Genomic DNA, 55,674 nt, shown 5'->3' with positions numbered 1-55,674 from the left:
TCGTCGTCACCAGTGTGGGATGCGCACTCGTGCAGAACATCACGGTCCTGCTCGGGCTGAGATTCGTGCAGGGTATCGGCGGGTGTGCGTGCCTCGTCCTCGCGTATGCGATCGCCGCCGACTGCTACCGCGGCGCCCGGCTCACATCCGTGTCCGGTCTCCTCGGGGCCGCGTGGGGGCTGGCCCCCGTTCTCGCGCCCGCCGTGGGCGGTGTGCTCGTGCAGTTCATGTCGTGGCGCCTGGTGTTCGGGCTGATCGCGCTTCTGGCTGCGCTCGCCGTTCCCCTCGTCTTCGCGGGACTGCCGGAGACGCTTCCGAAGGAATCGCGATCACCGGTCGATGCGACGGCGGCGGCGCGGGTGCTGCGGGCCGCGCTGCGCCACCGCCTCTTCGTGGGCTTCGTGCTCGTGTTCGGACTGATGGCGTCCGCCCAGATGGTGTTCGGCGTCGTCGCGCCCTTCCTGTACCAGGAGATCCTCGGCTTCTCCCCCGCCGCGTACGGCGCGGTGGCGCTCGTCGTGGGCGGCGCCAACCTTCTCGGCGAACTCGCCTGCAGCGCACTCGCCGTCCGGGTCGGCACCCGCCGCCTCGCTTTCGGCGCCTGGTGGGTGTTCGTGCTCGGCGCGCTGGTACTGGCCGTCACGGCCGGGATGTCCGTCGTCACCGCGCCGGCCATCACGATCGGCGCCTGCCTCGCACTCGCCGGATGCGGCGTGCTCTGCCCGCAGATGTACGGGCTGGCTCTCGGGCTGTTCACCCGCAATCTCGGGCTGATCGGCGGTGTCGTCACCGCCGCCTGCTATCTCGTCGTCAGCGCGGCGATGGCCGTCGCGGGCGTGCTGCCGGAGAACAGCCAGGCACCGCTCGGCTGGCTCTACCTCGCTCTCGGCGCCGGCGCCGGAATTCTGCTCCTGCTCACCACATCCGCCCGGCAGTCCGACAGTTCCCCCGCCGAGGCGCGCGCACCACGAACCGACCGGAGGTGATCTCACGTGCCGCACCCGAGCCAGCACGGCCCAGCCGCATCCCCGGTGTCGGTGATCTTTCAACGCCGGATCGACGACGCCCGCTACGCCGAATATTCGCAGTGGCAGAAACGCGCGGCGGACGCCCTCGCGACGGTTCCCGGTTTCATCGATCAGGACATCGTGCCGCCGTCGCCGCCCGTGCAGGACGACTGGGTGGACGTGCTGCGGTTCACCACCCTCGACGACGCCCGGGCGTGGCTCGACAGCGACCTGCGGACGGAACTGGTGGCGGAGATCAAGCACGCCTTCATCGGCAACGAGGACGTCCACCTGCTCACCGGTGAGCAGACCCGGGAGCAGTCCGCGACGTCGGTGGTCATCTCCTGTCACGTCGACCCCGCGGACGAGTCGGCGTTCATGGACTGGCAGCGGAAGATCTCCGCCGCCGAGGCAGGGTTCCGCGGCTTCCGGGGGCACAAGGTCGAGAGGCCGGTGCAGGGAATCACCGAGGACTGGACGATCGTGCTCAGCTTCGACACCGAGGACAACCTGGGGTCGTGGATGGATTCACCGGAGCGGGCCGCCCTCCTCGAGGAGGGTGAGAAGTTCAACAGGAATCTCCGGATCCGCAAAGCGAGCTACGGTTTCGACTTCTGGTTCCGCGGCACGGGCGGCGACGAACCGCCCCCGGTGCCCGTCGCCCGCAGCAACCTGCTGGCGCTGCTGGTGCTGTACCCGCTGGTCGTGATCTGGGGTCATTTCTTCAGCGCGCCGTTCATCGAGGCGCACGGTGTGCCGATCGCGGTCGCCCTGTTCATCGGGAACCTGGTCACCACCCAGATCCTCGGGTGGTGGGCGGTTCCCGCGGCGTTCAAGGCGTTCGGGTGGTGGATGGACCCGGCGATCCCTGCCCGGCGGCGGAACCTGGGCTACACCGTCATGGTCGTGCTGTTCGCGATCTCGATCGGCGTGTGCACCCTGCTGTTCATGATCCCCACGACCTGACGGGAGTTTCCCGATTCACCTGCGCGATGTCCGGGTACATAGCACTGTGAAGGACCGAGGTCTGTTTTCACATCTGGAGAAAGGTGTGCGCGGTTGGACATGCAGCAACTGTGGGACTTCGTCTCCGCCAGGAAACAGCAACTCCTCACAGACTCGCTCCTGCACGTCAGTGCCGTCGTGCAGTCGGTGGTCATCGCCACGATCGTCGCGGTGGCGATCGGGATCCTGGTGTACCGGAGCCCCGCCGGCTCCGCGATCGCGACCGCCCTGGCCGGCACGATCCTCACCATCCCGTCGTTCGCCCTGCTCGGCCTGCTCATCCCGATCCTCGGGCTCGGTGTGGCCCCCACCGTGACCGCCCTGGTGTTGTACGCGCTGCTGCCGATCATCCGGAACACCATCCTCGGACTCGCGTCCGTCGACCCCGCCGTCACCGACGCCGCCCGCGGTGTGGGGATGAGCCGCACGACCGTGCTGAGCAGGATCGAACTCCCCCTCGCGTGGCCGTCGATCCTGACGGGCATGCGGGTGAGCACGCAGATGCTGATGGGCATCCTCGCGATCGCCGCCTACGCCAAGGGCCCCGGGCTCGGCAACCTGATCTTCTCGGGACTGTCCCGCGTCGGCAGCCCGACAGCGATACCGCAGGCCCTCACGGGGACCGTGCTCATCGTGATCCTCGCCCTCGTACTCGACGGCGTCCTCGCCGTCGTCGGCCGACTCACCACCTCCAGGGGGATCCGTGACTGATCTCGATACACCTCACACCAACGGCAGCACGGTCTCGGGCGTGGACATCGTCCTCGAAGACGTCGTCAAGAGCTATCCCGGCCAGGAGAAGGCGGCGGTCGACAACGTGTCGATGCGCATCCCGGCCGGGGAGATCGTGGTCCTCGTCGGCCCGTCCGGCTGCGGGAAGACCACCACGATGCGGATGATCAACCGGCTCATCGAACCGACGTCGGGGAAGATCACGATCGGCGGCAAGGACGCCCTGTCCATCGACCCCGACAAGCTGCGGCGCGGCATCGGCTACTCGATTCAGCAGGCCGGGCTGTTCCCGCACCTGACCATCGCCAAGAACGTCGGCACGGTCCCCGGGCTGATCGGCTGGGACAAGAAGAAGATCGCCGACCGCACCGACGAGATGCTCGACCTCGTCGGACTGGAACCCGGCCTCTACCGGGAACGCTACCCCCGCCAGTTGTCGGGCGGTCAGCAGCAGCGGGTGGGGGTGGCGCGGGCACTGGCCGCCGATCCCCCGGTGCTGCTGATGGACGAGCCGTTCGGCGCGGTCGACCCGATCACCCGCGCACTACTGCAGGACGAGTTGATGAGACTGCAGTCCGATCTCGGCAAGACGATCGTGTTCGTGACGCACGATTTCAACGAGGCGGTCAAGCTGGGCGATCGCATCGCGGTGCTGGGCAACCAGTCGCACATCATGCAGTACGACACGCCGGAGGCCATCCTCGCGCATCCCGCCAACGACATGGTCGCCGGGTTCATCGGCGCCGACGCATCGCTGAAGCAGCTGACGCTCACCCGGGTGGCGGAGGTCGAACTCCTCGATTGCCCGACCGCGTACGAGGACGGCTCGGTGGACGATCTGCGGGCGGCGATCTCCCCCCGCAAGATCAAGTGGGGCATCGTCCTGGACGCGCGGGACCGGCCGATCCGCTGGGTGTCGCTGCACCATCTGGCCACCGCCACCTCGCTGCACGACCTCGGCGACCCGATCGACGAGGTGATGTCCACCCAGTCGACACTGCAGGACGCCCTCGAGGCACTGCTGGCGGAGAGCAGCGCGTCGACGATCGTCACCGGCCTGCATGGCGAGTACCGCGGCCTGATCACGATCGACACGCTGGTGGCACACCTATCCGCGATGCGTGAAGAACACGCGCACGACGACGAGGACGCCGAGCCGCAGCAGGACGGGGCGAGTGAGCGCGGGACACCGTCATGACGGCCGCCGTCACCACGAAGCCCACCGCTCCGGCCGCCCGGCGTTCGGAGCGGGCCCGCCTGCTGGTCCAGCCGATCCTCGTCCTGTTCCTGGTGGTGGGTGTCCTCGGCTGGGCGTTCAGCCGAGACCTGACCGCCACGCAGAAGGGCAGTCTCAACGCCGCGAACATCGCGACCCTGACGTGGCAGCACGTGCTGATCACCGTGGTCGTGGTGGTGATCGTCGTCATCGTCGCCGTCCCGCTCGGGATCCTGCTCACCCGGCCCGGGTTCACCAAGCTGGCACCGGTCTTCATCGGCATCGCCAACATCGGGCAGGCCGCGCCTGCCATCGGACTGCTCGTGCTGCTGTTCCTCGCGACGGGGACCACCGGATTCTGGATCGGGGTGCTCCCCATCGCGTTCTACTCCCTCCTGCCCGTGCTGCGGAACACGATCCTCGGTCTGCAGGAGGTCAATCCCGCGGTCATCGACGCCGGGCGGGGACAGGGCATGACGGCCGGTCTCGTGCTGCGCAAGGTCGAGTTCCCGCTCGCCGTCCCGTACATCCTCGCCGGACTGCGCACGTCGCTGGTCCTCGCGGTGGGCACCGCGACGCTCAGTTTCCTCGTCAGCGCCGGCGGTCTCGGAATCCTCATCGACACCGGATACAAGCTGCGCGACAACGTGACTCTGGTCGTGGGAGCCGTGCTCGCGGTCGCGCTGGCGCTGCTCGTCGACTGGTGCGGCGCCCTGGCCGAGGAGTTCCTCGGCCCGAAGGGGCTGCGCTGATGAACCTCCTGCGGAAGGCGATCGCCGCGACGGCCGTGACGTTCTGCGGGGTCCTCGCAGTGTCCTGCGGTCTCGAATCCGGAGGCGCCCTGCCGCTGTCGGTGGAGCCGGGCAGCATCCAGCCCGTGCCCGAACTCGAGGGCGTCCCGATCACCGTCGGGTCCAAGGACTTCACCGAGCAGGTCACCCTCGGGTACATCATCGAATTCGCGCTCAGCGCCGCAGGCGCCGACGTGCGCGACCTCACCAACATCCAGGGGTCCAACAGCACGCGGGACGCCCAGCTGGACGGTCAGATCGACGTCACCTACGAGTACACCGGCACCGGGTGGATCAACTACCTCGGCAACGAGATTCCGATTCCCGACCCGACCGCGCAGTTCGAGGCCGTCCGCGACGAGGACCTCGAACGCAACGGCATGGTGTGGGTGGATCCCGCCCCGATGAACAACACGTACGCGCTCGCGATGAGCAGGCAGACCGCCGAGGAGACCGGGATCACCACGCTGTCGGAGTACGCGGACCTGGTCAACCGCGACCCCGCCGCGGCGACGACGTGCGTGGAGACCGAGTTCAACGTCCGCCAGGACGGATTCCCGGGCATGGCCGCCAAGTACGGCTTCGATCCGGCTCGCGCGAACCGCCAGATCCTGCAGACCGGCATCATCTATCAGGCCACCGCGGACGGAACCCAGTGCAAGTTCGGTGAGGTGTTCACGACGGACGGCCGCATCATCGCGCTCGATCTGGTGCTGCTGGAAGACGATCGCCAGTTCTTCCCGAAGTACAACCCGGCGATCACGATGCGCAAGGATTTCGCCGAGGAGCACCCGCAGGTGGCGGAGGTGATGGCCCCGATCTCTGCGGCCCTGACCAACGAGGAGATCACCGAACTGAACCGGCGGGTCGACGTGGAGGGCGAGGAACCGGCCGACGTGGCCCGGGACTGGCTGGTGCAGAAGGGATTCGTCACGCTCCCGTGACGGTCAGCCGCCGAGGGTGATCCTGGCGACGAGACCCCGGTGATCCGAGCCCGTCAGCACCACCGATTCCACGGACTGCGCCTGCGCCCCGCTCGTGACGATGTGATCGATCGCGATCATCGGCGGAAACGGCTGCCGGTCGGCGGGATACGTGTTCTGAATTCCGGCACCGACCTGGTCGGCGGCATCACGGTAGCGTCCGGTCACCAGGTTGCGGTACTTCACGTGGTCGCGGGTGGAGTTGAAGTCGCCACTGACGATCACGGGTCCCGAGTCGGCGGGGACGGCGTCGAGAATGGCTTTGATGCGGTCCATTTCGCGTGACCACAGCGACGGATCCGACGGCCACGGCGGGACCGGGTGGAACGCGTACAGTGCCGTGCTCGCGCCGTCCGGGAGTTCCACCCTGGCCGACAGCGCGGACAGCACGAACTCCGAGTGGTGGACCTTGTCGGTCAGTGGGTACCGGCTCCAGATCCCGGTTCCCTCACCGCCGCCGCCGGGCATGAGGAACGAGTACGGCAGGGTCGATTCGAGGCCCGCGGTCCCCAGCCGGTCGACGGCCTCCGGCGTGAGTTCGTCGACGGTGAGCACGTCGACGTCGCGGTCCCGGATCTGCCGGACGAGGGAGTCGGCGTCCGCGTTGCCGAGCCAGATGTTGGCCTGCATCACGGTCAGTTCCGGCCCGGACGCCGGCGCCGAATTCGCCACGTACAGCGGGCCCTGCGACAGGGTGGCCACCGCGGCCACGGTCAGCGCGACCCCGAACCCGATCCAGTGCCGGGTGATTCCCAGCAGCAGAACCCCGACCGCGGCGGCCGCCATCAGGTAGGGCGCCGCGGACGCCAGCACGAGCAGACGCTGATTCTGGACGTCGAGGAATCGCAGCACCACACCGAACACGCCGACGAGCACCGCGAGCCACCCGAGGGCGATCAGTGCTCGCACCCCCCAGGTGGCGATCACTCCCCGAAGACTCTCTCCACCACGGCCTTGGCCCGCCGGGTCACCCGCAGGTAGTTGTCGAGGAACTCGCCGGCGTCGCCGCCGCCCCAGCCGGCGATCTGCGCGACCGCGGACAGGACGCGTCCCGACCCGGGCAGCTGATCGGTGGCCTTGCCGCGGACGAGGACGAGGCAGTTGCGTGCCTTCGTCGCCGTGATCCACGCGTCGCGCAGCAGTTCGACGTCAGACTCGCTGAGCAACTCGGCGGCACCGATCGCGTCGAGTGTCTCGAGGGTCGACGTGTTGTGCAGCGACTCGATCTCGTGGGCGTGCCGCAACTGGATCAGCTGCACGGTCCACTCGATGTCGGCGAGCCCGCCGCGCCCGAGCTTGGTGTGGGTCGCGGGGTCGGCGCCGCGCGGCAGCCGCTCGGAGTCGACGCGCGCCTTGATGCGCCGGATCTCGCGGACCGCCTGCTCCGACACCCCGCCCTCGGGGTAGCGGGTCTTGTCGATCATGTGCAGGAAGCGCAGACCCAGGTCGGCGTCGCCGGCCACGTGATGGGCGCGCAGCAGCGCCTGGATCTCCCACGCCTGTGCCCACTGCGCGTAGTAGGCCTCGTAGGACGCCAGCGTGCGCACCATCGGGCCGCTGCGCCCCTCCGGCCGCAGGCCCGTGTCCACCTCGAGCGGCGGATCGGTGCTCGGCGCGCCGAGCAGGGTCCGCACCTTGTCGCCGATGCTGTTGGCCCACTTGACGGCGACGGTCTCGTCGATCCCCTCGCGCGGCTCGCACACGAACAGGACGTCCGCGTCCGAACCGTAGCCGAGTTCACCGCCGCCGAGCCGGCCCATACCGATCACGGTGAACGTCGCGGGAGCGGGCGTGCCGAGCTCCTTCTCGCTCGCCTTGATGACGGCGGCGAGGGCGGCGTTGAGCACGGCCGCCCACACGGACGACAACGCCTGGCACACGCCCGGCACGTCGAGCATGCCGAGGATGTCCGCGGAGGCGATGCGGGCCAGTTCGTAGCGGCGCAGGGAGCGCGCCGCCGCGATCGCGCGGGCCGGATCGTCGTGTCGTGCCGACGCCGTCAGGATGCCGCGGGCGACGTCCTCCGGCTTCGACTCCAGCAGCCGTGGGCCGGCCGGTGAATCGGCGAACAGCCGCACCACGTCCGGTGCTTTGATCAGCAGGTCGGGAACGTAGGCCGAGGATCCCAGCACCGTCATCAGCCGCTCGGCAACCGAGGCCTCGTCGCGCAGCAACCGGAGGAACCAGGTCTGATCGGTCATCGCGTCCGACAGCCGCCGGTACGCGAGCAGGCCCGCATCGGGATCCGGTGTGTCGGCGAGCGATTCGAGCAGAGTCGGCAGCAGCAGCGCCTGGATGCGGCCCTTGCGGGACGCACCGCTGGTGAGTGCGGTGAGGTGGCCGAGCGCGTTCTCCGGGGCCGTGTAACCCAGCGCCGCCAGCTGGCGGATGGCCGCGTCCGGGCTCAGCCGCAGCGCTTCCTTGTCGATGCGCGCCACCGATTCGAGCAGCGGCCGGTAGAACAGTTTGGCGTGCAGGCGCCGCACCCGGTGCGCGTTGCGTTTGATCTCCGCGTTGAGGACGCCGAGCGCGTCCTTGCTGCCGTCGGGTCGCATGTGCGCGGCCCGGGCCAGCCAGCGCAGCGCTTCCTCGTCCTCGGCGGGCGGCAGGGTGTGCGTGCGGCGCAGCTTCTGCAACTGCAGCCGGTGCTCGAGCAACCGCAGGAACTCGTAGGACGCCGCCAGGTTCGCGGCGTCGTCGCGGCCCACATAGCCGCGGGCGGCGAGTGCGGTGAGCGCGTCGATGGTGCTCTGGACGTGCAACGCCTCGTCGGCGCGCCCGTGTACGAGCTGCAGGAGCTGGACCGCGAACTCGACGTCGCGCAGGCTGCCGCGACCCAGTTTCAGTTCCCGCTCGCGCAGTTCCGGGGGAACCATCTCCTCCACCCGGCGGCGCATCGCCTGCACCTCGGGAACGAAGTCCTCGCGCTCCGACGCGGTCCACACCATCGGGTTGAGGGCGTCGAAATACTGCTGCCCGAGCGCGACGTCACCGATCATCGGGCGGGCCTTGAGCAGGGCCTGGAACTCCCAGGTCTTGGCCCAGCGCTTGTAGTACGCGACGTGGGATTCGAGGGTGCGGACGAGTTCCCCGCGCTTGCCCTCCGGCCGCAGCGCCGCGTCCACGTCGAAGAACGCCGAGGACCCGATGCGCATCATCTCGCCCGCGATGCGGCTGGCGATCGAGTCGGCGGGTTCGGCGACGAAGACCACGTCGACGTCGCTGACGTAATTGAGTTCGCGGGCACCGCACTTGCCCATGGCGATGACGGCCAGCCGCACGGGGCACGGGGCGTCCGGGCACACGGCTGCGACGGCCACCGCGAGGGCGGCGTCGAGCGCCGCATCGGCCAGATCGGACAGCTGATGCCCGACGGTCTGGTACGGCAGTACCGGTTCGTTCTCGACGGTCGCCGCGAGGTCGACGGCGGCGAGCAGCATCAGTTCGTCGCGGTACGTCTTGCGCAGTGCCGCGATGGCATCGGGTCCGGTGACCTTCGCCCGGTACAGGCGGGCGTCCGGGTGGGCGCCCTCCTCGGGTTCGGCGCCGACCGCGGCCATCATCGTGGCGGTCGCCTCGTCCTTCGACGGCAGGCGGACGTCGCCGGCGAGGATCTTCCAGGACGCGGGATCCGCGACCAAGTGGTCACCGAACGCGCTGGACGCACCGAACAACCCGAACAATCGGCCGCGCAGGCCCTTGTCGGTACGCAGTGCCGTATCGAGTTCGGCCCAGCTCTCACCGAGCCCGTCCCTCAGGCGCACCAGGGTGCGGAGGGCGAGGTCGGCGTTCGCGGCCCGCGACAGCGACCACAGCAGTTCGATGCTGTCCTCACCGACCCAGCCCAGCTCGCGGAGTTCGGACGGAGCGGTCGGCTCGACGAGACCCAGACGACCCGGACCGGGAACGGCAGAACGCGCTGCCGGAGGCTTCACCATGCTCTTGCTCACAGCCCCAGATACGTCTTGAGTTCGAACGGCGTCACGTGGCTCCGGTACTCCTCCCACTCACGCCGCTTGTTGCGCAGGAAGAAGTCGAACACGTGCTCGCCGAGGGCTTCGGCCACCAGCTCCGACTTCTCCATCTCGCGCAGTGCGCCGTCGAGGTTGCCGGGCAGCTCCCGGTAGCCCATGGCGCGGCGCTCGGCCGACGTCAGCGCCCACACGTCGTCCTCGGCCTCGGGGGGCAGTTCGTAGCCCTTCTCGATTCCGCGCAGACCCGCGGCGAGGAGTACCGCGAACGTCAGGTACGGGTTGCAGGCCGAATCTGGGCTGCGGATCTCGACACGACGCGACGACGCCTTGTTCGGCGTGTACATCGGGACGCGGACCAGCGCCGACCGGTTGGACGGACCCCAGGACGCCGCGGTCGGGGCCTCGCCGCCGTGGATCAGGCGCTTGTAGGAGTTCACCCACTGGTTGGTGACGGCGCTGATCTCGTTGGCGTGCTCGAGGATGCCGGCGATGAACGCCTTACCGGTCTCCGACAGCTGCATCGGGTCGTCCGGGTTGTGGAAGGCGTTGGTGTCGCCCTCGAACAGGCTCATGTGGGTGTGCATCGCCGAGCCGGCCTGATCGCTGAACGGCTTGGGCATGAAGGTGGCGCGCACGCCCTCGGCGATCGCGACCTCCTTGACGACGTACCGGAACGTCATCACGTTGTCGGCCATCGACAGGGCGTCCGCGTACCGCAGGTCGATCTCCTGCTGGCCGGGAGCCGCCTCGTGGTGGCTGAACTCGACGGAGATGCCCATCGACTCGAGCGCGTCGATGGCGTGGCGGCGGAAGTTGGGCGCGGAGTCGTGCACGGCCTGGTCGAAGTAGCCGCCGGAGTCGGCGGGCTTCGGCGGGGTGCCGTCGATCGGCCCGTTCTCGAGGAGGAAGAACTCGATCTCGGGGTGCACGTAGCAGCTGAAGCCCAGATCGCTGGCCTTGTTCAGCTGGCGGCGCAGCACGTGCCGCGAATCCGCCCAGGACGGCGAACCGTCCGGCATGGCGATGTCGCAGAACATGCGGGCGGAATGCTGATGCCCCTTGCTCGAACTCCACGGCAGCACCTGGAAGGTGGAGGCGTCCGGCTTCGCGACCGTGTCCGCCTCGGACACCCGGGAGAAGCCCTCGATCGCGGATCCGTCGAAGCCGATGCCTTCCTCGAAGGCACCTTCCAGTTCCGCGGGGGCGATCGCCACCGATTTCAGGTATCCGAGAACGTCCGTGAACCACAATCGGACGAACCGAATGTCGCGCTCTTCGAGGGTGCGAAGCACGAATTCCTTTTGGCGATCCATGTCCGCGAGAGTAAGCAAAGTTCGTTAAATCTGTGTTACTTCGTTGATTCGGCTGTTCCGGATTCCGCATCGGGCCAGCGTGCGGGCACCTCGGGCGATCCCGTCACAGGCACCGGTCAGCACATCAGTTCGGCGGGCGGCGCTGCGAGGTCGACGAGATAGTCCGTGACGGCGTCGTCGACGCACGCCTCGCCGTCGAGGACGACGGTGTGCTGGGTGCCCCGGTACGAGACGAGCGAGCCGTTCATCTGCTTCGCCAGATCCACACCCGCCTGGTACGGCGTCGCCGGATCCTCGGTCGTCGACACGACGACGACCGGCGGGATCCCCGGCGCGGACACGGTGTGCGGCGCGCCCGTGTTCGGCGCAGGCCAGAACGCGCACACGTCCAGTGGAGCGTTGCCGGTGCCGCGACCGTCGTCGAGGAACGGCGCCGCCTGGCGGTACCGCACGTCCGCCTCCCCGACAACCGCGCGGTCGGTGACGGGCGGATCGTCCATGCAGCGGATGGAATTGAATGCGTCGTTGAGGTTGGAATACGTGCCGTCGTCGGCGCGCCCCTCGTACAGGTCCGCCAGCATCAGCAGCGAATCACCCGTCCCCGACTGCAGGCTCTCCAGCCCGCCGCGGAGCGGGCCCCAGAGGTTCGGCGAATACAGCGCCTGCTGGACGCCGGTGATCGCGTCGGTGTAGCTGAGTCCGCGCGGGTCGGTGGTCGCGGCGGGCTTGCCGATCAGCGGGTCGACGAGCGCCCGGAACCTCGCATTCGCCTGCGCCGGGTCGGTGCCGAGCGGACAGTCCTTCTGCTGCATGCACTCCGCGGCGAACGCGTCGAACGCGGACTGGAATCCGGCGGCCTGCAGGATCACCTCCTGCGTCGGGTCCTGCTCCGGGTCGAGGGCGCCGTCGAGGACCATCGCGCGCACGTTGCCGGGGAACGTCTCCGCGTACGTAGAGCCGAGCCGGGTTCCGTACGAATAGCCGAGGTAGTTCAGCTTCTCGTCGCCGAGCACCGCCCGGATGACGTCCATGTCGCGCACCACGTCGTTCGTGCCGACGTGGGCGAGGACGTCGACACCGGTCCGCTGCGCGCACTTGTCCGCGTAGTCGCGGTTCTCGGCCTCGGTTCGTGCGATTCCGGCGGGGCTCATGTCGACGTCGTCGTCCTGGCGCCTCGCGTCCACTTCCGCCGGGGTCAGGCAGGTCACCTGCGGTGTGGACGCGCCGACGCCGCGCGGATCGAAACCGATGACGTCGAACCGCTCGGCGATGGCGGTGCCGTCGGCCACGGATGCCAGCCCGATACCCGACGCCCCGGGGCCGCCCGGGTTCACGAGCAGCGATCCGATCTTGTCGCCGGTCGCCTTCGAGCGGGAGACGGCGATCTGCGCGGTGGCCCCGCCGGGATTCGCGTAGTCGTTGGGCACCGTCACCTCGGCGCACTCGAGCGTGTCCCCGAGCGGGGACCCGTCCGTGCTGAACCCGTCGCACGAGCCCCACTGCACCTGCTGCGTGTAGAACTCCTCGAGCCCGGCGGGGATCGGTCCGGCCGGAGCGGCCTCGGCCGCCGACGGTTCGGCGACGGCCTCACCGGTGCCCTGTCCGCCCCCCGCGCAGCCTGCGACGACAAGGACGACGGCGATGCACCCCGCGAACGCGGCCGGTACCCGAGCACTCTTCGACATAGGACGATCGTGCCAGGGGTTCCGCGGCGAAGGGCCTTCCCGCAGGTCAGAGACCGGACCGCAGGTGTGACCCATTGCACCCGCGCGACCCCTTCGCTCCCCCGCCGGCCGGTGGCAGACTGTAGGCGTCATCACCCGCACCCGGGGACCCGTCAAGGGCCTCGAGGCCAGAAAGGGACAACGATGTCCGATAGCAAGTCGTCCGCGAGCACGTCAGAAGATCGGCTCTACGGATCAGCACCATCGCACGACGTTCCCAAGCGCAAGACCCGGATCCACCACCTGCAGGCCATGAAGGCCGAGGGCGAACGCTGGTCGATGCTCACCGCCTACGACTACTCCAGCGCCCGCATCTTCGAAGAGGCCGGAATCCCGGTCCTCCTCGTCGGCGACTCGGCCGCCAACGTCGTCTACGGATACGAGACCACCGTCCCGGTCACGATCGACGAACTCCTGCCCCTCGTTCGCGGCGTCGTCCGCGGAGCGCCGCACGCCCTCGTGGTCGCGGACCTGCCGTTCGGCAGCTACGAAAGCTCGCCGGAGCAGGCCCTCGCGTCCGCGACCCGGTTCATGAAGGAGGGGCTGGCCCACGCGGTCAAGCTCGAGGGCGGCGAGCGCGTCGCTCCGCAGATCGCCGCGATCACCGCCGCGGGCATCCCCGTCATGGCCCACGTCGGGTTCACCCCGCAGAGCGTCAACTCGCTCGGCGGATTCCGCGTGCAGGGCCGCGGCGACGCCTCCGAGCAGTTGGTCGCCGACGCGATCGCCGTGCAGGAGGCCGGCGCGTTCTCCGTCGTCATGGAGATGGTGCCCGCCGAGATCGCAGGCCAGGTCACCCGCAAGCTCACCATCCCCACCGTGGGCATCGGAGCGGGCGCCGAATGCGACGCCCAGGTCCTCGTGTGGCAGGACATGGCCGGCTACACCAGTGGCAAGACGGCGAAGTTCGTCAAGCGCTTCGGTAACGTCGGTGACGAGTTGCGCAACGCGGCCGTCGCCTACGCGGCCGAAGTGCGCACCGGAACGTTTCCGGCGGAAGAGCACAGCTTCTAGGTCGTCCTCGACTCACCGGGCCGGCACACACTCGAGGGGGATGTTCATGGGACAGCGACGCGTGCACGGCTTCGGACGTCGTCACCGCCTGGCCGCAGCCGCGGCCGGGACGGTGGCGGCCGCGGCGCTGGTCACAGGGTGCGCCGGACAGGGCCCCGCCCCCGCACCCGGCACCACCGCGCCCCCGCCGCCGGCCACCACCGCGGTTCCCGGCACCGCCCTGGTGCCGGGTGGCGTCACCGAGGCGCAGGCCGCCCAGCTGTGCACCGACCTCGAGGGTCAGTTGCAGAGCTGGCGCACCTACACCCCGACGATCGGGAAGACCGGATTGAACGGCCTGGTCGGCACGTGGATCGCGAAGAACAACCTCAATGCGCTCGACTTCCTGCAGGACCGGGCCCGGATCGACGTCATCACGACGGCGGCCTGCCCCGACATCCGGCAGCAGGCGATCACCGCGCTGGAGATCCCCGATCTGGCGTCCGGCCTGATCGGGTTCTGAGGCCGACGTGAGCCAGTTGCGCACCCTGTACCCGCCGCTCGAGCCGTATCAGTTCGGGCACCTCGACGTCGGCGACGGCCAGCAGATGTACTGGGAGCAGAGCGGAAACCCCGACGGGAAGCCGGTCGTGTTCCTCCACGGCGGGCCCGGCGGCGGCACCGACCCCGCGCAACGCCAGTTCTTCGACCCGCGGGTGTACCGGATCGTGCTGCTCGACCAGCGCGGGTGCGGGCGTTCCACACCCCACGTCGCCGACGGGGCCGATCTGTCGGTCAACACCACCGGCCGCCTCCTCGGCGACATCGAACTGCTGCGTGAGCATCTCGGCATCGACCGGTGGCAGGTCTTCGGCGGGTCGTGGGGCTCCACGCTGGCACTCGCCTATGCCCAGCAGCACCCCCACCGGGTCACCGAACTGGTGCTGCGCGGCATCTTCCTGCTCCGCCGCAGCGAGATCGACTGGTACTACAACGGTGGTGCCGGACACCTGTTCCCCGAACTGTGGGACGAGTTCCTGGCGCCGGTGCCGGAGCCGGAGCGGGGCGGGGATCTCGTCGAGGCCTATCACCGGCTCCTGCACTCCGACGACGCCGACGTCGCGACGAGGGCCGCGGTCGCGTGGTCCACGTGGGAGGGCGCGACGAGTTCGCTGCTCCCCAAACCGGAACGGGTGGTGGAGACGTCCCAGCCGAGGTTCGCGCTGGCCTTCGCCCGCATCGAGAACCACTACTTCCACCATCGCGGATTCCTGGACGAGGGCCAGCTGCTGCGGGACGCCGCCGCGCTGGATGGCATTCCGGGCGTGATCGTGCAGGGCCGCTACGACGTGGTCTGCCCGGCGGCCAGCGCGTGGGCGCTGCACCGGGCGTGGCCGGGTTCCCGGCTCGAGATCGTCGACGACGCTGGGCACTCCGCGATGGAACCAGGCATCGTCCACCACCTGGTCGAGGCGACGGACCGGTTCCGCACCTGACCCGCTATGCGGGATAACCGAATTCGACGGTCCGCTTCGCGACGTCGGCGGAGACGAGTCTGATCTTCACCTGCTCGCCCTCGGCGGGGTCGCCGACACATTTGGCCATCACGGACACCGACGGGACGAACACGTCCGCGGTGCGTTTGCCGTTCCGTGACCGCAGCACGGTCGCGTCGAACGTCTCCCCCACCCGGTCGGCGAGCACGGTCGCCTCGGTGAGGTCGATGCAGGCCCGGTCGATCTTGCTCGCGAGGGAATCCGAGCCGCCCATGATCTCGGGCATCGATCCGAGGGCGTCCCGCGCCCAGGACGGCACCGGCGTTCCGGCGGACACGGCCAGGCACACCTCCGTGGAGTACCGGTCCGAGAGCCGGCGCAGCGGCGCGGTCACGTGCGCGTAGGGGGCGCCGATGGCGGCGTGCGCCGTCAGTTCCGGCAGGGTGCCGTCGAACGCCGCGTAGTCGGCGCCCCGCAGCAGCGACGGCGCCTCGGTCATCAGCACCAGCGTCGACGCCGAATTCGGGTCCAACCGCGCCAGGAGTTCACCGACACCGACGCTCTCGGGCCAGTCGACCCCGAGTGCCGCCGCTGTGCGCCGCAGCGCCCCGACCGCGTCCGGCCCGGCAGGCGGCAGAGTGCGGAGCAATCCGATCTTCGCGTCGAGCATCATGGCGGCCGCACACATTCCGGTCAGCAGTGAGACCTCGGCGTTCCAGTCGTCGGCCTCGGTGCGGGGCGCGAGGTCGACGCGCCAGCTGTCGCCGTCCGGCACCACCTCCTGCTCGGGGAGCCGGAGTTCGATGGCTCCGCGCGCCACCGCCGCCGCCGTGCGGAGCCGGCCGAACTCGGGCAGCGACGCAATGGACGGATGCAGTCGCCCCGCCTCCGCATCGGCCTGCACACCGGAGTATTCGAGTCGGGCCACGGACCGCACAGTGGCACGGGACACGGTGCACGACAGCGGCTCGGCCGACTCGTCGAGTTCGATCCGCCACACCACCGCCGGGCGGTCCTCACCCGGCAGAAGGCTCGCCGATCCCTCCGAGAGTTCCTGGGGATGCAGCGGCACCTTGCCGTCGGGGAGGTAGAACGTCTGCCCGCGTTTGCGGGTCTCCACGTCGAGCACCCCACCGGGCTCCACGACGGCGCCGACGTCCGCGATCGCGTAGTGCAGGACGAACCCGTCGGCTGTCCGCTCGAGGTGCAACGCCTGATCGAGATCCATCGAATCGGGCGGATCGATGGTGACGAACGCCAGATCGGTGCGGTCCTGCCGTCCGGACGCGAACCGGTCGGACGCCGTCCGCGCCTGCGCGACCGCGGCGGGCGGATACCCGTCCGGCAGGTGGAATTCGGTGCGCACGGTGCCGAAATCGATTCCGCGCGCAACGAAACGACTCATCGGCACCTCGCGCACACCCTTTCCGTAACGCTAGTTGTTCCACTCCTCGTCGGCCCGGTCCGCCGCCTTGTTCCGCTCCGCAGCGATCTGCAGCGCCTTCTCCGCCGACGCGCGGTCGGGATACGGGCCCATCCGCGTCATCGACGACGCCGCCTTCCCCTGCGTGACGGTGCCGTCCTCGACGTTGTAGTACCAGAGGTGATCTTCGTCAGTCATGTCCTCAGTGTGGCACCGGTGGGACGTGTGGGGTTGTGGATCACGCTCAGACTGTTACCCTCGGAGTCCTGTCCGGTGATACGGTCTCCGGCGCCGGTCAGTGCGGTGCCGATGGCTCGTTCTTCCCGTGCGCAGTGCCCGAACAGAGAATGGAGCGAGCATGTCGACGATCATTTTTGATCAGCTACTTCCCTACCTCGGTGCCGAAGGCGCCACCTACTGGGCCCAACTGCTGATGGTCGATCCCGTCTGACGGTTGTCGATCAGTCGATACCCCGAAACCCTCGCCGGACGCATCCGGCGGGGGTTTCCCTGCATCAGGGCACGCACGCCCGCAACACATTCGTGACGCTTCGCCCTGCCCACCGGACCTCACGTCTCTAGGCTGACGTGATGGGAGTGAATCCGGAGATCGAGGGTCGTGTCTACCCACCGACCGAGCCCTACCTCGTGGGCCGCGAGAAGATCAGGGAATTCGCCCGCGCCGTCTTCGCCACCAACCCGACGTCGTTCGACGTCGACAGTGCCCGCGCCGCCGGTCACGCCGATCTCGTTGCCCCGCCCACGTTTCCCGTCATCGTGCAGGAACGCGCACTCGCGCAACTGGTCGCCGATCCGACGTCGGGGATCGAGCCGGTCAATATGGTGCACAGCACCGAGCACGCCACGTCCCACCGCCCCGTCGTCGCGGGCGACGAACTCTCCGCCGTGCTCACCGTGACGCACGTGACCTCGCGCGGCCCGCACACCCTGCTCGTCGCCGACATCGAGATCCGTGACGCCACAGGCGATCACGTGAGCACGATGACGTCGACACTGTTCGTCAGGGGGGAGGAATGACCTCCCCGCGACGAATCCTGCTCGGCGACACCGTCGCCAAGGCCCGGTATCACGTGACCCGGGAATCCCTGGTCCGCTACGCCGGAGCCTCCGGTGACTTCAACTCCATTCACTACCGGGACGACATCGCGGACGCAGTGGGCCTGCCCGGTGTGCTGGCCCACGGCATGCTCACACTGGGACTGGCGACGCAGTGCGTCGTCGACTGGCTCGGCGATCCGGCACTGGTCACCGGGTACCGCGCGCGCTTCACCAAGCCGGTGATCGTCGGCCCGGACCGGGGCGCGGTGGTCGAGGTCGTCGCGAAGGCCGCGGAGGTCGACGAATCCGCGGGCACCGCGAGGATCGACCTGACAGTCACGTTCGACGGGCACACCGTGCTCGGCAAGTCGCAGGTGTGGATTTCACTGCGCTGACCACACCCCACATACTGGGCCGATGATCGGTGTGGTGGTGACAGCGTTCGCGGTCCTCGGGCTTCTGACCGTGATTCCCGGTCCGGACATGGCGGTGGTGACCCGCGCCGGACTGTCCGGCGGGCGCAGCGCCGCGCTGCGGGCCACGTTCGGCGTGGTCGCCGGATTGATGGTATGGGGCGCGCTGACCGTCGTCGGGCTCGGTGCCGTGCTCGCCGCCTCCGCGGAGGCGTACACCGTCGTGAAGATCGTCGGCGGGATGTACCTGGTGTATCTGGGGGTCTCCACCCTCTGGCGCAGCCGGACGCGCCCCCACGCCGCCCCGTCCGCGCCGGCGCCGGCGCCGTCTTCGGGGTCGAGTTGGCGGGCCGGATTCCTGACCAACCTCCTGAACCCCAAGATCGCGGTGTTCTACACCGGCCTGCTCCCCCAGCTCGTCCCGCCCGGCTGGCCGACCGCCCCGAGCCTGGCCCTGCTGGTGCTGGTGCACGGGCTGCTCGGCATCGTCTGGCTCGGCGCGTACAGCATCCTGCTGACCCGCGCACGCACCACGCTGGAGAAGCCTTCGGTGCGAAAGGTCCTCGACCGGATCACCGGAACCGTTCTCTTCGGCTTCGGCGCCATCGTCGTGGCCGAGGCGCGGTAGCGCCGATTTGTCACCGAGGCGCGGTAGCGCCGATTTGTCACCGAGGCGCGGTAGCGCGGTCAGTTCGGGGAGTCGCTGGAACTCGCGGCGCTGCCGCCGAGCAGGATCGTGCTGATCAGGTCCGGGTCGTCGGTCATCGGGACGTGCCCGATGCCGGGCAGGATCAGAATCCGCGCCTGCGGGAACACTCTGCGCACCCGTCGCGCTTGGTAGACGGGCAGGATCAGGTCCCGCCGCCCCCACGCCACGGTGACCGGTACCGTCGCGTCGACGACCGGCGGGAGGTCGAACGAGGCCGTCAACCCCTTGTCGACCAGAGCGTTCGTGGCCAGCGACTGCGCGTCGATCACGGCGTCCTCGTAGCGCACCCGACTGGGCCGCGCGAAGAAGGCGGCGAGCGTGGGATAGCGGACGGCTTTGTATCGCAACGCCTTCGGAGTGTTCGGGCCCAGCGCCCGGGTGACTCCGCGCAGAGCGCGGAACGTGTAGATGGTGCGGGCCTGATCGGCGTGATTGACGAAGAAGCCTGCCGGTGAGAGTGCCGTGGCCGAGGCGACCTCGCCGCGGGCGGCGAGGGCGAGCGAGAGCCAGCCGCCGAGCGAATTCCCTGCAACGTGCGGCCGTTCCCCGGCAGGCGTCACCGAGCGGACGAACCCGCTCAATTCCTCGACCAGTTGGTCCATCGTGTCCGCGCCGTCTTCGAGTGCCGCCGATTCGCCGTGCCCGGGAAGGTCGACGGTGACCACCCGGCGATAGGGGGTCAGTTGGTCGAGCAGGACGTTCCAGGCCTGCCTGCGATGCACCACCCCGTGCACGAGGACCAGGGTGGGGCCGGAACCGGCGATGTCGTGAGGCAAGTCCATGAGCAGATGTTACCGCTATCATGAGTAACATCTACTGTTCCGGCACCGTCGGCGAGGGGCCCCATCGCCCACGGACGTGGACGACGGGCCCCGGCATCGACCCCGATTCGGGTCAGTCGGGCCGCTGCGGGAAAAACACTAACCGGTCTGTTTGTTACTCGCCAGTCAGGGCCGTGACCTGGTCTCCAGCCGCACGCGGCGGATCCCGCAGACGCAAGATTGAGGCGGACGAGTTGGCGTGTAAGCCGGATCCTGTCCCCGGCGCCGAAGCTCCGGGTGGCGACCATCCATCTGGGCACACCGTCGCCGGGTACCTCGAGCGGTTCACCCGCAGGCTCGGGCGAGCAGCCCTCGAACACCTGCGCAGCCGCACCGGGTCCCGGAGGATCCGATGCGGCCTTCAACCTTGCTCCGGGCGGGGTTTACCTAGCCACCCCGGTCACCCGGGGTGCTGGTGCGCTCTTACCGCACCGTTTCACCCTGACCGACACCGCACCCCGGAGGATGTGGCGTCGGCGGTCTGTTTTCTGTGGCACTGTCCCGCGAGTCACCTCGGGTTGCCGTTAACAACCGCCCTGCTCTGTGGAGTCCGGACTTTCCTCGACTCGGGGCCTGCGCACTGATGTGCTGGTTCCCCGTGCCGCGGTCGCCCGGCCAACTCGTCCGCCCGATCAGCCTACAGTTCGCGCGAACGTGTCATGCCGCCGCACTATGGTCTGAGCATGACCCGATACGCCGCCCTCCTGCGCGGTATCAACGTGGGCGGCATCAACATCAAGATGGCCGACCTTCGCAGCACCTTCGCCGAGCTGGGATTCGAGAACGTGAAGACCGTCCTCGCGTCGGGCAACGTGCTGTTCGATTCCGACCGCGACGACGTCCCCGCGCTGAAGAGCGAGATCGAATCCGCGCTGCGCGCCGACTTCCACTACGAAGCCTGGGTTTTCGTCCTCGACCTCGACACGATCCGGAAGATCGTCGACGACTACCCGTTCGACCCCGAGCGAGAAGGCTGGCACCCGTACGTGCTGGTGACTCCCGACCCCGAGGTCCTGGACACCCTGCTGGGGATCCGGGACGACCTGGACCCGGAGGTCGAACGCGTGCAGGCCGGAGACGGTGTCCTGTACTGGGAGGTGGAACGGGGCATGACGCTGAAGAGCAAGTTCGGCAAGAGCACCGGCACTCCCAAACTCAAGGCCTTCACCACCACGCGGAACCTGCGCACCCTCCTCAAGCTCCTGAAGTGACCCGCCGGTGACTGTTCTGGCAGTGGCGCTCGTCGCCGCGGTCCTCGTCTTCGCGGTCGTCCGGCCTCGCCGGTTACCCGAGATCGTCGCGGCCGCACCGGCCGCCGTCATCGTCCTGGCCACCGGTCTGGTGACGCCGGCGCAGGCCCGGGACGAAGTGACCGAGATGGCCCCGACCGTCGGGTTCCTCGCGGCGATCCTCGTCCTCGCGCACCTCGCGGACGCGATGGGTGTGTTCACCTGGATCGCGGCCCGGCTGCGGCGCAGGGCCCGCGGAGATCCGAAGCGGTTGCTGACGCTCGTGTTCGGGGCCGCGGCACTCACCACGGCAGTGCTGAGTCTCGACGCGACGGTGGTGCTGCTGACGCCGGCGGTGATCGCGACGGCCCGCTCGCTGCGGATGGATCCGCGCCCCCATTCGTATGCCACGGCTCACCTGTCGAACACGGCGTCGACGCTGCTGCCCGTCTCCAACCTGACGAACCTGATCGCCTTTTCCGCGACGGGGTTGACCTTTCTCCATTTCACCGCCGTCATGGCGCTGCCCTGGGCGGTGGCGATCGTCGTCGAACTGATCCTGTTCCGGATGTTCTTCCGCCGCGACCTGGTTCGGCCCGACGCCGAACCGGAACCGGCCCGCGATCCAGCCGCACCGACCGTCGCACTGTCGATCATCGCCGCGACGCTCGTCGGTTTCGCGGTGTCCGGCTTCGTGGGAATCGCGCCGGCATGGGTGGCGGCGGCGGGGGCGATCGTGCTCGGCGTCGTCGCGCTGCGCGACGGCCGCACCGACTTCGGCCGCATCCTGTATTCGGTCGACGTGTGGTTCTGCGCGTTCGTCCTGGTCCTCGGCGTCGTCGTCGCCGGCGTCGCGAACGGCCCGATCGGGGACTGGATCGGCTCGCGGCTGCCGACCGACACGTCGTTCGCGGCCCTGCTCACGATGGCCGTCGTCGCGGCGGTCGCCGCGAATCTGGTGAACAACCTCCCCGCCACACTGCTCCTGCTGGCGGCGCTCGGACCCCACCCGCCGACCGCCCTCGTCCTGGCGATGCTGCTCGGGGTGAACCTCGGCCCCAACCTCACCTACGTGGGGTCGCTGGCGATCATGCTGTGGCGGCGGGTCTCAGCGCGAGCCGGATCGCCCGCGGATCTGCGGACCTTCACGATTCTCGCGCTGGTGACCACGCCGCTGACCCTGCTCGCGGCCGTTGTTGCCCTCTGGACCTGTGAGTACCTATTAACCGCCGGCGGTTAATAAGTACTCACAGGTGGGAGGTGTCGTTGACCAGGCGGACGGACGAGCCGCCGTCGGGGTAGAACTCGGCGATGCTCAGCGACGCCAGATCCAGGTGCAGCCGGTACAGCAGCGACGGTCCCGCGTCGAGCGCCAGTTGCAGCAGGGTCTTGATCGGGGTCACATGCGTGACGACGAGAATCGTGGAGCCGCCGTAGGTGGCGGTGAGGTCGTCTCGGACCTTCACTATCCGCTCCCGGACCTCGTCGAAGCTCTCCCCCGCCGGCGGTCGCACCGACGTGTCCGACAACCATTTGCGGTGCAGTTCGGGGTCGCGGTCGGCGGCCTCTCTGAACGTGAGGCCCTCCCACTCGCCGAAGTCGGTTTCGGTGAGGCCCTCGTGCACGGTGACCGGGAGCCCGAGCACCTTCGCCGCCGCCGCCGCGGTCTGCTGCGCGCGCCCCAGCGGGGACGACACCACGGCCGCGATGCCGTCGTTGCCCGCGAAGCGCGAAGCCGCGCCGTTCGCCTGGGCCAGCCCGATCTCGGTGAGCGCCGGGTTCCCGCGACCCGAGTACCGCCGGTCGACGGACAGGACGGTCTGCCCGTGCCGGAGCAGCAGCATCCGGGTCGGGGCGCCGGTCGTGTCCATCCAGCCCGGCGCCGCCGGGGTGGGCTTGTCCGACGCCGCGGCGGCGGGTTCCGGTTCGGCGCCGTAACCGGCGGCACCGTCCATGGCCTCGTTGGCGAGGCGGTCGGCGTGCGCGTTCTCGGCCCGCGGAATCCACGTGTATGTCACGGAATCGAACTGCCGGGCGAGTTCCGACGCCCGGCGCTGCAGCGGAATCATGTCCGGGTGTTTGACCTTCCAGCGCCCGGACATCTGCTCGACCACCAGTTTGGAGTCCATCCGCACGTCCACCCCGGACGCGCCGAGTTCGGCGGCGGCCTCGAGCCCGGCGATCAGCCCCCGGTATTCGGCGACGTTGTTCGTGACGGTGCCGAGGCTTTCCTTGCGTTCGGCGAGGACGGCGCCGTCGGCGGCGGCGAACACCACGGTGCCGTAGCCCGCGGGTCCGGGATTACCGCGCGATCCACCGTCGGCCTCGACGACGACGCGACCGACACTCACAGACCCGACTCCTTGGTGCGCACCAGGATCGCGCCGCACTCGGAGCAGCGCACCACGACGTCGGGTGCGGTGCCGGTGATGCGGGAGATCTCGCCGCGGTCGAGTTCGATGCGGCACGCTCCGCAGCGCCGCGCCTGCAGCAGCGCTGCGCCGACGCCGTTCTGGCTGCGCTGCTTCTCGTAGACGGTGATCAGGTCGGCGGGGAACTGGTCGGCGAGTGCCGCCCGGTCCCGGGTGCAGCGCTGCTCCGCGGCGTCCAGGTCGGCGACGGCGTCGTCGCGGCGGCGGGACGCGTCGATGAGGTCTTCCTCGATCTGCGACAGCTGCGCACCGGCGTGGTCGTGGTCGGACTGCGACGCCTCGCGCCGTTCCATCACCTCGAGCAGTTCGTCCTCGAGCAGTCCCTGACGGCGGACGAGGCTGCCGAGTTCGTGTTCGAGTTCGGTGAGCTGCTTCGATCCGACCGTTCCGCTCTCGAGGAGCTTGCGATCGCGGTCCTCACGCTGACGGACGGCGTCGACTTCGCCTTCGAGTTTGCGGATGTCGCGGTCGAGGTCGTCGAGGATGATCTCCACGGCCACGGCCGCGTCCTTACGGGTGACGCGCTCCGCCTCGAGCCGCTCGACTTCCTGACGCTCCGGGAGCGCGGTGCGTCGGTGGGCGATCCTCGACAGCTCCGCATCGACGCCGGCGAGGTCGAGAAGCTTGGACTGCACCTGTGGTTCGACGTTCACGCGTGGTAACTCCTGCTGTCTTCTGTGAAGGGTTCTTCTGCGGCAGATTGCTGGGTGTCAACCGTACCCCGGCGCATCACGGGTTTCGGCCGGACGGCGCTACGACGGCGGCGCGCTGATCGACCACGGATCGGTGCGGACCGCGGACACCTGCACCTGCCACCCCGATGTGTGCGCGAACGCGGTGTCGAGCACGCCCTTCGCCTGTTCGCACCACGGTTGCTCGCTCGCCCAGTGCGCGACGTCGATCAGGGCCGGACCTCCGGCGCGCAGGTGCTCGTCGGCCGGGTGGTGTCGCAGATCGGCGGTCACGTAGGCGTCCACGCCGAGACGTGCGACGTCGTCGAGGAACGAGTCGCCCGAGCCACCGCACACGGCGACGGTGCGGATCGTGGCTTCGGGGTCGCCCGCGGCCCGCACACCCCACGTGGTTGCGGGCAGCGCGTCCGCCACCCGGTCGGTGAAGTCGCGCAGCGTCAGCGGTTCGGGTAGCTCGCCGACGCGTCCGAGTCCGCGGGGGCCGGGGAACGTCGCCGTCTCGAACACGTCGAACGCGACCTCCTCGTACGGGTGGGCGGCGCGCATGGCGGCGAGCACCTTCGGCCGGAGGGCTCGCGGCGCGATCACCTCCACCCGGCTCTCCTCGACCCGTTTGAGTGCGCCGACCTCGCCGAGTGCCGGATTCGCGCCGTCGGTCGGGAGGAACTGACCGTGACCGGTGACGGACCAGCTGCAGTCGCGGTAGTTGCCGATGTGTCCGGCGCCGGCGTCGAACAGTGCGCGGCGGACCGTGTCGGCGTCATCGGCGGGGACGAGGATCACCCATTTGTCGAGGTTCTCGGTGGGCTGCGGCTCGATCGGCCCGGTGACGGTGAGCCCGAGCGCCGCCGCGAGGGCGTCGGAGACGCCGGGGTCCGCGGAGTCGGCGTTGGTGTGCGCTGTGAACAGGGCGCAGCCGGCCTTGATCAGCTTGTGGACGAGCGCACCCTTCGGGGTGTGGGCGCCAACGGTGTCGACTCCGCGGAGCAGCAGCGGGTGGTGGACGAGGAGCAGGTCGGCACCGGCGGCGATCGCCTCGTCGACCACCGCGGCGGTCGGATCGACCGCGACTGTCACCGTCGCCACCGTGTCGTCGGGGTCGCCGCACACGAGGCCGACGGAGTCCCACGACTCGGCGAGGGCGGGCGGGTAGGCCGCGTCCAGGGTCGCGATCACGTCGGTGAGACGCACCGGGTTCACAGGATCTCCTTCATCGCGTCGACGAGCACGGCGGTCTGCTCCGCGGGGCGCACCGCGACGCGGAGGAGGTCCGGTCCGAGTCCGGGGAACGTGTCGCAGCGGCGTACAGCAATGCCCCGTTCGCGCAGGTGCTTGCGCATCAGTTCGCCGTCCGGCAGGCGGAGCAGCAGGAACGGCGCGGCGGCGGGCCGGTGCACGGCGACGCCGATCCCGGTCAGCCGCCGGACCATGTCTTCGCGCCACTCGCCCAGCACGACGGCGTGGTCGCGGGCGGCGGCGACGGCCTGCGGTTCGCTGCACGCGGCGATCGCCTCCACCTGCAGACTGCCCACCGGCCAGTGCGCCCGTCCCACCTGCAGTCGTTCGAGGATCTCGGGGGCCCCGAGCGCGTACCCGCAGCGCAGTCCCGCCAGCGCCCACGTCTTGGTGAGACTGCGGAGCACCAGCACGTCGGGCAGTGCGCGACCGGCCAGCGACTCGCCCTCGTCCGGGACCGCGTCCATGAACGCCTCGTCGACGACGACGATCCGGCCCGGTCGGCGCAACCGCAGGATCGCCTCGGCGGGGTGCAGTACCGACGTCGGGTTGGTCGGGTTGCCGATCACGACCAGGTCGGCCGATTCCGGGACCGTCGCCGAGTCGAGGACGTACGGGTCGTCGAGCAGCACCTGTGTGACCGGCACCTGCGCCTCCCGCAGCGCCCACTCCGGTTCGGTGAACGACGGGTGGATCAGCGCCGCCTCCCGGACTCCGAGCCGCGGCAGCAGGGAGAACCCCTCGGCGCCCCCGGCGAGCAGCAGCACCTCCTCGGGTGTCCGGCCGTGCCGGGACGCCACCGCGGTCCGGGCCGCGAGATCAGCCGCGACCGTCGGGTACGTGCCCAGGTGCGCCAGCGCGTCGGCGAGGCGGAGGCGCAGCCAGTCCGGTGGCCCGTCACCTTGCACGTTGACTGCGAAATCGAGGAGTCCGGGCCCCGCATCCACGTCTCCGTGGTGACGCAGGCTCTCCCGGCTCCCGGCACGAATGTCCACGATTGTCGAGCCTAAGGGACAATGGTCCGGTGACATCTCTCTCCACCTCCGCGTCCACCACCCCGCCTGCCTCTTCTGCCCTGTCCGCACCGATCGTGCTGTTCGACCTCGACGGCACGCTGACCGATTCCGCGCCCGGCATTCACGCCGGCTTCCGCCATGCGCTCGCGACGATCGGTCAGCCGGAACCGACCGACGAGATGATCGACGCCGTCATCGGCCCGCCGATGATCGACACGTTCCGGTCGATGGGACTGGGCGAAGACCTCGTGCAGCAAGCGATCGCCGCCTACTTCGAACGCTACGACCGCGTGGGGTGGGCCGAGAACGCCGTCTTCGACGGCATCGAGAAGGTGCTCGTCGCCGCCCACGACAGCGGCAGGAGGCTCGCCGTCGCCACGTCGAAGTCCGAGCGGTTCGCGATCCGCATCCTCGAACACTTCGAACTCGCGCACTACTTCGAGTTCATCGGTGGCGCCAGCGACGACGGCAGTCGCCGCGCCAAGTCCGACGTGATCGCGCATTCGCTGCGGAACCTGGGAGTCACCGCCACCGAGGGCGCCACCGCCGACGTCCTGATGATCGGCGACCGCGACCACGACGTCCTCGGCGCCGCGCACTGGGGCATCCCCGCGGTGTTCGTCGAGTGGGGTTACGGGTTCCCCACCGAGGCCGAGCGCGCGCACACGACGGCGCAGACCGTCGCCGACCTCGGGAAGTTGCTCGATGACGCGGCCTGACACCCCGCTGCACGTGACGTTCGTGTGCACCGGCAACATCTGCCGCTCCCCCATGGCCGAGAAGATCTTCGCCGAGCACCTCCGGCGGGAAGCCCTCGACGAGCGGGTGATGGTGAGCAGCGCCGGGACCCACGGCTGGCACGTCGGCCGTGAGGCCGACATCCGCACCAACGAGACCCTGAAGCTGAACGGCTATCCGACGGGCCACACGGCCGCGGAGGTCGGCCCGTTCCACCTCGGCGCCGATCTGGTGGTCGCTCTCGCGGCCAACCACGACCGTGAGCTTGCCCACATGGGCGTGCCCGACGAGCGCCGCCGGTTGCTGCGCAGTTTCGACCCGGACGCGGACACGTCGTCCGTACCCGACCCGTTCTACGGGGACCTCGAGGACTTCGAACGGGTCCGCCTCCAGATCGAGGCCGCGGTGCCCGGGCTGCTCGACTGGGTGCGCAGCCGGTAACCCACGATCAGGGGCCCGACCTGCGAGCGGCTACCGTGGAGGCGTGCGAAGGCTGAGATTTCTGTTGCGACCCGGCTGGTTGGTGTTGGCCTTGGTGGTCGCCGGATTCGCCTTCATGTGTTTCTACGTGCTCGCGCCGTGGCAGCTCGGCAAGAACACGTCCACGGAGCACCGGAACCAGCTGATCGCCGACTCGGTCGACGCCGAGCCCGTCCCGCTGGAGACCCTGCTGTCCGGCGGTGCGGCGAATCCGGACGACGAGTGGCGCCGCGTCACCGCGACCGGGTCGTACGTGCAGAACAGTGATCTGCTGGTCCGGTTGCGGTCCATCGAGTCGCAGCCCGCGTACGAGGTCCTGACCCCGTTGCAGCTGACCGACGGCCGCGCCATCCTGGTCAACCGCGGCTACGTGCGCCCGATCCAGGGCACCGAGGCGCCGCCGGTGGATCCGCCGCCGGCCGGGCCGGTGACGCTCGACGGTCGCGTCCGCAAGTCCGAGGGCACCATCGCGGGCAAGGAGCCGATCGACGAGAACGGGCTCCGGCAGGTGTACTACATCGACGCGGGCCAGATCGGCGGTTACATCGGCACCGACCTCGTCGACGCGTACGTGCAACTCGAACCCGATCAGCCGGGTGGCCTCGGCACTATTCCGCTCCCGCAACTCGACGCGGGCCCGTACCTGTCGTACGGCCTGCAGTGGCTGGCGTTCGGCATCATGGCCCCGCTCGGCCTGGCCTACTTCATCCGCGCGGAGTGGCGCGAACGCCGCAGGGAAAAGTCCGCGAAGGCCGCCGACGACGCCGCTCCCGCGCCCGTGGCCCGGAAGAAGCCGTTCACCCGGAGCAAACCGGTGGAATCAGCGCCGAGGACGGCGGCGGAAGCGAAACTGGCCGACCGCTACGGCAAGGGCCGCTGACACCAGCGCCGCACCACCCTGCACCGCGGTCGACAGCCGCACCGCCCGGTCGAGGTCGACGGGCCGGGGCGATGGCCCGGATCCGAGCACAGGTCGCATCTCGACGCCGTGCGCGTATTCGGTGCGCCCGCCCAGCGAGATCCCGAGAGCGCCCGCCGCGCTGGCCTCCGCGACACCGGCGTTGGGGCTGGGGTGCTGGGACGCGTCGCGCCGCCACGCCTCCCACGCCTCCTTCGGCGACCCGCCGACCGCCGGCGCGGCGACGACCGACAGCGCACCCGTCAGGCGGGCGGGCAGCAGGTTGAGGAGGTCGTCCCACCGCGCCGCGGCCCAGCCGAAGTTGCCGTACTTCGGCGAGCGGTAGCCGACCATCGCGTCCAGGGTGTTGGAGGCCCGGTAGACGAACAGTCCGGGGATGCCGGCCACCGCGCCCCACACGAACGCCCCGACCGCGGAATCGGACGTGTTCTCGGCCACCGACTCCAGCGTCGCCCGGGTGAGCCCGTCGACGCCGAGCACACTGGGGTCGCGACCGCACAGCGACGGCAAGAGGGCGCGGGCGGAGGCGAGGTCGTCCGCCTCGAGGTGCGCGGCCATTCTCGACCCGGTCCGTCCCAGGGACGTTCCGCCGAGCACCGCCCACGCTGCGACGGCGGTCGCGGCTGCCTCGCCGGCCCAGCCCCCGCGCCGCGCCGTCCGAGCCGCGGCGACCCCCAGACCGGCCGCTCCACCGACCAGAACGGCGACGTGCACGATTCCGGCAGACCGGGAGTCGCGGTACGTCGACTTCTCCAATGCCATTGCGGTGCGGCCGAATCCGGCCACGGGATGCCATCGCGCGGGGTCGGCGAACGCGCGGTCGGCGGCGAAGCCGAGGAGCAGGCCTGCGGCGCGCGCGGTGGCGGGACGGGAGGTTCGATGCACGCCGCTATTTGTATCAACTAACGTTGCAGGCGATGTAAAGGAGCGTCCCATGAGTGCCGCGATCGACGAGTACCTGGCAGGCAAGGACCCGGACGCCACCGAGCGCCTGCTGCAGTTCCGTGACCTCGTTCTGGCGTGCGGCGAGGTGGACGAGCGCGTCCACCGGACCGAGATCGCGTGGGCTCGTGCCCGCGTCTTTGCTGCAGCGTTCATCTATTCGTCGCGGCTCGAGATCGCCCTCGACCTGCGCCGGCGTGTCCATCACCCGCAGTTGCGGGAGGCGTTTCCCACCACGACAACGGTGATCACGCACCGGTTGACGATCACCTCCGACGATCAGCTCGACGACACCCTGGCCGCCCTCCTCGCGGAGGCCTACGACACGGTGGGTCCGGGCACGCGCAACCGGTAGAGGCCGTCCCTGCCGGACGGACACGTTCCGGTCGGAATGTCTGATTCCTGAAACTCTCCTGAGGAACTCGCCAAGCGCCCTTTCGTGCGCCTACCATGGTATTTGCCGCCTCGTTCCCCCCATTCAGGGGCGGCGCACGGCCCCGCCCCGCTCACATCTTCGGTGCTGACTCAACACACCCACGTGGCTCGGCGGGGTTCGGTGCGTCCGGTGGGGAATTTCAGTGAGCCATTGGAATCGGCGACTGGGCCTGAGACGATCGAAGGGTGTCCAGCGACGTGACGAAGCTCGGCGACGACGAACTGCTCGCGCTTCTCGCCGAGCAGCGAGCGCTGCTCGGCGAGTCGATCGCGAACGATTACGGCTGCGGAACGGTGCGCACCGTCACCAGCCGGATCGCCGAACTCGAGGCCGAACTCGATCGCCGCGGATCGACGGCCTCGCGACACGGCACCTGACCGGCTACCGGGAGGGGCGGCTCGTGGCCGGCGCAGCCCAGACGCCGGCCACTCCCCCGCCGTCCTCGTAACGGTCGATCTTCACGATGCCCGCCCCGGGCTCGGTGGGCCGGTGCGTCTCGTTGACGGCCTGGAAGTCTGAGTCGAAGGCTCTGTCGCTCGACGTGCCGTTGCGCAGCGTTACCTTGTACCTGGACATATCAGGAATATGCCACTGCAGGCGAAGCTCCAGGCGATGAACAGGTTAACTCCACGAAACCAGTCGGAGCACCGCAGCCGAACTGAAATGACACAAATCTGTGTTATTTCAGTTAAGACTGATACCTTCGGTGGTGTGCCGTCCGACACACAGCTGATCTTCGCCGACCACGTCGGCCGCTTCTACGCCCGCCAGTACGGCTTCCCTCCGATGGCAGGACGTCTGCTGGGGTACCTGTTCGTGTGCGACCCGCCGCAGCAGACGATCGACGAGCTGGGCGAAGCCCTGCTGGCGAGCCGGAGCGCCGTCACCGGCGCGGTCAAACTGCTGGAGGGCTATCGGATGGCGCGGCGCACCCGCGTGGCCGGTGAACGGGTGGACCGGGTGAGCCTGGACCCGGCGAGTCAGCAACCGCAGAACTTCGATTCCGCCCTCCACCGCGAGCACGCGGCACTGTTCCGGGAGGGGCTGGCGTTGCTGGCCGACGCCCCACCCGAACGCCGCGCTCCGCTCGAGGAGATGATCGCGCTGGCCGAGTTCCTCAGCGAGCGACTGCCGGAGCTGCGGGACGAATGGCACACACGCCGCGATGAGCTCCGAGCCCGGCGAACCAGCACAGTCGATCGAGAAGGGGACGTGCATCATGACTGAATCCGACCTGTCCGCTCTGCGCGAGCGAGCCGCGAACGGCGACCCGACGGCGGTCGACATCCTGATCGAACTCGCCGGCGAGCGGGGTGACATGGCCGAACTCCGGCGCCTCGCCGACGGTGGCAGCTCCGACGCGGCCGACCAGCTCATCGAAGTCGCCACCGAACTGGGCGACCTCGATGAGCTCCGCCGCCTCGCCGACAGCGGAAACATCACCGCCGCCGAGCAGCTCGCGGAACTCACCGACGACTGACGCCGGCGAAACGAGAAAGCCCCGACCGCGCACGAACGCAGATCGGGGCCTTACCTGACGGTGGGCGCGGAGGGTTTCGAACCCCCGACCGCTGGTGTGTAAAACCAGAGCTCTACCACTGAGCTACACGCCCGAACATCCGGCGAGAACCTCGCCGGATGCGCATCAGGACTCTAGCGTGGCGAGCGCCTTCTCCCAAGCTCCCTGGTCACGGGCCTCTCCGGGCCCGTTCATCTCGGCGAACCGGATGATGCCTTCCTTGTCGATGACGAAGGTGCCGCGGTTCGCGAAGCCCAGCTTGTCGTTGAAGACGCCGTACTGCTGCGCGACCGCGCCGTGCGGCCAGAAGTCGGCGAGCAGCGGGAAGGTGTATCCCTGCTCGGCGGACCAGATCTTGTGGGTCGGCGACGCACCGACGGAGAGGGCGAGGATCGCCGTCTCGTCGTTCTCGAACTTCGGCAGTTCGTCGCGAACCTTGCAGAGCTCACCCTGGCACGTTCCGGTGAACGCGAGCGGGTAGAACACGAGCAGGACGTTCTTCTTTCCGCGGTAATCGGAAAGCGTCACCTCCTGGTTGTTCTGGTCCTTGAGGGTGAAATCGGGGGCAGTGGTGCCCACCTCGAGCGGCATGACGTGATTCCTTCGGTGAGTGAACGGGAAAGGTGAGACTGCTCAGCGCTTGTTCGCGGGACGCGACTTCGGCTGAACCAGACGGCTTCCCGACCAGTCCCCGAGATTTGCCGCCGACGTCTGGGTGAGACCGGCTGTGGGTGCGGACTCGGCGATCTCGCTGGGCTCCACGTGACCGGGCTGACCGGTCTTGGGGGTGAGGACCCACACGAATCCATCGTCGGCCAGGGGCCCGATGGCATCCATGAGGGCGTCGACGAGGTCTCCGTCTTCGTCGCGCCACCACAGCAGCACGACGTCGATGACCTCGTCGGAATCCTCGTCCAGCAGTTCTCCACCGATGGTGTCCTCGACCGCGGCACGCAGGTCGTCGTCGGTGTCCTCGTCCCAGCCCAGTTCCTGTACCGCCATGTCGGCAGTGATCCCGAGTTTCTGAGCGTAGTTTTGGGCGTCCGCCGCGGCGACCACGGTGGGGTCCTCCTTTTGTTGACGGTGCTCGGATACCCGAACACCTGCCGGATGAAGATCAATTAGGTGAAAGCGAACATGCTCGAACGCTTTCGCGCAAGCCGACCACGCGAATTTTTCTGAGAATGTAGTGATGCGTGGTCATCGACCGAGCCTACGGTGCGGGAGTCACGATGTGGGGCAGGCTGCCCGAATCGAGTCGCTGAGCTCGTCTCCACGGCTCGCGAGAGTGTTCAGAATGTCTCCGCGTTGCCCGCTGTCGACGGCCGCAGCGAGTTCGCGATAGTTGTTCGCGTAATCGGTGAGGAGTCCGGTCAGGTCGGGGGGAAGTGCGGGTGTGGCGGCGTTCGCGCCGTCTGCGGCCGACCGGAGTGCCGCCGCCGCGGCACTCGCTTTCGCGCCGGTGTCCGCGGCTTCGGCGTTGGCGGCATCGATGAACGTGTTGTAGGTGTCGATCGTGTCGCCGGCCCGGGTCACGAACATCGTGCACTGCTCCACGAGCGCCTCCCGCTCGGCCGCAGCCTTCTGCGAGGACGACGCGGCCACCGATGAGGACGTCGCTTCGGCGGCGTACTCGGCGGCCTGGGAATCGTTCTGCTGCGCGGTTCCCTCGATCGCGCCGCCACATCCGGCGATGACGCCGGCGCCGACGATCGCCGCGGCGGCAGCACTCAGCAGCCCCCAGCGGCGCGACGACGTGCACATTCGTCTCCCCCACGTTTTCGACGACATCGATAAATTCAACATTCGCCCCCGGATCTGCGCAAACGCTACCGAAGAGTAACCCGAGCACGGTGTGCCGACCGCGCCGCAATGGGGAAAGATGAGGGTGCGCCATATTCATAAAGGAGATGGATCGGGCCTAACAAGGCCGCGATCGCATGGAGAGGACGCCACACCGCGCGTCCCACCACAATGAGGAGCAACGTTGTCAGACCTGATCCAGGGACCCGCGTCTCAACCGGATTCCGCCACACCCGGCGCCGGAGCGGCCCAACCTTCCAACCCCAGTGCGACCCCGGGCTCCGACGGACGCGTGCGCGTCATCCGTGAGGGTGTTGCGTCGTATCTGCCGGATATCGATCCGGATGAGACCACGGAGTGGTTGGAATCGTTCGATGGTTTGTTGGACCGGTCCGGTCCGACTCGTGCCCGGTATCTGATGTTGCGGATGCTCGAGCGGGCCGGGGAGAAGCACGTCGCTCTGCCGGCGTTGACGTCGACCGATTATGTGAACACCATCCCGACGGAGAACGAGCCGTGGTTCCCCGGCGACGAGGAGGTCGAGCGCCGGTACCGGGCGTTCATCCGGTGGAACGCGGCGGTGATGGTGACCCGCGCGCAGCGCCCCGGGGTGGGTGTCGGTGGCCACATCTCCACCTACGCCTCCTCCGCCGCGCTGTACGAGGTGGGGTTCAATCACTTCTTCCGCGGCAAGGACCATCCCGGCGGTGGCGATCAGATCTTCATCCAGGGCCACGCCTCCCCCGGCATCTACGCGCGCGCGTTTTTGGAGGGGCGGATCCCGGCGGAGCGGATGGACGGGTTCCGGCAGGAACACTCGCACACCGACTCCGGCGGCGGGTTGCCGTCGTACCCGCACCCGCGGTTGCTGCCCGATTTCTGGGAGTTCCCGACGGTGTCGATGGGGTTGGGCCCGATGAACGCCATCTACCAGGCCAGGTTCAACCACTACCTGCACGACCGCGGCATCAAGGACACCGCCGACCAGCACGTGTGGGCGTTCCTGGGTGACGGGGAGATGGACGAACCCGAATCCCGCGGCCTCGCCCACGTGGCGGCCACCGAGGGCCTGGACAATTTGACGTTTGTGGTGAACTGCAACCTGCAGCGCCTCGACGGCCCGGTCCGCGGCAACGGCAAGATCATCCAGGAGTTGGAGTCGTTCTTCCGCGGCGCCGGCTGGAACGTGATCAAGGTGGTCTGGGGCCGCGAGTGGGATGCCCTGCTGCACGCGGACCGGGACGGCGCCCTGGTCAATTTGATGAACGTCACCCCGGACGGCGACTACCAGACGTACAAGGCGAACGACGGCGGGTATGTGCGGGAGCACTTCTTCGGCCGGGACCCGCGGACGAAGGAGCTGGTCGCGAACCTCTCCGATCAGGACATCTGGAACCTCAAACGCGGCGGCCACGACTACCGCAAGATCTACGCCGCGTACGCGGCGGCGATGGCGCACAAGGGGCAGCCGACGGTGATCCTGGCGCACACCATCAAGGGCTACACGTTGGGTAAGCATTTCGAGGGCCGCAACGCCACCCACCAGATGAAGAAGCTGACCCTCGATGATCTGAAGAATTTCCGGGACCTGCAGCGGATCCCGATCTCCGACGCCGAGTTGGAGAAGAACCCGAAGATGCCGCCGTACTACCACCCCGGCCCCGATGCCCCGGAGATCCAGTACATGCTGGACCGCCGCAAGGCGCTGGGCGGGTTCCTGCCGCAGCGGCGGACCACGGCGGCGCCGTTGCCGCAGCCGGCGGACTCCACCTACGACGTGGTCCGCAAGGGGTCCGGTAAGCAGCAGGTCGCGACCACCATGGCGTTGGTGCGGATCATGAAGGAGCTGTTGCGGGACAAGGAGATCGGGAAGCGGATCGTGCCGATCATCCCGGACGAGGCCCGCACCTTCGGGATGGACTCCTGGTTCCCCTCGCTCAAGATCTACAACCGTAACGGGCAGCTGTACACGGCGGTGGATGCGGAGCTGATGCTGGCGTACAAGGAGTCCGAGATCGGGCAGATCCTGCACGAGGGCATCAACGAGGCCGGCTCGACGGCCTCGTTCACCGCGGTCGGCACCTCCTACGCCACGCACGGTGAGCCGATGATCCCGCTGTACATCTTCTACTCGATGTTCGGGTTCCAGCGCACCGGCGACGGCCTGTGGGCGGCGGCCGATCAGATGGCCCGCGGGTTCGTGCTCGGTGCCACCGCCGGCCGCACCACCCTGACCGGGGAAGGGTTGCAGCACGCCGACGGGCACTCGCTGCTGCTGGCCTCGACCAACCCGGCGGCGGTGGCCTACGATCCGGCGTTCTCCTACGAGATCGCGCACATCGTCAAGGACGGGCTGCGCCGGATGTACGGCGGCACCGACGGGGTGGACGGGTTCGGTGGTGAGGACATCTTCTACTACATCACCCTCTACAACGAGCCCTACTCGCAGCCCGCCGAACCCGCCGACCTGAACGTCGACGGCCTGCTCAAGGGCCTGTACCTGTTCAAGAAGTCCGAGGCCTCGGGCCCGAAGGCGCAGATCCTGGTCTCCGGTGTCACCATGCCCGAGGGCCTGCGGGCGCAGCAGCTGCTCGCCGACGAGTGGGGTGTGGCCGCCGACGTGTGGTCGGTCACCTCCTGGGGTGAACTGCGCCGCGACGGCATCGAATCCGAACGCCAGGCCCTGCGGGACCCGGGCACCGACGCCCCGCTGCCCTACGTCACCCAGGCGCTGTCGGATGCTGCCGGCCCGTTCGTGGCGGCCTCGGACTGGATGCGCGCCGTCGCCGACCAGATCCGCCAGTGGGTCCCCGGCTCGTACACCACCCTCGGCACCGACGGGTTCGGGTTCTCCGACACCCGCCCCGCCGCCCGCCGGTACTTCAACGTCGACGCCGAATCCATCGTCGTCGCCGTCCTGTCCGCCCTCGCCGGCGAAGGCACCCTCGACCGCTCCAAGGCCGTCGAAGCCGCCACGAAGTACCGCATCGACGACGTCCGCGCCGCCGCCGTCTCCTACACGGATACCGGAAGCGCGTAACGCCGCCATCCTCACCACCGCCGCCCGTGTGTCCGTCGGACAACACGGGCGGCGGTGCGCGTAGGTTCTTGACTATGGTCGAGCAGAGTCCGTTGGTCTCCCGCAGACGACAAACCCGGGATCCGTTGCCCGACGCACTGTTGCGTCGCGTCAAACAGTTCTCCGGGCGCCTCTCGACCGAGGCCGTCACGACGATGCAGGATCAACTGCCGTTCTTCGACGACCTCGACGCCGCTCAGCGTTCCAACGTGCAGTTGCTGGTCCAGACCGCGGTGGTCAACTTCCTCGAATGGCTGAAGAACCCGGACAGTGACATCCGGTTCAGTCTGGACGCGTTCCAGGTGATTCCGCAGGATCTGGCACGCAGGCTCACTCTCAGCCAGACGGTGGACATGGTGCGGGTGGCGATGGAGTTCTTCGAGCAGTGGCTCCCGGCGCTCGCCCGTAACGACCAGCAGCTGATCGCGCTCACCGAGGCCGTGCTGCGCTACGGCCGCGAACTGGGTTTCGCAGCTGCCTCCGTGTATGCGAGTGCTGCGGAGTCCCGCGGCGCCTGGGACACGCGGCTCGAGGCCCTCGTGGTCGACGCCGTGGTCCGCGGCGACACCGGGTCCGACATGTTGTCGCGGGCGGCGACCCTCAACTGGGATGCCACGGCTCCCGCCACCGTCATCGTCGGCACACCCCCCGAGGACGAACGGGTCTCCGTCGTCGGCACGGTCCACACCATCGCGCAGAGGCACGGCCGCGCCGCGCTCGCGGTCGTGCAGGGTTCGCGGCTGGTGATGGTCGTCAGCGGCGAGCTGCAGGAGGGGTCGGGGCACTCGAGTTTCATGACCGACCTGCTCGGCAAGTTCTCGGACGAGCCCGTGATCATCGGACCGACCACGCCGACACTCGGCGCGGCTCACTTCAGTGCCGTCGAGGCGCTTGCCGCGATGCAGGCGGTCGCCGGGTGGCGGGGCGCCCCCCGGCCCGTCCACGCGGCCGAGTTGCTACCGGAGCGCGCACTGCTCGGAGACAACGCCGCAGTCACCGCTCTCAACGACCATCTGGTCGCTCCGCTGGCGGCCGCCGGAGGTGTTCTCACCGACACTCTGGACGCGTATCTCGACTGTGGAGGTGCGGTTGAGACTTGCGCCCGGCAGCTGTTTGTTCATCCAAATACTGTGCGGTATCGACTCAAGAGAATCGCCGAAGTCACCGGGCGCGATCCGACGAATCCACGGGATGCGTATGTGCTCAGAGTGGCCGCTACCGTGGGTCGATTGACACATTCCCATAACGAACCCATATCACGTTTAACACCAGTCACACCCTTCCCATTCGGAGAAGCAGGGCTGTAACGAACGTCTGTCCAGATTCGATGCGAGGACCCCACGTGCAATTTTGTGGGAACCCAACAAATCCGCCGACAAAGGTTCATCCGCAACGACATCTCGCGGTACGCCGTTGACGGTGTTCTCTTGAAGAGTGATTTCGTTGCTCGCCCCGGGTCAGGGCTCTCAGACTCCCGGCATGCTCATCCCTTGGTTGGAGCTGCCGGGTTCTCATGACCGTGTCGCACTGTGGTCGAAGGCTGCCGGCCTCGACCTCGTCCGCCTCGGTACCACCGCGACCGCGGAGGAGATCACCGACACGTCGGTGACTCAGCCTCTCGTCGTGGCCGCCGCGATCCTCGCCTTCGAGGAACTCGACGCGCGTGGCCTGATTCCCGCAGACACCATCGCGGCCGGGCACTCCGTCGGTGAACTCGCCGCAGCGGCAGTCGCCGGAGTCCTCTCCGCCGACGACGCCGTCGCCCTCGCCGCCGTCCGCGGCGCGGAGATGGCCAAGGCCTGCGCACTCGAACCGACCGGGATGTCCGCGGTCCTCGGGGGCGAGGAGGCCGAGGTGCTCGCCCGACTCGACGAACTGGGCCTCGAACCGGCCAACCGCAACGCCGCGGGCCAGATCGTCGCGGCAGGCCTGCTGTCGGCGCTCGAGGAACTCGCAGCCAACCCGCCGGAGAAGGCTCGGGTGCGTGCACTGCCCGTCGCGGGCGCGTTCCACACCCGGTTCATGGCTCCCGCGCAGGAGGCCGTCACCGAGGCTGCGTCCAAGATCACACCGGGTGAACCCACCCGCACTCTGCTCTCCAACGCCGACGGCGCACCGGTCGCATCCGGAGCCGACGCACTGACTAAGCTGGCCGCGCAGGTAACCCGACCTGTGCGTTGGGACCTGTGTACCGCAAGCCTGCGGACCGCTCAGGTCTCGGCGATTGCGGAACTTCCACCAGCCGGAACCCTGGTCGGTATCGCCAAGCGTGAAATGCGCGGCACGCCGACTCTGGCACTCAAGACCCCGGGGGATATCTCCGCGCTAGCCGAACTGACAGAACTCGGCTAGTTTGCTGCGCGCACCTCGGTGCGTGCAGGGCCCGCAGGCGCGGCCGATGGGGACGTGCCTGCACAACTCCAGATACATCTACACCGAATCAGAAGGGAGCCACTCAGTGGCCGCCACCCAGGAAGACATCATCGCCGGACTCGCGGAGATCATCGAGGAGGTCACCGGTATTGAGCCGTCCGAGGTGACCATCGAAAAGTCTTTCGTCGACGACCTCGACATCGACTCCCTCTCCATGGTTGAGATCGCCGTCCAGACCGAGGACAAGTACGGCGTGAAGATCCCCGACGAGGATCTCGCCGGACTGCGCACCGTCGGTGACGCCGTGTCGTACATCCAGAAGCTCGAAGCAGAAGGTGGCGCCGACGCGGAGGCCGTGAAGGCCAAGCTCGAAGCTGCCAAGAACGACGAGGAGTGAGCTCAGCCGTGACTTCCGCCTCGACCAACGGGAGACAGTTCCCCAACATCGTCGTCACCAGCCTCGCGGCTACGACGTCGATCGCTGGTGACGTGGATGCCACGTGGAAAGGCCTGTTGGCCGGCGAGAGCGGCATCGACACCATCCAGGAAGCGTTCGTCACGGAGAACGACCTTCCGGTGACGATCGGCGGCAAGCTGAAGGTGTCGCCCGACGAGTCCTTGTCCCGGGTCGAGATCCGCCGGATGAGTTTCGTCGAGCGGCTGGCGCTCGTCCTGGGCCGTCAGGTCTGGGAGAACGCCGGCAGCCCGGAGGTCGACAAGGATCGCCTCGGCGTCGTGATCGGCACCGGACTCGGCGGCGGCGAAGCTCTGATCGACGCCGTCGAGAAGATGAAGGCCGGTGGCTACCGCAAGGTGTCGCCGTTCGCCGTCCAGATGGTGATGCCCAACGGTCCGTCGGCCACCGTCGGACTCGAACTGGGGGCTCGCGCCGGAGTGATCACTCCCGTGTCGGCCTGCTCCTCGGGTTCCGAGGCCATCGCCCATGCGTACCGCATGCTGGTGATGGGCGACGCCGACATCATCGTCGCCGGTGGTGTGGAGGGTTACCTCGACGCCGTGCCGATCGCGAGCTTCGCGATGATGCGTGCGCTGAGCACCCGCAACGACGATCCGAAGGCGGCTTCACGGCCGTTCGACAAGGATCGCGACGGCTTCGTGTTCGGTGAGGCCGGAGCGATGATGGTCCTCGAGACCGAGGAGCACGCCAAGGCTCGCGGTGCCACCATCCACGCCCGCCTGTTGGGCGCGGGGATCACCTCCGACGGGTTCCACATCGTCGCTCCCGATCCCTCGGGTTCGGGCGCTGCGCGGGCCATGACGAGGGCGATCGAGACTGCTGGATTGACGAAGAAGGACATCCAGCACATCAACGCGCACGCCACGGCTACGCCGATCGGTGACACCGCCGAGGCGAACGCCATCAAGGCTGCCGTCGGCAACCATGCTGCGGTGTACGCACCGAAGTCCGCGTTGGGGCACTCGATCGGCGCCGTCGGTGCGCTCGAGGCGGTGCTCACGGTCCTGAGTCTGCGTGACGGAGTCATTCCGCCCACGCTGAATCTCGAGAATCAGGATCCAGAGATCGACCTGGATGTCGTCAAGGGCGAAGCCCGTTACGGCGAGATCGATTTCGCGATCAACAACTCGTTTGGTTTCGGTGGGCACAACGTCGCGCTCGCCTTCGGCCGGGCCTGACAGCCGGTCCTGCTAGATCGCGGGTGGAGACCCCTTCGCTGAAGGGGTCTCCACCCATCGACAGCCCACGAGGGGCCCGCTACAGAGGAGGACGCGATGACAATCCTGGCACCCGCGACGAAGTCCGATGCGTCGATCGATCCGCGCGATCCCCTTGCGCGCCTGGAGAAGCTGTTCGACGCCGGGACGGTCGTCCCGCTCCATCCGCGTGACAAGTCCGGTGTGCTGGCCGCGTCCGGCAACATCGACGGTGTCCGCACCATCGCCTACTGCTCCGATGCCACCGTCATGGGCGGCGCCATGGGTGTCGAGGGCTGCAAGCACATCGTGACGGCGATCGATACCGCCCTCGACGAAGATGCCCCCATCGTCGGGCTCTGGCACTCGGGTGGCGCGCGTCTCGCCGAGGGCGTCGAGGCCCTGCACGCCGTCGGACTGGTCTTCGAGGCCATGGTCCGCGCGTCCGGCCGCGTCCCACAGATTTCCGTCGTCCTCGGCTTCGCGGCCGGTGGTGCGGCATACGGTCCCGCGTTGACCGACGTCGTCATCATGGCGCCCGAGGCCCGCGTGTTCGTCACCGGACCCGACGTGGTCCGCAGCGTCACCGGCGAGCAGGTCGACATGGTGTCGCTCGGCGGCCCCGACACGCACACGAAGAAGTCGGGTGTGGCGCACATCGCCGCCCACGACGAGGGTGACGCTCTGCACCGGGCACGCCGCCTGGTGTCCATGTTCTGCGAGCAGGGCGAGTTCGATCAGGCCGCGGCCGCGCACGGCGACACCGATCTCCGCGCGCTCATGCCGGAGTCGGCGAAGCGCGCCTACGACGTCCGCCCGATCGTTCACGAACTTCTCGACAACGTCGAGGGTGAGTCGAGTTTCGAGGAACTGCAGGGCAATTACGCCCGCAGCATCGTCACCGGGCTCGGACGCCTCGGTGGCCGCACCGTCGGTGTCATCGCCAACAACCCGCTCCGCCTGGGTGGGTGCCTGAACTCGGAGAGCGCCGAGAAGTCGGCTCGCTTCGTCCGGCTGTGCAACGCGTTCGGCATCCCGCTGGTCGTGGTCGTGGACGTTCCGGGATACCTCCCCGGTGTGAGCATGGAATGGGAAGGCGTCGTGCGCCGCGGAGCCAAGCTGCTCCACGCGTTCGCCGAAGCCACCGTGCCCCGGGTGACGGTCGTGACCCGCAAGATCTACGGCGGCGCCTACATCGCCATGAACTCCCGCGCTCTCGGCGCCACCGCCGTCTACGCGTGGCCCGACGCCGAGGTCGCAGTCATGGGCGCGAAGGCGGCCGTGGGCATCCTGCACAAGCGGGCCCTGGCCGCGGCGCCGGAAGAAGAGCGGGAGGCCCTGCACGAGCGACTGGCCGTCGAGCACGAGAGCATCGCCGGCGGCGTCGACCGTGCCGTCGCGATCGGTGTGGTGGACGAGGAGATCGACCCGGCCAAGACGCGCAGTGTCGTCACCGCGGCCCTCGCCGCCGCCCCCTCCACCCGCGGCGACCACAAGAACATCCCGCTGTGATCTGAGCATTGATCGAGAGAAGGCCCCCACCGGCGGTGGGGGCCTTTTCGCGTCCGTGTGCGGGTGTCAGCCGACGTCGCGGCGCAGCCAGGTGACCTCGGCGCCTTCGCCGCCGCTGCGGAACGGCTCGAGCGCCTCGTCCCAGGCGGTTCCGAGGGCGTAGTCCAGTTCGGTGGCGATGTCACCGCCGGCCTCCATCAGTGCCCGCAGACGCATCTCCCCCACGACGACATCGCCGTTCGCGCTGGTGGATCCGTGCCACAGACCCATGCCGGGCACGTGGCTGAACCGTTCGCCGTCCACGCCCTCGCTGGCGTCCTCGGTGACCTCGAAGCGCAGCATCGGCCAGGCGCGGAGCGCATTGACCAACCGCGAGGCGGTGCCGACGGGCCCCACCCAATTGGTGGTCGCGCGCAGGACGCCGTTGGAGGCCGGCTGCGAGGTCCATTTCAGGTTCGCTCGGCAGTCGAGGGTCGCGGTCAGCGCCCATTCGATATGGGGGCACAACGCGGCGGGCGACGAGTGGATGTAGACAACACCAGCCGTCACGTCCGCGAACTGATTCAATGCGCGCACTCGAGCCTCCTGCTTCGACGAGGGACGTCTTCCCCAACGGCCTCAGTCGGTGTGTGCAGCACGCTCGGTTGACCAGTGTGCCCTGTGATGCCTGTGTTGCGCCAGTGATTCGAGCAATCGGTGTGTCATCGCCTTTCGCGTTCCGCGAGAATACCGTCGCTCAGCTCGGTCCACACGGGCTTGGCCCAGTCGCCGAAGTCCCGGTCCGTCAACGCGACGCACGCCAGCCCCGCGGCCGGGTCGACCCAGAGGAACGTGCCGGACTGCCCGAAGTGGCCGAACGTCCGCGGCGAGTTGCCCGTTCCGGTCCAGTGCGGGCTCTTGGCCGACCGGATCTCGAATCCCAGACCCCAGTCGTTGGGGCGCTGAGAGCCGTATCCGGGCAGGATTCCGTCCAGTCCGGGGAATTGCACCGAAGTGGCATCTGCGAACGTCTGAGGCGAAATGAGCGCCGGGCGGAACAGTTCGGCGGTGAAGCGGCCGAGATCTCCCGCCGACGCCTGCGCTCCGTGGCCGGCGGGCCCGACCAGAGCGGACGCGTCCATCGACAGCGGAGCGAACACGGATTCCGCCACGTAGTCGGCGAAGTCGATCGACGTCTCGGCGGTGAGGAAGTCGGCGAGCACCTCGTAGCCTGCACTCGAGTAGATCCGCTTGCGCCCCGGCGTCGTCTGCACCCGGTTCGCGTCGAAGGCGAGACCCGACGCGTGCGCCAGGAGATGACGCACCGTCGAGCCCTCGGGGCCTGCGGACTGGTCGAGTTCGACGGCCCCCTCCTCGGTGGCCACCAGGACTGCGTACGCGCACAGCAGTTTGGTCACCGAGGCCAGCGGGAAGACGCGCTGCTGGTCGCCGTACTCGCCGATCACCCCTTCGTCTCGCGACAGGACCACCGCCGCAGCGTTGTCCACGGGCCATCGGGCGATCTGATCGAGACTCTGCACCCGGTCAGACTACGAGAGCCGCCACCGGTCGGCTGCAGCGAGCCGCACCCGCCTGCAGCGGCGAGCCGTCACCAGTCGGCTTCGGTGTACCGGATGACGCCGCGAATGTTCTTGCCGTCGAGCATGTCCTGGTACCCGTCGTTGACCCCTTCGAGGCTGTAGGTGCGGGTGATCATGTCGTCGAGGTTCAACTGCCCCGACTTGTACATGGCCAGTAGGTTCGGGATCTCGACCCGGGCGTTGCCGCCGCCGAAGATGGTGCCCTTCAGGTCCTTCTGCAGCATCGAGAAGAGGAACAGGTTCAACTTGACGTCCATGTCGGTCATCGCGCCCATCGCGGTGACGACGCACGTGCCGAATTTGCTGGTGAGCAGCAGGGCTTCCTCGACGTATTCGCCGTGCATCTCCCCGACCGTGATGATCGTCTTCTGCGCCATCAGCCCGTTGGTGAGCGCGATGATCGGTTCGATCGCGGCGGCGGCGCTCTCGAACGCGTGGGTGGCCCCGAACTTCAGCGCCTGTTCCCGCTTCCACGGCACCGGGTCGATGGCGAAGATCTGACGCGCCCCGGACGCCACCGCGCCCTGCAGCGCGCTCATGCCGACGCCGCCGACACCCATGATGACGACGGATTCGCCCGGCTTCACCTCCGCCATCCGCGTCGCCGAACCCCACCCGGTGGGCACGCCGCAGCCGACGAGAGCGGCGACGTCGAAGGGAATGTCCTTGTCGATCTTCACGACCGACGTCTCGTGCACGACCATGTAGGGCGAGAACGTCCCGAGCAGGCACATGGGGATGACGTTCTCGCCGCGCGCGTGGATGCGGAACGTGCCGTCGCTGATCGCGAGCCCGCTCAGGAGCCCCATGCCGAGGTCGCAGAGATTCTGATGTCCCGCCGAGCACGCCGGACAGCGTCCACAGGCGGGAACGAAGGAGAGCACCACGTGGTCGCCGACTTCGAGATCCTTCACCTCCGGCCCCAGCTTGGTGATGACGCCGGACCCTTCGTGGCCGCCCATCACCGGGAAGGACGCCATGGGCATCGAACCGGTGACGATGTGGTGGTCGGAGTGGCACATTCCGGCGGCTTCCATGCGAATCTGCACCTCGCCCGCAACCGGATCGCCGATCTCGATCTCCTCGACCGACCACGGCTCGTTCAGGCCCCACAGGATCGCACCCTTGGTCTTCATGTGACTCCCAACCCTTCGTTCATGTCTGCGCATCTGCTGATGTGACGATAGACACAAACCGACCGAATTGGAACACGTTCTACCGAATCGGGTCCGGGAATCCGAAACTGTTACCCCGACACGTCGTGGAGGTGATGGATTGGGTCGTGAACGAAATACCTGGCGAGCGTCTCCACCGTGAAGGAGGCGCCGTCGCTCCGCCGCCCGGTCCGCGACCGGAGTTCCGGGTCGACGGCCTCGAAGCCGTCCGCCACCGCGACGCCTGCCGCACGCAGTTCGGCGTCCACGACGGCCGGATCCTGCTCGTTGTAGCGCTCGGCGATCGCGGTCTCGTCCTGGTCCCAGTTCGGGAACAGGGGGTCCGTCTGCTCGAGGATGAGCCGGAGCCGGACGTCGAAGATCCGGAACACGTCGCGAACGTGCGCCGCGTATTCGAGGGCCGACCACGTCTGCTCGTCCGGCCGGACCGTCACGTCGGTACGGTTGAGGACCGGCGACCAGGCGTCCGCGTTCGCCCGGACCAGAGCGGGAATGTCCTCGTACCGGGTTGCCGCCGAGTCGAACCCGCAGTCGGGGCACGCCCGGTCGAGGACCCAGGTCCAGTTCTTCGTGTCGGGAGTGATCGCCATGCCGGTCATCGTAGAGCGCCAGGCGAATGCCGCTCGCTCAGAGTTTGTACCCGATCGTCCGCAGCAACGCCTTGCGGTCGGCGACGTCGGCGCTGGTCTCCACACCGGCAGGAGGCTGCCCGTCGATCACACCGGCGATGCCCCGGCCGAGTTCCGTCTCGGCCACGATGATTTCGACGGGGTTGGCGGTGGCGCAGAAGATGCCGCACACCTCCGGCACCCGCTTCAGCGTGTTCAGCACGTTCACCGGATAGCCGTCCTCCAGAAACACGAAGAACGAGTGGCCCGCGCCGACGGCGACGGCGTTGCGCGTGGCCAACTCGAGGAGACGGTCGTCGTTGCCGGAGCAGCGCACGAGGCGAGGCCCCGACGCCTCGCAGAACGCGACACCGAACCGGAGGTGCGGACTCACCCCCACCAGCGCCTCGTGCACATCCTCGACGGTCTTGATGAAGTGGGACTGCCCGACGATCACGTTCATGTCGTCGGGCTTGTCGATTGCCACGATCTGCAGGTCCACGATGGCCTCCTCGGGTGACTTTCAGTCTGCTCCGCGCCGGCACCGAGAACAACGACGCGGCACGTGCTGCGCCCTCGGTCAGGCGCCGATGTGGGCGGCGAATTTCGACCGGCCGGGGCCGGTGAGGTCGCCGAGTACGTCACGGCGCCCGGCCATCGCCATCAGCAGCGCTTCTCCGCTTCCACTCACCTGCGGTCCCCGGCCGTAGGACCAGTCGAGATCTGTCGCCACCAGCTTCACCCCGCGGGCTCGCCAGGCGCCGCGGATCAGCGGAGCGAACCGCGCGAAGTCCAGCGCCACTCGCAGCCGCCGCGGGGGGATGGTCCGGGGAATCGCAAGGGGCCGCCGGATGTCCTGTTGATGGATCATGCCGTCGACGAGGGCGATCCTCCCACCGAAACCGGCTGGCAGACCGCTGGGTTCGGCGTGAATGCGCATCAACTCGAGCAGCTGCCCGGGGGTGCGGTCCACGAGGTCGTCGACCCCGAGCTCGTTGACCCGGTCCTGCAGGAACCAGCCCTTCGCGAACCGTACGGCCAGACTGCGAAAGTCGAGCTCGTCGTAGCTGATCACGTGCGCGACCACGTCCCGGACCCGCCACCGCTCGCACAGGCTCGGCGACTCCCACTGCTGCGGGGACAGCCCGGCGAGCAGTTCGGCAAATTCTTCCCGTTCCTCGCGCGCCAACTCCATGGTCTTCACACTGCCCGCATCCGGGCCGACTCGAGAAGGCCGGACCGACCGGGGAAGAGGGTGGGGCGGGCGGGGCTCGAACCCGCGACCAATGGATTATGAGTCCACGGCTCTAACCGACTGAGCTACCGCCCCATCACCGCACTACTCGCTGTCGCGGCCTGCCGATGTTACCGTGCGCCCGCCGCGGGCGCGTAGCCGGGACGAGCCCGTCCCGACAGCGCTTTTCGTGGTCGACGCCTACTCGTCCTGGGCATCGCGGCGTTCTTCGTCGCTCGCGGGTTCGCGTTGTTCGACCGAGGTGACCGTCGCCGGGTCGTCGGCGACGAGTTCGTATCGTCGCCCGTACGTTTCGACGAGGGCCTGGATCGCCGCGACCACCGGGACCGACACCAGCGCGCCGACCGGGCCGAACAGCGAGGCGCCCACGATCACCGATCCGAACGCGACCGCGGGGTGGATCGAGACCGTCGCGGACGTGATGCGCGGGTGCAGCACGTAGTTCTCGATCTGCTGGTAGACGGTGCCGAAGACGATCACCCACACGCCGTCCATGGGCTGGGACGCCGCGGCGATGATCGCGGGGAGGGCGATCGCGAGGTAGGTGCCCAGGGTGGGGACGAACTGCGAGACGATGCCGGTCCACAGTGCCAGCGGCAGCCAGTAGGGCACGCCGATCACCACGAGGAAGATGCCGGTGGCGACCGAGCTGATGGCGGCGAGGATGAGCCGCGACACGACGTAGCCGCCGGCCTTCTCGACCGAGATCTCCCAGACCACCGAGATGACCCGCTGTTGCCGCGCCGGAAACCAGCTGGAGATGGTCCGGCGAAGAGCCGGTCCCTGGGCGGACATGTAGAACACGAACAGCAGCAGCGTCAGCATCTGGAAGACGACGCCGAGCAACGAGGACAACACGCCCAGCACTCCGGGCGTGAATCGCTCGGCGAGGTCCCGGACGGTCTCGGGGGTGAGACGGATCAGGTCCTCACCGGTCGCGAAGTCGGTATCGAACACACGATTGGACCAGTCGGTGACGGAGGACAGCGCGCCCGGCAGCGCTTTGAGAAGCTGGGCGAGCTGCTGGGCGAGCAGTGTCCCGAAGACCGCCAGGAATGCGATGGCGAAGACCAACAGTGCCAGCAGCACCAGCCCGGTGGCGAGGCCGCGCCGCAGTCCCCGGCGCTCGAGCCAGTCGACGACCGGTTCGAGGGTGATGCTGAACAGCCACGCGAGAAACAACAGCCCCAGGAATCCGCGCAGGTTGACGAACAGCCACCCCGACAACTGGTAGGCGGCGACGGCCAGCAGGACGTACAGGATCGAGGGCAGCAACCACCGTGGGGCATCGCTCGTGCCGAAACGCCCGCCCGGCCCCGTCGGTGCTGTCTCGCCGCCGTCCTCGCCCTCGCTCATCGCACACCCCGCGGTCGCTTGCTGCCGATACAGCGGGAATGTACTCGCCCGGGACGCGCACCGATCCGAATTGGCCGGGCGCAGCAGAAAACCCCGCCCGGATGAACCGGACGGGGTTTCGATGCTCCCCCGGCTGGACTCGAACCAGCAACCGTCCGATTAACAGTCGGAAGCTCTGCCAATTGAGCTACAGGGGATTATTCTGCTGTGCTTCGCCGTTCCCGGCGATGCGAGAGAAACTGTAGCGCATAGCCCCACCCCAGTACCAAATCGCCTGCCTGTCGATGCATCAGGCAGGATGGGGAAGGTCGTTGTGCGTCGGGAGGAAGCGGGAATGATGCGGTTGTTGATCGGTATCGCTGCTGGGTACGTGCTGGGTACGCGAGCAGGACGTGCGCGCTACGAACAGATCAGCCGGGCCACCAAGGCCGTGGCCACCAGTCCGGCCACGAAGAAGGTGTTGCAGATGTCACGCCAGAAGCTGTCCGACTCGCTGAACACCCAGCCGAAGCTCGAGCCCATGAAGCCGCTCGACGAGGACACGACCATCCTGGTCCCGCAGGACCAGCTCAAGAAGAAGTAGCCGACGACGGCCGGTTCAGCCGGCCATGCCGTCCCGGTTGGTGTCGCCGATCGCCTGATCGAGCAGGCTCCGGCGGTACTGCTCCAGGGCGACGAGGTCGCCGAGCAGCGAGTGGAACTCGTCCGACGCCGTCGCCGGTGAGATGCGCTGCAGCTTGGACTTCAGTTCCGCCACCTGCTCCCCCACCCACACCTCCTGCAGGCGTGCAATGACGCCGGAGATGTATCGCGGGACGGTGTCCTCCTCGGCGGGCAGCGGTTCGACGGCGAGTTCCGACACCAGGGACGCCGCGGTGACGTCCTCGACTCCCCGGCTGACCGCGTCGACCCACTCGCCGCCGCCGAGGCCCGCGCTGGCGCCGCCTGCCGCGATCATCGACTCGCGGATCACGACGTACGTCGCATGCGTGAACGTCTCCACCGGCAGCGAGTCGAACACGGTCCCCGCGATGGCCGGGTACTGCAACGCACCCTTCAGCGCCTCGCGCTGCGCCCACAGCGTCGGATCGTTCGGCCGGGGCCGGGACAGGCCGACCGGCAACTGAGGGGCGTCCTGGTTCTCGTCCCGGGTCGCCTTCTTCTTGGGGGGCGCGGACACCGACCCGCGGGTGGACGCCCGCTTGCGTGCCTCGTCCCGCACCCGTTGCCGGACCGCGGCGATGTCGTCCCAGCCCACCCAGCCGGACAACTGGACGGCGTAGCTGTCACGCAGCGTCGCTTCCTTGATCTGGGCGACCACCGGCACCGTGCGCCGCAGCGCCTCGACCCGGCCCTCCGCGGTCTCGAGGTCGTGCTCGGTGAGGATCGACTTGACCACGAACTCGAACATCGGGGTGCGACGCGCCACCAGGTCGCGGACGGCGGCGTCGCCGGACTTCTGCCGCAGTTCGCACGGGTCCATGCCCTCGGGCGCCACGGCGACGAACGTCTGCCCGGCCATCTTCTGGTCACCCTCGAACGCCTTCATCGCCGCGGCCTGGCCTGCGGCGTCCCCGTCGAACGTGTAGATGATCTCGCCGCGAAAGTAGCTGTCGTCCATCAGCAGTCGCCGCAGCATCGAGAGGTGGTCCTCACCGAACGCGGTGCCGCAGGCGGCGACGGCGGTCTTGACCCCGGCCAGGTGCATCGCCATGACGTCGGTGTATCCCTCGACCACCACCGCCTGATGCCCCTTGGCGATGTCCCGCTTGGCGAGGTCGAGCCCGAACAGCACCTGAGACTTTTTGTACAGCACGGTTTCCGGAGTGTTGACGTATTTGCCGGGCATGGTGTCGTCGTCGAACAACTTGCGGGCGCCGAACCCGATGACGTCGCCGGACAGGTTCCGGATGGGCCAGAGCAGGCGGCGGTGGAAGCGGTCGATGTGACCACGCCGCCCCGCCTTCGACAGGCCCGCGGCCTCGAGTTCCTTGACGTCGAAACCCTTGCCCAGCAGATGCTTCGTGAGGATGTCCCAGCCGTCGGGTGCATACCCGCACCCGAACTGCTGCGCGGCCTGCGCGTCGAAGTTCCGTTCCGTCAGGTAGTCGCGGGCCGCCTGCGCGTCGGGTTCCTGCAGACGCGCCGAGTAGAACTCCTGCGCGGCCGCGTTGGCCGCGACCAGCCGGGAGCGGGTGCCGCGGTCGCGCTGCACCGACGTGCCGCCGCCCTCGTACGAGATGGTGTAGCTCAGCCGGTCGGCGAGTTGCTCGACGGCCTCGACGAAACTGATGTGGTCGATCTTCTGGAGGAAGGAGTAGACGTCGCCGCCCTCGCCGCACCCGAAGCAGTGATAGTGCCCGTGGTTGGGGCGGACGTGGAACGACGGCGACTTCTCGTCGTGGAACGGGCACAGCCCCTTCATGGAGTCGCCGCCCGCGCGCTTGAGGGAGACGTACTCCCCCACGATGTCCTCGATCCGTGTGCGCTCGCGAATGGCCGCAACGTCACGATCAGGGATTCTGCCAGCCACGCCCGACAGTCTAGGCGCTCCGCCGCGGCCCGAACTTCCGCCTCGGGGTCAGCAGTTCGACGGGGCGGGAATCCCGGCGAATCGGTCGCCGAGGTAGCCGAACGCGGGGCCGGCACCGAGCATGGTGGCGGTGCCGTGGTCGGCGCCCGGGATCACGTCGAACTGCACGCGCGCGCCCTGTGAGCAGTACCGGGCGACGGTGTTCTGCACCGGCCCGATGGCGACGAGGGGGTCCGCGCTGCCGTGCCAGACGAACATCGGCGTCCTCGGGACTCCCGGATACAGTTCGACGCTGTTCTCGTCCATCACCGCGCGACCGGACGGGTCGGCGAGGATGCCGGGACCGTTGGTCAGGTCGGGCAGCGACTTCCCCGCACCGGCGCCGAGGATCGAATCGGTGCACATGTTGCTCATCTGCGCCCGCAGGGCGAGTCCGTCGCCGTTGAGGCCGTCCCCGAGCGGTGACCGCGTCGGGTATTCACGCTCGAGCCCGATGGCGGCCGCGAAACCCAGGCCGAACGCCTGCGAGCGCGTGCTGCCCAGACGGTCGGCCAGTTCGCCGATGTTAACAGGGGTGCCGCCCTCGGCGGCGCCCACGATGTTCAGTTCCGGCGCGTAGGTGGGTGCGAGCGCAGCGGCCCAGTTGGTCGCCATGGCGCCACCCGAGTAGCCGGCCAGCCCGACCGGACTGCCACCGAGTCCCGCTTCCGGGAGCCGCTGCGCGGCGCGGACGCCGTCGAGGACGAGCCGGCCGCCGAGTTTCGCGGCCCCGTATGCGCTGGTCGGTCCGAGATGGTCGGGGATGGCGACCGCCCAGCCCCGCGCGAGCAGGGCGTTGAGGGCCGGGGCCTCCTGGAGTCCGCCGGTGAACAGCTGATGCGACGGGGCACACTCAAGCCCGAGCGCGTTGACGAACGGCTGATACGACACCAGCGGCCGGTTCGCGGGAGTGCCGCGGGGCACCAGCACCGTGGTGACGGCGGCGATGGGCGCGCCTGCGGAGTTGGTCGACTTGTACTTGACCTGCCAGGCGTCGGCGGTGGGGAAACCGGTGGCGGCGACCGTGCGGCTCGCCAGCACGTCACCGTCGGCGCGTGCCCCGACGTCGGCGGGTGCACCGTAGAACGGGTCGGGGTCCGCGAACGGGTACACGGGTGCGGCCTGTGCCGCGGGTGGGGCCAGCAGGGCGGCGCCGACCGCCACCGCCAGCGCTGCGGACGTCGAACCGATGATCTTGCGCACTGCAGACTTCATCCGGTCTCCCTGACCATTGGGTGCAAGCTGTCTGTAGTCCTATTCGGAGCACCGCGGCGGGCGGATTGGTCCGACTTCGACGCTCGTCAGCCCCAGCTCGCCTGGGCCCCGAGACTGGACTTGTCGACGCGTTCGAGCCTGCTCTCGGTGTAGGAGGCGATCTGGTCGACGACGACCCGGACCCGTGCGGGGTCGTCGGCCGCGGCGTTCCAGGCCGGAACCAGGATTGGGTCGAGCCCGTCGGGTGCGGTCGCGAGCAGCCATTCGGCGACGCGGTGCACGCGGTCCCGCTGCCGTTCCTGCCGCGCCCGGTGGCCGGCATCGGACATCACGAAGTTCAGTGCGAACGTCTTGAGCAGCGCCACCTCGGACGCGACCACCGGCGGGACCACCAGATCGGCGTCGTACCGGGCGACCGGCTTGTCGCCGTGGACGTCGCGGGTCCCGATGATCGCGGCGGTCGCGAACCGGCCCACCAGTTCGCTGGTGAGGTTCTTCAAGGCGACCGAACTGGTGAGCGTGCCGTCGTAGCTGCCCACCCCGACGACGACCGGCAGAAGGCTCAGCCGTTTCGCGGCCTCGACGAGTTCCTCGACGTCGAGTCCCGCGAACTCCGCGGCGCCGAACTCGGCGAGCGCCCGCTGGTCCACTGGATCGGCCAGCGCACGCAGGTCGATGCGCCCGTCGATCACCCCGTCCTCGACGTCGTGCACGGAGTAGGCGACGTCGTCGGCCCAGTCCATGACCTGCGCCTCGAGACACTGGTGACCGTCCGGGGCACCCTCGCGGATCCACGCGAGCACCTCGGCGTCGTCGTCGTAGGCCCCGAACTTCGCGCCCGGGCGCGGCCGGATCCACGGGTACTTGATCGCCGCGTCCAGCGACGCCCGGGTCAGGTTGAGCCCGGCGCTACGTCCGTCGGGGTAGAGCACCTTCGGTTCGAGGTTTGTCAGGATGCGCAGATTCTGGGCGTTGCCCTCGAACCCGCCGCAGCTTTCCGCGACCTCGTCGAGGGCCTTCTCGCCGTTGTGACCGTACGGCGGGTGACCGATGTCGTGTGCGAGGCCGGCGAGGTCGACCAGATCGGGATCGCAGCCGAGACCGTCGGCGATCCCGCGGCCGATCTGTGCCACCTCGATCGAGTGCGTCAACCGCGTTCGCGGGGTGTCCCCGTCCCGGGGGCCCACCACCTGGGTCTTGTCGGCGAGCCTGCGCAGCGCCGCCGAATGCTGGACGCGCGCGCGGTCACGGGAGAAGACGGACCGGTGCTGGGCGGCCGCGATCTGGCTGCCCGGGATCCCGGCCCGTTTCGGTGCCTCGCGGACCCGCCGGGCGACGTCGTGCGCGGAGTACACCTCGCCGAGGGGTGTCGTGTGTGGAGTCATCGAAACGCCTACTGTCCCGCCGTGTAGGGGAAGTCCGCCGAGAAGTGGGTGAGCTGATACCAGATCAACGCCCCTGTCTCCCGGGCGATTCCGTGCAACTGCGATTCGCGGGTGAACACCGCGGGCCCCTGCCGGGTGGGCGCCGTCCACGCCTCGAGGCCGGCGTCGCGGGCCATCGTCCGGGTCCGCAGCGAATGCCACGGGTCGCTGACGAGGACCGCCGAATCGATGCCCTGCGCACCCATCGCCTCACTCACCGCCTCGATGCTGAGCAGGGTGTCGGACCCCTCCTCGACGGCGGTGATGCTGTCGGCGGGGACACCGCGCGAGACCAGGTAGTTCTTCCCGGACGCCGCCTCGGTGTACTCGTCGCCCTCCTGCTTGCCGCCCACCGTGATGACCTCCGGGGCCACCCCGCGCTCGTACAGCTTGTACGCCTGCTCGAGCCTGGCCTCGAACACGGACGACGGCGTTCCCGAGTACTGGGCGGCGCCGAGCACCACGATCGCGTCGGCCGTCGACGTGTCGTCGATCCGCGCGACCTGCCACACCCGGACCGCGGTGCCGAACACCAGGGCCGCCGCGAGGAGAACGACGCCGGCGATGATCCGGCGGGTCCACCGGGCCAGCGTGCCTGCGAACCCCAGACGCGCAGGACGGCGCGGGAGGTCGTGGCGTTCACGGCTCGGTGCAGAATTCACTCCCTGATTCTGCCAGCTGTCGCCGAACTGTCCCGATGACGACTCGCCACACCCGATAGATTTGCTGCCATGCCACTCGCACCGCGCCTCGAGCAGACGCCGTCGTCCCACCCCAGACTCCCCTTCCCCGGCACCCGGCGGTTCGCCGCCCTCGGCGCCGTCTCCGCACTCCTGACGCTCGTGGCGATCCTGTTCTCCCCCGCGATCGCGTCGGCGGACGCACCGTTCCGTCTGCCCGGCCAGATCACGGACACCGTCGGGGTGCTCGACGCCGACCAGCAGAGCGACGTCCAGGCCGCGATCGATCAGCTCTACGACGATCACAAGGTGCGGTTGTGGGTGGTCTACGTTCCCGACTTCAACGGTCTCGGCGCCGGACCGTGGGCCGATCAGACGGCGCAGGCGTCGTCCCTCGGCGATCGTGACGCACTGCTCGCGGTCGCGACGGTCGACCGTGAGTACGCCCTCATCGCACCGGACGGTCTGTCCGAGATCACCAGCGACGAAGCCGAGTCGATCCGGGTGGACGCGGTGGAACCCGCCCTGCGCGAGGAGGACTGGGCCGGCGCCGCGATTGCCGCGGCGGGCGGGCTCGGCGACGCGATGAGTCCGGGCGGCGGTATGTCGGTGCGCACACTGCTGATCGGCGGCGGCGTGGTCGTCGTGGGCGCGGGCGGGGTCGTGCTGTATTCGCGGAAGAAGAAGCACGACCGGTCCCGGGCCGGCGTCGAGGCGGCGCGCAGCATCAGCCCCGAGGACACGGCCGCCCTGACGGCGCTGCCGTTGCCGACCCTCGACGAGCGCGCCAAGGAGGTGCTCGTCGAGACGGACGACGCGCTGCGCACGAGCCAGGAGGAACTCGAACTGGCCCGCGGCGAATTCGGCGAGCAGGCCACCGCCGCGTTCACGGCGGCGTTCGACACGGCGAAGTCCACCCTCGCGGCGGCGTTCACCGTGCGTCAGCGGCTCGACGACGCGATCCCCGAGACCCCGCAGCAGCAGCGGGAAATGCTCATCGACATCATCACCTCGTGCGGGCGCGCGGACCGCGAACTCAACGAGAAGGTCCAGGAGTTCGACGGTTTGCGGGACCTGCTGATCAACGCCCCCGACCGGCTCGACGCGCTCACCCGCGACATGGTTGCGCTGACCGTGCGCATCCCCGACTCCACCCGGACCCTCGCCACCCTGCAGACCGAATTCCCGGCCGCCGCACTCGCTTCCGTCGCCCACAACGTGACGATGGCGGAGGAACGGCTCGCGTACGCCGAGAAGGCCGTAACGGAGGGCCGGGACGCCGTCGCCCTGCCACCGGGGAAGCAGGAACCGGCGGTGTCGGCGATCCGCGGCGCCGAGGGCGCCCTCGAACAGGCCCGGATCCTGCTCGACGCCGTCGATCACGCCGCGGAGGACATCCGGCACGCCATCGCCACGCTGCCTGCCGCGATCACCGACGTGGAGGCGGGGATCGCGGCCGCGGCCCAGTTCACCGAGCAGGGTGGGGACCGGCTCGCGGCGGCGCGCACCGCGGCCGAGGCCGCGCTGGCGGCGGCCCGGACCGCCGCGGACACCGACCCGCTCGGCAGCTTCACCCAGATCGTGAAGGCCGACGCGGAACTCGACGCGGTCCTCGCCGAGGCGCAGGAATCACGGCAGCAGGCCGAGCGTGCACAGCAGCGTCTCGAGCAGGACCTCGTGGCCGCGCAGTCGCAGGTCACGGCAGCATCGGACTTCATCGGCACCCGCCGCGGCGCGGTGGGAGCGGAGGCCAGGACCCGCCTGACGGAGGCACAGCGGCACCTGGCGGGGGCCCAGCAGTTGCGCACCACCGACGCCTCCCGCGCGCTGCAGCACGCCCAGGCCGCCGCGAGCCTGGCCGCCGACGCGCTGCGGCTGGCGCAGAACGACGTGAGCCGCTGGGAGTCCCGTCAGCGCCCCGGGCCCGGTGCCGGCGGCGGGAATGCCACCGGCGCGATCCTCGGGGGCATCCTGATCGACAGCATCCTGCGCGGCGGATTCAGCGGCGGCGGCAACTGGGGTAGCCGCGGCTCCGGCAGCGGTCCCCGTTCGTTCGGCGGGCCGAGCAGT

56 protein-coding genes, 3 tRNA genes and 1 other RNA gene (2 of these 60 running past the window's edge) are annotated in these 55,674 nt (G+C 68.8%); 29 read left to right on the top strand and 31 right to left on the bottom strand.

Annotated features, from left to right (window positions below; genetic code table 11):
* The 6 genes from CJ179_RS40455 to CJ179_RS40430 all read left to right on the top strand — a co-directional run.
* Nucleotides 1–986, top strand: partial view of a multidrug effflux MFS transporter gene (locus tag CJ179_RS40455; protein WP_095865224.1) — the 3' portion only. Its footprint begins 268 nt before the window's first position; the window shows 986 of its 1,254 coding nt (coding positions 269–1,254); the start codon falls outside the window, past its left edge; its stop codon occupies nt 984–986.
* A 6-nt stretch (nt 987–992) separates the two neighbouring features.
* Nucleotides 993–1,973: an antibiotic biosynthesis monooxygenase gene (locus tag CJ179_RS40450; RefSeq protein ID WP_072945495.1), complete on the top strand. Its 981-nt coding sequence runs from the start codon at nt 993–995 to the stop codon at nt 1,971–1,973.
* A gap of 99 nt (nt 1,974–2,072) precedes the next feature.
* Nucleotides 2,073–2,723 (top strand): ABC transporter permease, encoded by a 651-nt coding sequence (locus CJ179_RS40445; protein ID WP_072945497.1) that lies wholly within the window; start codon nt 2,073–2,075, stop codon nt 2,721–2,723.
* The gene (locus tag CJ179_RS40440; protein ID WP_072945499.1) at nt 2,716–3,942 is read left to right on the top strand and encodes an ABC transporter ATP-binding protein; all 1,227 of its coding nucleotides are present in this window, start codon (nt 2,716–2,718) and stop codon (nt 3,940–3,942) included. Before CJ179_RS40445 ends, CJ179_RS40440 begins: the two co-directional genes overlap by 8 nt.
* Nucleotides 3,939–4,712 carry an ABC transporter permease gene (locus CJ179_RS40435; RefSeq protein ID WP_072945501.1) on the top strand — a complete coding sequence of 258 codons (774 nt, stop codon included), beginning with the start codon at nt 3,939–3,941 and terminating at the stop codon, nt 4,710–4,712. The genes CJ179_RS40440 and CJ179_RS40435 overlap by 4 nt, the downstream gene beginning before the upstream one ends.
* The gene (locus CJ179_RS40430; protein ID WP_072945503.1) at nt 4,712–5,695 is read left to right on the top strand and encodes a glycine betaine ABC transporter substrate-binding protein; all 984 of its coding nucleotides are present in this window, start codon (nt 4,712–4,714) and stop codon (nt 5,693–5,695) included. Before CJ179_RS40435 ends, CJ179_RS40430 begins: the two co-directional genes overlap by 1 nt.
* A gap of 3 nt (nt 5,696–5,698) precedes the next feature.
* On the opposite strand, the gene CJ179_RS40425 is transcribed toward CJ179_RS40430, so the two are convergent.
* From CJ179_RS40425 to CJ179_RS40410, 4 genes are all read right to left on the bottom strand, one after another.
* Nucleotides 5,699–6,661: an endonuclease/exonuclease/phosphatase family protein gene (locus CJ179_RS40425; protein ID WP_072945505.1), complete on the bottom strand. Its 963-nt coding sequence runs from the start codon at nt 6,659–6,661 to the stop codon at nt 5,699–5,701.
* Entirely contained in the window at nt 6,658–9,672 is a 3,015-nt protein-coding gene (locus CJ179_RS40420) for a bifunctional [glutamine synthetase] adenylyltransferase/[glutamine synthetase]-adenylyl-L-tyrosine phosphorylase (RefSeq protein WP_072945566.1), read from the bottom strand. Before CJ179_RS40420 ends, CJ179_RS40425 begins: the two co-directional genes overlap by 4 nt.
* Nucleotides 9,673–9,680: 8 nt before the next feature.
* On the bottom strand, nt 9,681–11,021 hold the full coding sequence (gene glnA / locus CJ179_RS40415) for a type I glutamate--ammonia ligase (protein WP_005247775.1): 1,341 nt from the start codon (nt 11,019–11,021) through the stop codon (nt 9,681–9,683).
* Nucleotides 11,022–11,137: 116 nt separating this feature from the next.
* Nucleotides 11,138–12,706, bottom strand: coding sequence for an alpha/beta hydrolase (locus CJ179_RS40410; RefSeq protein WP_095865223.1), 1,569 nt, complete (start codon nt 12,704–12,706; stop codon nt 11,138–11,140).
* 183 nt (nt 12,707–12,889) lie between these two features.
* Between CJ179_RS40410 and panB the strand changes: the two genes are divergently transcribed.
* From panB to pip, 3 genes are read left to right on the top strand one after another with little or no spacing between them, the layout of a single operon-like run.
* On the top strand, nt 12,890–13,759 hold the full coding sequence (gene panB / locus CJ179_RS40405; RefSeq protein ID WP_072945509.1) for a 3-methyl-2-oxobutanoate hydroxymethyltransferase: 870 nt from the start codon (nt 12,890–12,892) through the stop codon (nt 13,757–13,759).
* A 40-nt stretch (nt 13,760–13,799) separates the two neighbouring features.
* Nucleotides 13,800–14,261, top strand: coding sequence for a hypothetical protein (locus CJ179_RS40400; RefSeq protein WP_072945510.1), 462 nt, complete (start codon nt 13,800–13,802; stop codon nt 14,259–14,261).
* Between the two features lie 7 nt (nt 14,262–14,268).
* Nucleotides 14,269–15,234 (top strand): prolyl aminopeptidase, encoded by a 966-nt coding sequence (gene pip / locus CJ179_RS40395; protein WP_095865222.1) that lies wholly within the window; start codon nt 14,269–14,271, stop codon nt 15,232–15,234.
* A gap of 4 nt (nt 15,235–15,238) precedes the next feature.
* Here the strand turns inward: pip and CJ179_RS40390 are convergent, their stop codons facing one another.
* Together CJ179_RS40390 and CJ179_RS40385 are read right to left on the bottom strand one after the other, a co-directional pair.
* Nucleotides 15,239–16,639 carry an RNB domain-containing ribonuclease gene (locus CJ179_RS40390; protein WP_072945568.1) on the bottom strand — a complete coding sequence of 467 codons (1,401 nt, stop codon included), beginning with the start codon at nt 16,637–16,639 and terminating at the stop codon, nt 15,239–15,241.
* A gap of 30 nt (nt 16,640–16,669) precedes the next feature.
* A complete protein-coding gene (locus CJ179_RS40385; protein WP_072945514.1) occupies nt 16,670–16,855 on the bottom strand; it encodes a hypothetical protein in 186 nt (61 codons plus the stop codon).
* 393 nt (nt 16,856–17,248) lie between these two features.
* On the opposite strand from CJ179_RS40385, the gene CJ179_RS40375 reads away from it, so the two are divergent.
* From CJ179_RS40375 to CJ179_RS40365, 3 genes are read left to right on the top strand one after another with little or no spacing between them, the layout of a single operon-like run.
* Nucleotides 17,249–17,695 carry a MaoC family dehydratase N-terminal domain-containing protein gene (locus CJ179_RS40375; protein ID WP_072945516.1) on the top strand — a complete coding sequence of 149 codons (447 nt, stop codon included), beginning with the start codon at nt 17,249–17,251 and terminating at the stop codon, nt 17,693–17,695.
* Nucleotides 17,692–18,111 (top strand): MaoC/PaaZ C-terminal domain-containing protein, encoded by a 420-nt coding sequence (locus tag CJ179_RS40370; protein ID WP_072945518.1) that lies wholly within the window; start codon nt 17,692–17,694, stop codon nt 18,109–18,111. Before CJ179_RS40375 ends, CJ179_RS40370 begins: the two co-directional genes overlap by 4 nt.
* A 22-nt stretch (nt 18,112–18,133) precedes the next feature.
* Entirely contained in the window at nt 18,134–18,757 is a 624-nt protein-coding gene (locus CJ179_RS40365; RefSeq protein WP_095865221.1) for a LysE family translocator, read from the top strand.
* A gap of 59 nt (nt 18,758–18,816) precedes the next feature.
* Here CJ179_RS40365 and CJ179_RS40360 read toward each other — a convergent pair whose 3' ends face one another.
* Entirely contained in the window at nt 18,817–19,620 is an 804-nt protein-coding gene (locus tag CJ179_RS40360; protein WP_072945522.1) for an alpha/beta fold hydrolase, read from the bottom strand.
* 225 nt (nt 19,621–19,845) lie between these two features.
* An RNA gene (gene rnpB / locus CJ179_RS40355) (RNase P RNA component class A) lies at nt 19,846–20,282 on the bottom strand.
* Between the two features lie 36 nt (nt 20,283–20,318).
* Between rnpB and CJ179_RS40350 the strand changes: the two genes are divergently transcribed.
* A complete protein-coding gene (locus CJ179_RS40350) occupies nt 20,319–20,870 on the top strand; it encodes a DUF1697 domain-containing protein (RefSeq protein ID WP_072945573.1) in 552 nt (183 codons plus the stop codon).
* 7 nt (nt 20,871–20,877) lie between these two features.
* Nucleotides 20,878–22,128 (top strand): SLC13 family permease, encoded by a 1,251-nt coding sequence (locus tag CJ179_RS40345; protein ID WP_095865220.1) that lies wholly within the window; start codon nt 20,878–20,880, stop codon nt 22,126–22,128.
* 7 nt (nt 22,129–22,135) lie between these two features.
* Here the strand turns inward: CJ179_RS40345 and CJ179_RS40340 are convergent, their stop codons facing one another.
* From CJ179_RS40340 to cobC, 4 genes are all read right to left on the bottom strand, one after another.
* Nucleotides 22,136–23,239, bottom strand: a complete 1,104-nt coding sequence (locus CJ179_RS40340; RefSeq protein ID WP_072945527.1) for a bifunctional RNase H/acid phosphatase — start codon at nt 23,237–23,239, stop codon at nt 22,136–22,138.
* Nucleotides 23,236–23,973, bottom strand: coding sequence for a zinc ribbon domain-containing protein (locus CJ179_RS40335; RefSeq protein WP_072945530.1), 738 nt, complete (start codon nt 23,971–23,973; stop codon nt 23,236–23,238). Before CJ179_RS40335 ends, CJ179_RS40340 begins: the two co-directional genes overlap by 4 nt.
* Before the next feature lie 99 nt (nt 23,974–24,072).
* On the bottom strand, nt 24,073–25,212 hold the full coding sequence (locus CJ179_RS40330) for a Nif3-like dinuclear metal center hexameric protein (RefSeq protein ID WP_095865219.1): 1,140 nt from the start codon (nt 25,210–25,212) through the stop codon (nt 24,073–24,075).
* A complete protein-coding gene (gene cobC, locus CJ179_RS40325) occupies nt 25,209–26,279 on the bottom strand; it encodes an Rv2231c family pyridoxal phosphate-dependent protein CobC (RefSeq protein ID WP_095865218.1) in 1,071 nt (356 codons plus the stop codon). The genes CJ179_RS40330 and cobC overlap by 4 nt, the downstream gene beginning before the upstream one ends.
* Between cobC and CJ179_RS40320 the strand changes: the two genes are divergently transcribed.
* The 3 genes from CJ179_RS40320 to CJ179_RS40310 are packed head-to-tail and all read left to right on the top strand — an operon-like array spanning nt 26,273 to nt 28,362.
* The gene (locus CJ179_RS40320) at nt 26,273–26,983 is read left to right on the top strand and encodes an HAD hydrolase-like protein (RefSeq protein ID WP_095865217.1); all 711 of its coding nucleotides are present in this window, start codon (nt 26,273–26,275) and stop codon (nt 26,981–26,983) included. The genes cobC and CJ179_RS40320 overlap by 7 nt on opposite strands.
* Nucleotides 26,970–27,443 (top strand): low molecular weight protein-tyrosine-phosphatase, encoded by a 474-nt coding sequence (locus tag CJ179_RS40315; protein ID WP_072945539.1) that lies wholly within the window; start codon nt 26,970–26,972, stop codon nt 27,441–27,443. Before CJ179_RS40320 ends, CJ179_RS40315 begins: the two co-directional genes overlap by 14 nt.
* Nucleotides 27,444–27,486: 43 nt before the next feature.
* Nucleotides 27,487–28,362: an SURF1 family protein gene (locus CJ179_RS40310; protein WP_072945541.1), complete on the top strand. Its 876-nt coding sequence runs from the start codon at nt 27,487–27,489 to the stop codon at nt 28,360–28,362.
* Here the strand turns inward: CJ179_RS40310 and CJ179_RS40305 are convergent.
* Nucleotides 28,303–29,286 (bottom strand): cobalamin biosynthesis protein, encoded by a 984-nt coding sequence (locus CJ179_RS40305; RefSeq protein ID WP_095865216.1) that lies wholly within the window; start codon nt 29,284–29,286, stop codon nt 28,303–28,305. The two genes, CJ179_RS40310 and CJ179_RS40305, sit on opposite strands and share 60 nt — an antisense overlap.
* A gap of 49 nt (nt 29,287–29,335) precedes the next feature.
* Between CJ179_RS40305 and CJ179_RS40300 the strand changes: the two genes are divergently transcribed.
* Complete coding sequence (locus CJ179_RS40300) at nt 29,336–29,698, top strand: DUF5655 domain-containing protein (RefSeq protein WP_095865215.1); 363 nt, start codon at nt 29,336–29,338, stop codon at nt 29,696–29,698.
* 266 nt (nt 29,699–29,964) lie between these two features.
* Entirely contained in the window at nt 29,965–30,156 is a 192-nt protein-coding gene (locus CJ179_RS40295; protein WP_095865214.1) for a hypothetical protein, read from the top strand.
* 4 nt (nt 30,157–30,160) lie between these two features.
* Here CJ179_RS40295 and CJ179_RS40290 read toward each other — a convergent pair whose 3' ends face one another.
* Complete coding sequence (locus CJ179_RS40290) at nt 30,161–30,355, bottom strand: hypothetical protein (RefSeq protein WP_095865213.1); 195 nt, start codon at nt 30,353–30,355, stop codon at nt 30,161–30,163.
* A gap of 135 nt (nt 30,356–30,490) precedes the next feature.
* On the opposite strand from CJ179_RS40290, the gene CJ179_RS40285 reads away from it, so the two are divergent.
* Nucleotides 30,491–31,006 carry a GbsR/MarR family transcriptional regulator gene (locus CJ179_RS40285; protein WP_072945551.1) on the top strand — a complete coding sequence of 172 codons (516 nt, stop codon included), beginning with the start codon at nt 30,491–30,493 and terminating at the stop codon, nt 31,004–31,006.
* Nucleotides 30,999–31,259 (top strand): hypothetical protein, encoded by a 261-nt coding sequence (locus CJ179_RS40280; protein ID WP_095865212.1) that lies wholly within the window; start codon nt 30,999–31,001, stop codon nt 31,257–31,259. Before CJ179_RS40285 ends, CJ179_RS40280 begins: the two co-directional genes overlap by 8 nt.
* A 61-nt stretch (nt 31,260–31,320) precedes the next feature.
* Here the strand turns inward: CJ179_RS40280 and CJ179_RS40275 are convergent.
* The 4 genes from CJ179_RS40275 to CJ179_RS40260 all read right to left on the bottom strand — a co-directional run bounded on the left by CJ179_RS40275 (nt 31,321) and on the right by CJ179_RS40260 (nt 33,089).
* A tRNA-Val gene (locus CJ179_RS40275) sits at nt 31,321–31,392 on the bottom strand.
* Between the two features lie 32 nt (nt 31,393–31,424).
* Nucleotides 31,425–31,889 (bottom strand): peroxiredoxin, encoded by a 465-nt coding sequence (locus tag CJ179_RS40270; RefSeq protein ID WP_072945554.1) that lies wholly within the window; start codon nt 31,887–31,889, stop codon nt 31,425–31,427.
* Nucleotides 31,890–31,931: 42 nt separating this feature from the next.
* Nucleotides 31,932–32,357, bottom strand: coding sequence for a DUF3052 domain-containing protein (locus tag CJ179_RS40265; protein ID WP_012688155.1), 426 nt, complete (start codon nt 32,355–32,357; stop codon nt 31,932–31,934).
* A gap of 168 nt (nt 32,358–32,525) precedes the next feature.
* Nucleotides 32,526–33,089: a hypothetical protein gene (locus tag CJ179_RS40260; RefSeq protein WP_241031275.1), complete on the bottom strand. Its 564-nt coding sequence runs from the start codon at nt 33,087–33,089 to the stop codon at nt 32,526–32,528.
* A gap of 196 nt (nt 33,090–33,285) precedes the next feature.
* Between CJ179_RS40260 and aceE the strand changes: the two genes are divergently transcribed.
* The 6 genes from aceE (at nt 33,286) to CJ179_RS40230 (ending at nt 41,739) form a co-directional block, all read left to right on the top strand.
* Nucleotides 33,286–36,141 carry a pyruvate dehydrogenase (acetyl-transferring), homodimeric type gene (gene aceE, locus CJ179_RS40255; protein ID WP_095865210.1) on the top strand — a complete coding sequence of 952 codons (2,856 nt, stop codon included), beginning with the start codon at nt 33,286–33,288 and terminating at the stop codon, nt 36,139–36,141.
* Nucleotides 36,142–36,215: 74 nt separating this feature from the next.
* Nucleotides 36,216–37,487: a CdaR family transcriptional regulator gene (locus CJ179_RS40250; RefSeq protein WP_012688158.1), complete on the top strand. Its 1,272-nt coding sequence runs from the start codon at nt 36,216–36,218 to the stop codon at nt 37,485–37,487.
* A 127-nt stretch (nt 37,488–37,614) separates the two neighbouring features.
* Nucleotides 37,615–38,532, top strand: coding sequence for an ACP S-malonyltransferase (locus CJ179_RS40245; RefSeq protein ID WP_095865209.1), 918 nt, complete (start codon nt 37,615–37,617; stop codon nt 38,530–38,532).
* Nucleotides 38,533–38,638: 106 nt separating this feature from the next.
* Complete coding sequence (acpM, locus tag CJ179_RS40240; RefSeq protein ID WP_005247839.1) at nt 38,639–38,950, top strand: meromycolate extension acyl carrier protein AcpM; 312 nt, start codon at nt 38,639–38,641, stop codon at nt 38,948–38,950.
* 8 nt (nt 38,951–38,958) lie between these two features.
* Complete coding sequence (locus CJ179_RS40235) at nt 38,959–40,209, top strand: KasA/KasB family beta-ketoacyl-ACP synthase (protein ID WP_072946664.1); 1,251 nt, start codon at nt 38,959–38,961, stop codon at nt 40,207–40,209.
* 96 nt (nt 40,210–40,305) lie between these two features.
* Nucleotides 40,306–41,739: an acyl-CoA carboxylase subunit beta gene (locus CJ179_RS40230; RefSeq protein ID WP_095865208.1), complete on the top strand. Its 1,434-nt coding sequence runs from the start codon at nt 40,306–40,308 to the stop codon at nt 41,737–41,739.
* A 66-nt stretch (nt 41,740–41,805) separates the two neighbouring features.
* Here the strand turns inward: CJ179_RS40230 and CJ179_RS40225 are convergent, their stop codons facing one another.
* The 9 genes from CJ179_RS40225 to CJ179_RS40185 form a co-directional block, all read right to left on the bottom strand.
* The gene (locus CJ179_RS40225) at nt 41,806–42,315 is read right to left on the bottom strand and encodes a DUF3145 domain-containing protein (RefSeq protein ID WP_072946662.1); all 510 of its coding nucleotides are present in this window, start codon (nt 42,313–42,315) and stop codon (nt 41,806–41,808) included.
* Nucleotides 42,316–42,440: 125 nt separating this feature from the next.
* Nucleotides 42,441–43,259: a serine hydrolase gene (locus CJ179_RS40220; RefSeq protein ID WP_095865207.1), complete on the bottom strand. Its 819-nt coding sequence runs from the start codon at nt 43,257–43,259 to the stop codon at nt 42,441–42,443.
* A gap of 68 nt (nt 43,260–43,327) precedes the next feature.
* Complete coding sequence (locus tag CJ179_RS40215) at nt 43,328–44,455, bottom strand: NDMA-dependent alcohol dehydrogenase (protein ID WP_072946660.1); 1,128 nt, start codon at nt 44,453–44,455, stop codon at nt 43,328–43,330.
* 110 nt (nt 44,456–44,565) lie between these two features.
* Nucleotides 44,566–45,084 carry a DinB family protein gene (locus CJ179_RS40210; protein WP_095865206.1) on the bottom strand — a complete coding sequence of 173 codons (519 nt, stop codon included), beginning with the start codon at nt 45,082–45,084 and terminating at the stop codon, nt 44,566–44,568.
* A 37-nt stretch (nt 45,085–45,121) separates the two neighbouring features.
* Nucleotides 45,122–45,604: an adenosine-specific kinase gene (locus CJ179_RS40205; protein ID WP_095865205.1), complete on the bottom strand. Its 483-nt coding sequence runs from the start codon at nt 45,602–45,604 to the stop codon at nt 45,122–45,124.
* 78 nt (nt 45,605–45,682) lie between these two features.
* On the bottom strand, nt 45,683–46,297 hold the full coding sequence (locus CJ179_RS40200) for a maleylpyruvate isomerase family mycothiol-dependent enzyme (RefSeq protein WP_072946671.1): 615 nt from the start codon (nt 46,295–46,297) through the stop codon (nt 45,683–45,685).
* 61 nt (nt 46,298–46,358) lie between these two features.
* Nucleotides 46,359–46,432 (bottom strand) — tRNA-Ile (locus tag CJ179_RS40195).
* 105 nt (nt 46,433–46,537) lie between these two features.
* Nucleotides 46,538–47,713 (bottom strand): AI-2E family transporter, encoded by a 1,176-nt coding sequence (locus CJ179_RS40190; protein ID WP_072946657.1) that lies wholly within the window; start codon nt 47,711–47,713, stop codon nt 46,538–46,540.
* A 124-nt stretch (nt 47,714–47,837) separates the two neighbouring features.
* Nucleotides 47,838–47,910 (bottom strand) — tRNA-Asn (locus CJ179_RS40185).
* A 137-nt stretch (nt 47,911–48,047) separates the two neighbouring features.
* Between CJ179_RS40185 and CJ179_RS40180 the strand changes: the two genes are divergently transcribed.
* Complete coding sequence (locus CJ179_RS40180) at nt 48,048–48,296, top strand: hypothetical protein (protein ID WP_037226505.1); 249 nt, start codon at nt 48,048–48,050, stop codon at nt 48,294–48,296.
* 15 nt (nt 48,297–48,311) lie between these two features.
* Here the strand turns inward: CJ179_RS40180 and dnaG are convergent, their stop codons facing one another.
* The 4 genes from dnaG to CJ179_RS40160 form a co-directional block, all read right to left on the bottom strand.
* The gene (gene dnaG / locus CJ179_RS40175) at nt 48,312–50,246 is read right to left on the bottom strand and encodes a DNA primase (RefSeq protein WP_095865203.1); all 1,935 of its coding nucleotides are present in this window, start codon (nt 50,244–50,246) and stop codon (nt 48,312–48,314) included.
* 48 nt (nt 50,247–50,294) lie between these two features.
* Complete coding sequence (locus CJ179_RS40170; RefSeq protein WP_179377859.1) at nt 50,295–51,500, bottom strand: lipase family protein; 1,206 nt, start codon at nt 51,498–51,500, stop codon at nt 50,295–50,297.
* A gap of 86 nt (nt 51,501–51,586) precedes the next feature.
* Nucleotides 51,587–52,885: a deoxyguanosinetriphosphate triphosphohydrolase gene (locus CJ179_RS40165; protein ID WP_072946654.1), complete on the bottom strand. Its 1,299-nt coding sequence runs from the start codon at nt 52,883–52,885 to the stop codon at nt 51,587–51,589.
* An 8-nt stretch (nt 52,886–52,893) separates the two neighbouring features.
* A complete protein-coding gene (locus tag CJ179_RS40160) occupies nt 52,894–53,586 on the bottom strand; it encodes a YdcF family protein (protein ID WP_072946653.1) in 693 nt (230 codons plus the stop codon).
* Between the two features lie 69 nt (nt 53,587–53,655).
* On the opposite strand from CJ179_RS40160, the gene CJ179_RS40155 reads away from it, so the two are divergent.
* On the top strand, nt 53,656–55,674 hold the 5' portion of the coding sequence (locus tag CJ179_RS40155) for a YgcG family protein (protein ID WP_095865201.1). 33 nt of this gene lie beyond the right edge of the window; 2,019 of the gene's 2,052 nt are visible here — the first part of the coding sequence; its start codon is at nt 53,656–53,658; the stop codon falls past the right edge of the window.

The organism is Rhodococcus sp. ACS1, assembly GCF_002300155.1.
In the GTDB taxonomy this organism is placed as follows: domain Bacteria; phylum Actinomycetota; class Actinomycetes; order Mycobacteriales; family Mycobacteriaceae; genus Rhodococcus_F; species Rhodococcus_F koreensis.
This window is presented reverse-complemented; position numbering and strand designations above follow the sequence as displayed.

What these genes read in the sequence shown, in the direction of transcription:
- CJ179_RS40165 (WP_072946654.1), bottom strand. Translation starts at nt 52,885, where the DNA reads ATGACTCCACACACGACACCCCTCGGCGAGGTGTACTCCGCGCACGAC.
- CJ179_RS40370 (WP_072945518.1), top strand. Translation starts at nt 17,692, where the DNA reads ATGACCTCCCCGCGACGAATCCTGCTCGGCGACACCGTCGCCAAGGCC.
- CJ179_RS40170 (WP_179377859.1), bottom strand. Translation starts at nt 51,500, where the DNA reads ATGAAGTCTGCAGTGCGCAAGATCATCGGTTCGACGTCCGCAGCGCTG.
- CJ179_RS40385 (WP_072945514.1), bottom strand. Translation starts at nt 16,855, where the DNA reads ATGACTGACGAAGATCACCTCTGGTACTACAACGTCGAGGACGGCACC.
- cobC (WP_095865218.1), bottom strand. Translation starts at nt 26,279, where the DNA reads ATGTCACCGGACCATTGTCCCTTAGGCTCGACAATCGTGGACATTCGT.
- CJ179_RS40270 (WP_072945554.1), bottom strand. Translation starts at nt 31,889, where the DNA reads ATGCCGCTCGAGGTGGGCACCACTGCCCCCGATTTCACCCTCAAGGAC.
- CJ179_RS40435 (WP_072945501.1), top strand. Translation starts at nt 3,939, where the DNA reads ATGACGGCCGCCGTCACCACGAAGCCCACCGCTCCGGCCGCCCGGCGT.
- CJ179_RS40300 (WP_095865215.1), top strand. Translation starts at nt 29,336, where the DNA reads ATGAGTGCCGCGATCGACGAGTACCTGGCAGGCAAGGACCCGGACGCC.
- CJ179_RS40360 (WP_072945522.1), bottom strand. Translation starts at nt 19,620, where the DNA reads ATGGACTTGCCTCACGACATCGCCGGTTCCGGCCCCACCCTGGTCCTC.
- CJ179_RS40375 (WP_072945516.1), top strand. Translation starts at nt 17,249, where the DNA reads ATGGGAGTGAATCCGGAGATCGAGGGTCGTGTCTACCCACCGACCGAG.
- CJ179_RS40215 (WP_072946660.1), bottom strand. Translation starts at nt 44,455, where the DNA reads ATGAAGACCAAGGGTGCGATCCTGTGGGGCCTGAACGAGCCGTGGTCG.
- CJ179_RS40350 (WP_072945573.1), top strand. Translation starts at nt 20,319, where the DNA reads ATGCCGCCGCACTATGGTCTGAGCATGACCCGATACGCCGCCCTCCTG.
- CJ179_RS40445 (WP_072945497.1), top strand. Translation starts at nt 2,073, where the DNA reads ATGCAGCAACTGTGGGACTTCGTCTCCGCCAGGAAACAGCAACTCCTC.
- CJ179_RS40430 (WP_072945503.1), top strand. Translation starts at nt 4,712, where the DNA reads ATGAACCTCCTGCGGAAGGCGATCGCCGCGACGGCCGTGACGTTCTGC.
- CJ179_RS40315 (WP_072945539.1), top strand. Translation starts at nt 26,970, where the DNA reads ATGACGCGGCCTGACACCCCGCTGCACGTGACGTTCGTGTGCACCGGC.
- CJ179_RS40365 (WP_095865221.1), top strand. Translation starts at nt 18,134, where the DNA reads ATGATCGGTGTGGTGGTGACAGCGTTCGCGGTCCTCGGGCTTCTGACC.
- CJ179_RS40260 (WP_241031275.1), bottom strand. Translation starts at nt 33,089, where the DNA reads ATGTCGTCGAAAACGTGGGGGAGACGAATGTGCACGTCGTCGCGCCGC.
- CJ179_RS40190 (WP_072946657.1), bottom strand. Translation starts at nt 47,713, where the DNA reads ATGAGCGAGGGCGAGGACGGCGGCGAGACAGCACCGACGGGGCCGGGC.
- CJ179_RS40180 (WP_037226505.1), top strand. Translation starts at nt 48,048, where the DNA reads ATGATGCGGTTGTTGATCGGTATCGCTGCTGGGTACGTGCTGGGTACG.
- CJ179_RS40210 (WP_095865206.1), bottom strand. Translation starts at nt 45,084, where the DNA reads ATGGCGATCACTCCCGACACGAAGAACTGGACCTGGGTCCTCGACCGG.
- CJ179_RS40420 (WP_072945566.1), bottom strand. Translation starts at nt 9,672, where the DNA reads ATGGTGAAGCCTCCGGCAGCGCGTTCTGCCGTTCCCGGTCCGGGTCGT.
- CJ179_RS40230 (WP_095865208.1), top strand. Translation starts at nt 40,306, where the DNA reads ATGACAATCCTGGCACCCGCGACGAAGTCCGATGCGTCGATCGATCCG.
- CJ179_RS40280 (WP_095865212.1), top strand. Translation starts at nt 30,999, where the DNA reads ATGACTGAATCCGACCTGTCCGCTCTGCGCGAGCGAGCCGCGAACGGC.
- CJ179_RS40200 (WP_072946671.1), bottom strand. Translation starts at nt 46,297, where the DNA reads ATGGAGTTGGCGCGCGAGGAACGGGAAGAATTTGCCGAACTGCTCGCC.
- CJ179_RS40290 (WP_095865213.1), bottom strand. Translation starts at nt 30,355, where the DNA reads ATGTCCAGGTACAAGGTAACGCTGCGCAACGGCACGTCGAGCGACAGA.
- CJ179_RS40400 (WP_072945510.1), top strand. Translation starts at nt 13,800, where the DNA reads ATGTTCATGGGACAGCGACGCGTGCACGGCTTCGGACGTCGTCACCGC.
- CJ179_RS40250 (WP_012688158.1), top strand. Translation starts at nt 36,216, where the DNA reads ATGGTCGAGCAGAGTCCGTTGGTCTCCCGCAGACGACAAACCCGGGAT.
- CJ179_RS40410 (WP_095865223.1), bottom strand. Translation starts at nt 12,706, where the DNA reads ATGTCGAAGAGTGCTCGGGTACCGGCCGCGTTCGCGGGGTGCATCGCC.
- panB (WP_072945509.1), top strand. Translation starts at nt 12,890, where the DNA reads ATGTCCGATAGCAAGTCGTCCGCGAGCACGTCAGAAGATCGGCTCTAC.
- CJ179_RS40390 (WP_072945568.1), bottom strand. Translation starts at nt 16,639, where the DNA reads ATGAGTCGTTTCGTTGCGCGCGGAATCGATTTCGGCACCGTGCGCACC.
- glnA (WP_005247775.1), bottom strand. Translation starts at nt 11,021, where the DNA reads ATGGATCGCCAAAAGGAATTCGTGCTTCGCACCCTCGAAGAGCGCGAC.